58 protein-coding genes (2 of these 58 only partly in view) are annotated in these 55738 nt (G+C 71.0%); 18 read left to right on the top strand and 40 right to left on the bottom strand.

Annotated features, from left to right (window positions below):
• On the top strand, nt 1-737 hold the end of the coding sequence (locus AC0NH5_RS16950) for an ATP-binding protein (protein ID WP_474404642.1). 2002 nt of this gene lie to the left of the window's left edge; the window shows 737 of its 2739 coding nt (coding positions 2003-2739); its start codon lies off the left edge, out of view; it ends in the stop codon at nt 735-737.
• Nucleotides 738-741: 4 nt separating this feature from the next.
• On the opposite strand, the gene AC0NH5_RS16945 is transcribed toward AC0NH5_RS16950, so the two are convergent.
• The 12 genes from AC0NH5_RS16945 to AC0NH5_RS16890 form a co-directional block, all read right to left on the bottom strand.
• Nucleotides 742-1380 carry a GntR family transcriptional regulator gene (locus AC0NH5_RS16945; RefSeq protein WP_474404640.1) on the bottom strand — a complete coding sequence of 213 codons (639 nt, stop codon included), beginning with the start codon at nt 1378-1380 and terminating at the stop codon, nt 742-744.
• Between the two features lie 89 nt (nt 1381-1469).
• The gene (locus AC0NH5_RS16940) at nt 1470-2576 is read right to left on the bottom strand and encodes an FAD-dependent monooxygenase (RefSeq protein ID WP_474404638.1); all 1107 of its coding nucleotides are present in this window, start codon (nt 2574-2576) and stop codon (nt 1470-1472) included.
• 101 nt (nt 2577-2677) lie between these two features.
• Nucleotides 2678-2887, bottom strand: coding sequence for a hypothetical protein (locus AC0NH5_RS16935; protein WP_474404636.1), 210 nt, complete (start codon nt 2885-2887; stop codon nt 2678-2680).
• Nucleotides 2888-2943: 56 nt separating this feature from the next.
• Nucleotides 2944-3522 (bottom strand): alpha/beta hydrolase, encoded by a 579-nt coding sequence (locus AC0NH5_RS16930; protein ID WP_474404635.1) that lies wholly within the window; start codon nt 3520-3522, stop codon nt 2944-2946.
• 6 nt (nt 3523-3528) lie between these two features.
• Nucleotides 3529-4245, bottom strand: coding sequence for a DUF2625 family protein (locus AC0NH5_RS16925; protein ID WP_474404633.1), 717 nt, complete (start codon nt 4243-4245; stop codon nt 3529-3531).
• 165 nt (nt 4246-4410) lie between these two features.
• The gene (locus AC0NH5_RS16920) at nt 4411-7326 is read right to left on the bottom strand and encodes an AfsR/SARP family transcriptional regulator (protein ID WP_474404631.1); all 2916 of its coding nucleotides are present in this window, start codon (nt 7324-7326) and stop codon (nt 4411-4413) included.
• A 321-nt stretch (nt 7327-7647) separates the two neighbouring features.
• Nucleotides 7648-8256, bottom strand: a complete 609-nt coding sequence (locus AC0NH5_RS16915) for a DUF1345 domain-containing protein (RefSeq protein WP_474404629.1) — start codon at nt 8254-8256, stop codon at nt 7648-7650.
• 115 nt (nt 8257-8371) lie between these two features.
• Complete coding sequence (locus AC0NH5_RS16910) at nt 8372-9184, bottom strand: alpha/beta fold hydrolase (protein ID WP_474404627.1); 813 nt, start codon at nt 9182-9184, stop codon at nt 8372-8374.
• A 41-nt stretch (nt 9185-9225) separates the two neighbouring features.
• Nucleotides 9226-9927, bottom strand: coding sequence for an alpha/beta fold hydrolase (locus AC0NH5_RS16905; protein WP_474404626.1), 702 nt, complete (start codon nt 9925-9927; stop codon nt 9226-9228).
• A 618-nt stretch (nt 9928-10545) separates the two neighbouring features.
• Complete coding sequence (locus AC0NH5_RS16900; RefSeq protein ID WP_474404624.1) at nt 10546-10911, bottom strand: nuclear transport factor 2 family protein; 366 nt, start codon at nt 10909-10911, stop codon at nt 10546-10548.
• A gap of 68 nt (nt 10912-10979) precedes the next feature.
• Nucleotides 10980-11720 (bottom strand): alpha/beta fold hydrolase, encoded by a 741-nt coding sequence (locus tag AC0NH5_RS16895; RefSeq protein WP_474404622.1) that lies wholly within the window; start codon nt 11718-11720, stop codon nt 10980-10982.
• Between the two features lie 59 nt (nt 11721-11779).
• Entirely contained in the window at nt 11780-12595 is an 816-nt protein-coding gene (locus AC0NH5_RS16890; protein WP_474404620.1) for a MerR family transcriptional regulator, read from the bottom strand.
• A gap of 316 nt (nt 12596-12911) precedes the next feature.
• Here AC0NH5_RS16890 and AC0NH5_RS16885 point away from each other — a divergent pair, with 316 nt between their 5' ends.
• Together AC0NH5_RS16885 and AC0NH5_RS16880 are read left to right on the top strand one after the other, a co-directional pair.
• Nucleotides 12912-13487 carry a sigma-70 family RNA polymerase sigma factor gene (locus tag AC0NH5_RS16885; RefSeq protein WP_474404618.1) on the top strand — a complete coding sequence of 192 codons (576 nt, stop codon included), beginning with the start codon at nt 12912-12914 and terminating at the stop codon, nt 13485-13487.
• A gap of 33 nt (nt 13488-13520) precedes the next feature.
• On the top strand, nt 13521-13796 hold the full coding sequence (locus AC0NH5_RS16880) for a hypothetical protein (protein WP_474404615.1): 276 nt from the start codon (nt 13521-13523) through the stop codon (nt 13794-13796).
• Nucleotides 13797-13876: 80 nt separating this feature from the next.
• On the opposite strand, the gene AC0NH5_RS16875 is transcribed toward AC0NH5_RS16880, so the two are convergent.
• Nucleotides 13877-15316 (bottom strand): M20 metallopeptidase family protein, encoded by a 1440-nt coding sequence (locus AC0NH5_RS16875; RefSeq protein ID WP_474404613.1) that lies wholly within the window; start codon nt 15314-15316, stop codon nt 13877-13879.
• Nucleotides 15317-15442: 126 nt separating this feature from the next.
• Between AC0NH5_RS16875 and AC0NH5_RS16870 the strand changes: the two genes are divergently transcribed.
• Nucleotides 15443-16492 carry a hypothetical protein gene (locus AC0NH5_RS16870; RefSeq protein ID WP_474404611.1) on the top strand — a complete coding sequence of 350 codons (1050 nt, stop codon included), beginning with the start codon at nt 15443-15445 and terminating at the stop codon, nt 16490-16492.
• A gap of 175 nt (nt 16493-16667) precedes the next feature.
• Here the strand turns inward: AC0NH5_RS16870 and AC0NH5_RS16865 are convergent, their stop codons facing one another.
• A complete protein-coding gene (locus AC0NH5_RS16865; RefSeq protein WP_474404609.1) occupies nt 16668-16799 on the bottom strand; it encodes a hypothetical protein in 132 nt (43 codons plus the stop codon).
• Between the two features lie 90 nt (nt 16800-16889).
• The gene (locus tag AC0NH5_RS16860) at nt 16890-17309 is read right to left on the bottom strand and encodes a MarR family winged helix-turn-helix transcriptional regulator (RefSeq protein WP_474404607.1); all 420 of its coding nucleotides are present in this window, start codon (nt 17307-17309) and stop codon (nt 16890-16892) included.
• Nucleotides 17310-17376: 67 nt separating this feature from the next.
• Between AC0NH5_RS16860 and AC0NH5_RS16855 the strand changes: the two genes are divergently transcribed.
• Nucleotides 17377-18132 carry a TetR/AcrR family transcriptional regulator gene (locus tag AC0NH5_RS16855; protein WP_474404605.1) on the top strand — a complete coding sequence of 252 codons (756 nt, stop codon included), beginning with the start codon at nt 17377-17379 and terminating at the stop codon, nt 18130-18132.
• Nucleotides 18133-18243: 111 nt separating this feature from the next.
• Here AC0NH5_RS16855 and AC0NH5_RS16850 read toward each other — a convergent pair whose 3' ends face one another.
• The 5 genes from AC0NH5_RS16850 to AC0NH5_RS16830 form a co-directional block, all read right to left on the bottom strand.
• The gene (locus AC0NH5_RS16850) at nt 18244-18750 is read right to left on the bottom strand and encodes a cupin domain-containing protein (protein WP_474404603.1); all 507 of its coding nucleotides are present in this window, start codon (nt 18748-18750) and stop codon (nt 18244-18246) included.
• 420 nt (nt 18751-19170) lie between these two features.
• Nucleotides 19171-21981, bottom strand: a complete 2811-nt coding sequence (locus tag AC0NH5_RS16845) for an AfsR/SARP family transcriptional regulator (protein WP_474404602.1) — start codon at nt 21979-21981, stop codon at nt 19171-19173.
• Nucleotides 21978-22433, bottom strand: a complete 456-nt coding sequence (locus tag AC0NH5_RS16840) for a MarR family winged helix-turn-helix transcriptional regulator (RefSeq protein WP_474404600.1) — start codon at nt 22431-22433, stop codon at nt 21978-21980. The genes AC0NH5_RS16845 and AC0NH5_RS16840 overlap by 4 nt, the downstream gene beginning before the upstream one ends.
• Before the next feature lie 21 nt (nt 22434-22454).
• Nucleotides 22455-22628 (bottom strand): hypothetical protein, encoded by a 174-nt coding sequence (locus AC0NH5_RS16835; RefSeq protein ID WP_474404598.1) that lies wholly within the window; start codon nt 22626-22628, stop codon nt 22455-22457.
• A gap of 41 nt (nt 22629-22669) precedes the next feature.
• Nucleotides 22670-23194 (bottom strand): sigma-70 family RNA polymerase sigma factor, encoded by a 525-nt coding sequence (locus AC0NH5_RS16830; RefSeq protein WP_474404597.1) that lies wholly within the window; start codon nt 23192-23194, stop codon nt 22670-22672.
• Nucleotides 23195-23346: 152 nt separating this feature from the next.
• Between AC0NH5_RS16830 and AC0NH5_RS16825 the strand changes: the two genes are divergently transcribed.
• Nucleotides 23347-23844, top strand: coding sequence for a sigma-70 family RNA polymerase sigma factor (locus tag AC0NH5_RS16825; RefSeq protein ID WP_474404595.1), 498 nt, complete (start codon nt 23347-23349; stop codon nt 23842-23844).
• Between the two features lie 8 nt (nt 23845-23852).
• Here AC0NH5_RS16825 and AC0NH5_RS16820 read toward each other — a convergent pair whose 3' ends face one another.
• Complete coding sequence (locus AC0NH5_RS16820; protein WP_474404593.1) at nt 23853-24476, bottom strand: hypothetical protein; 624 nt, start codon at nt 24474-24476, stop codon at nt 23853-23855.
• 28 nt (nt 24477-24504) lie between these two features.
• Nucleotides 24505-25419: a hypothetical protein gene (locus tag AC0NH5_RS16815; RefSeq protein ID WP_474404591.1), complete on the bottom strand. Its 915-nt coding sequence runs from the start codon at nt 25417-25419 to the stop codon at nt 24505-24507.
• Nucleotides 25420-25565: 146 nt separating this feature from the next.
• Between AC0NH5_RS16815 and AC0NH5_RS16810 the strand changes: the two genes are divergently transcribed.
• Complete coding sequence (locus tag AC0NH5_RS16810) at nt 25566-29933, top strand: FtsK/SpoIIIE domain-containing protein (RefSeq protein ID WP_474404589.1); 4368 nt, start codon at nt 25566-25568, stop codon at nt 29931-29933.
• Nucleotides 29934-29987: 54 nt separating this feature from the next.
• On the opposite strand, the gene AC0NH5_RS16805 is transcribed toward AC0NH5_RS16810, so the two are convergent.
• The 4 genes from AC0NH5_RS16805 to AC0NH5_RS16790 all read right to left on the bottom strand — a co-directional run bounded on the left by AC0NH5_RS16805 (nt 29988) and on the right by AC0NH5_RS16790 (nt 32989).
• A complete protein-coding gene (locus AC0NH5_RS16805; protein WP_474404587.1) occupies nt 29988-31583 on the bottom strand; it encodes a DUF4064 domain-containing protein in 1596 nt (531 codons plus the stop codon).
• Nucleotides 31576-32214, bottom strand: a complete 639-nt coding sequence (locus AC0NH5_RS16800; RefSeq protein WP_474404585.1) for a hypothetical protein — start codon at nt 32212-32214, stop codon at nt 31576-31578. The genes AC0NH5_RS16805 and AC0NH5_RS16800 overlap by 8 nt, the downstream gene beginning before the upstream one ends.
• Nucleotides 32195-32596: a hypothetical protein gene (locus AC0NH5_RS16795; RefSeq protein WP_474404583.1), complete on the bottom strand. Its 402-nt coding sequence runs from the start codon at nt 32594-32596 to the stop codon at nt 32195-32197. Before AC0NH5_RS16795 ends, AC0NH5_RS16800 begins: the two co-directional genes overlap by 20 nt.
• Nucleotides 32597-32692: 96 nt before the next feature.
• Complete coding sequence (locus tag AC0NH5_RS16790; RefSeq protein WP_474404582.1) at nt 32693-32989, bottom strand: WXG100 family type VII secretion target; 297 nt, start codon at nt 32987-32989, stop codon at nt 32693-32695.
• 192 nt (nt 32990-33181) lie between these two features.
• Here AC0NH5_RS16790 and AC0NH5_RS16785 point away from each other — a divergent pair, with 192 nt between their 5' ends.
• Complete coding sequence (locus AC0NH5_RS16785) at nt 33182-34084, top strand: hypothetical protein (protein WP_474404580.1); 903 nt, start codon at nt 33182-33184, stop codon at nt 34082-34084.
• 43 nt (nt 34085-34127) lie between these two features.
• Here the strand turns inward: AC0NH5_RS16785 and AC0NH5_RS16780 are convergent, their stop codons facing one another.
• A complete protein-coding gene (locus AC0NH5_RS16780) occupies nt 34128-34331 on the bottom strand; it encodes a cytochrome P450 (protein WP_474404578.1) in 204 nt (67 codons plus the stop codon).
• A gap of 257 nt (nt 34332-34588) precedes the next feature.
• Nucleotides 34589-37510: an AfsR/SARP family transcriptional regulator gene (locus AC0NH5_RS16775; protein WP_474404576.1), complete on the bottom strand. Its 2922-nt coding sequence runs from the start codon at nt 37508-37510 to the stop codon at nt 34589-34591.
• Between the two features lie 235 nt (nt 37511-37745).
• On the opposite strand from AC0NH5_RS16775, the gene AC0NH5_RS16770 reads away from it, so the two are divergent.
• Nucleotides 37746-38657, top strand: a complete 912-nt coding sequence (locus AC0NH5_RS16770; RefSeq protein WP_474404574.1) for a 2-hydroxyacid dehydrogenase — start codon at nt 37746-37748, stop codon at nt 38655-38657.
• A gap of 69 nt (nt 38658-38726) precedes the next feature.
• Here AC0NH5_RS16770 and AC0NH5_RS16765 read toward each other — a convergent pair whose 3' ends face one another.
• From AC0NH5_RS16765 to AC0NH5_RS16755, 3 genes are all read right to left on the bottom strand, one after another.
• The gene (locus AC0NH5_RS16765; protein WP_474404572.1) at nt 38727-39389 is read right to left on the bottom strand and encodes a trimeric intracellular cation channel family protein; all 663 of its coding nucleotides are present in this window, start codon (nt 39387-39389) and stop codon (nt 38727-38729) included.
• A gap of 79 nt (nt 39390-39468) precedes the next feature.
• Complete coding sequence (locus AC0NH5_RS16760) at nt 39469-40158, bottom strand: alpha/beta fold hydrolase (RefSeq protein WP_474404570.1); 690 nt, start codon at nt 40156-40158, stop codon at nt 39469-39471.
• Nucleotides 40159-40277: 119 nt separating this feature from the next.
• Nucleotides 40278-41798 carry a GMC family oxidoreductase gene (locus AC0NH5_RS16755; protein WP_474404568.1) on the bottom strand — a complete coding sequence of 507 codons (1521 nt, stop codon included), beginning with the start codon at nt 41796-41798 and terminating at the stop codon, nt 40278-40280.
• 105 nt (nt 41799-41903) lie between these two features.
• Between AC0NH5_RS16755 and AC0NH5_RS16750 the strand changes: the two genes are divergently transcribed.
• Nucleotides 41904-42818, top strand: coding sequence for an AraC-like ligand-binding domain-containing protein (locus tag AC0NH5_RS16750; protein WP_474404567.1), 915 nt, complete (start codon nt 41904-41906; stop codon nt 42816-42818).
• 21 nt (nt 42819-42839) lie between these two features.
• Complete coding sequence (locus tag AC0NH5_RS16745) at nt 42840-43526, top strand: GntR family transcriptional regulator (RefSeq protein WP_474404565.1); 687 nt, start codon at nt 42840-42842, stop codon at nt 43524-43526.
• Between the two features lie 183 nt (nt 43527-43709).
• On the opposite strand, the gene AC0NH5_RS16740 is transcribed toward AC0NH5_RS16745, so the two are convergent.
• The gene (locus tag AC0NH5_RS16740) at nt 43710-44201 is read right to left on the bottom strand and encodes a DUF6924 domain-containing protein (RefSeq protein WP_474404563.1); all 492 of its coding nucleotides are present in this window, start codon (nt 44199-44201) and stop codon (nt 43710-43712) included.
• Nucleotides 44202-44304: 103 nt separating this feature from the next.
• Nucleotides 44305-45543, bottom strand: a complete 1239-nt coding sequence (locus AC0NH5_RS16735) for a phthiocerol/phthiodiolone dimycocerosyl transferase family protein (protein ID WP_474405174.1) — start codon at nt 45541-45543, stop codon at nt 44305-44307.
• A 657-nt stretch (nt 45544-46200) separates the two neighbouring features.
• Here AC0NH5_RS16735 and AC0NH5_RS16730 point away from each other — a divergent pair.
• Nucleotides 46201-46896, top strand: coding sequence for an ANTAR domain-containing protein (locus AC0NH5_RS16730; protein WP_474404560.1), 696 nt, complete (start codon nt 46201-46203; stop codon nt 46894-46896).
• Nucleotides 46897-47163: 267 nt separating this feature from the next.
• On the opposite strand, the gene AC0NH5_RS16725 is transcribed toward AC0NH5_RS16730, so the two are convergent.
• Nucleotides 47164-47292 (bottom strand): ANTAR domain-containing protein, encoded by a 129-nt coding sequence (locus AC0NH5_RS16725; RefSeq protein ID WP_474405173.1) that lies wholly within the window; start codon nt 47290-47292, stop codon nt 47164-47166.
• Nucleotides 47247-47858, bottom strand: coding sequence for a GAF domain-containing protein (locus tag AC0NH5_RS16720; protein WP_474404558.1), 612 nt, complete (start codon nt 47856-47858; stop codon nt 47247-47249). Before AC0NH5_RS16720 ends, AC0NH5_RS16725 begins: the two co-directional genes overlap by 46 nt.
• Nucleotides 47859-48272: 414 nt before the next feature.
• Between AC0NH5_RS16720 and AC0NH5_RS16715 the strand changes: the two genes are divergently transcribed.
• Both AC0NH5_RS16715 and AC0NH5_RS16710 read left to right on the top strand, forming a co-directional pair.
• Nucleotides 48273-48638, top strand: a complete 366-nt coding sequence (locus AC0NH5_RS16715; protein ID WP_474404557.1) for an STAS domain-containing protein — start codon at nt 48273-48275, stop codon at nt 48636-48638.
• Nucleotides 48635-49012 (top strand): response regulator, encoded by a 378-nt coding sequence (locus AC0NH5_RS16710; RefSeq protein WP_474404555.1) that lies wholly within the window; start codon nt 48635-48637, stop codon nt 49010-49012. The genes AC0NH5_RS16715 and AC0NH5_RS16710 overlap by 4 nt, the downstream gene beginning before the upstream one ends.
• 273 nt (nt 49013-49285) lie before the next feature.
• Here the strand turns inward: AC0NH5_RS16710 and AC0NH5_RS16705 are convergent, their stop codons facing one another.
• The 3 genes from AC0NH5_RS16705 to AC0NH5_RS16695 all read right to left on the bottom strand — a co-directional run bounded on the left by AC0NH5_RS16705 (nt 49286) and on the right by AC0NH5_RS16695 (nt 51972).
• Nucleotides 49286-49783 (bottom strand): hypothetical protein, encoded by a 498-nt coding sequence (locus AC0NH5_RS16705; protein ID WP_474404554.1) that lies wholly within the window; start codon nt 49781-49783, stop codon nt 49286-49288.
• Nucleotides 49784-50056: 273 nt separating this feature from the next.
• A complete protein-coding gene (locus tag AC0NH5_RS16700; protein ID WP_474404553.1) occupies nt 50057-50971 on the bottom strand; it encodes an acetoacetate decarboxylase family protein in 915 nt (304 codons plus the stop codon).
• 110 nt (nt 50972-51081) lie between these two features.
• Nucleotides 51082-51972 carry a pirin family protein gene (locus AC0NH5_RS16695; RefSeq protein ID WP_474404551.1) on the bottom strand — a complete coding sequence of 297 codons (891 nt, stop codon included), beginning with the start codon at nt 51970-51972 and terminating at the stop codon, nt 51082-51084.
• Between the two features lie 86 nt (nt 51973-52058).
• Between AC0NH5_RS16695 and AC0NH5_RS16690 the strand changes: the two genes are divergently transcribed.
• The 4 genes from AC0NH5_RS16690 (at nt 52059) to AC0NH5_RS16675 (ending at nt 54671) form a co-directional block, all read left to right on the top strand.
• On the top strand, nt 52059-52400 hold the full coding sequence (locus AC0NH5_RS16690; RefSeq protein ID WP_474404549.1) for a winged helix-turn-helix transcriptional regulator: 342 nt from the start codon (nt 52059-52061) through the stop codon (nt 52398-52400).
• A 92-nt stretch (nt 52401-52492) separates the two neighbouring features.
• The gene (locus AC0NH5_RS16685; protein ID WP_474404547.1) at nt 52493-52990 is read left to right on the top strand and encodes a GNAT family N-acetyltransferase; all 498 of its coding nucleotides are present in this window, start codon (nt 52493-52495) and stop codon (nt 52988-52990) included.
• A gap of 59 nt (nt 52991-53049) precedes the next feature.
• The gene (locus AC0NH5_RS16680) at nt 53050-54045 is read left to right on the top strand and encodes a sigma-70 family RNA polymerase sigma factor (RefSeq protein ID WP_474404545.1); all 996 of its coding nucleotides are present in this window, start codon (nt 53050-53052) and stop codon (nt 54043-54045) included.
• 62 nt (nt 54046-54107) lie between these two features.
• Nucleotides 54108-54671, top strand: coding sequence for a dihydrofolate reductase family protein (locus AC0NH5_RS16675; protein WP_474404542.1), 564 nt, complete (start codon nt 54108-54110; stop codon nt 54669-54671).
• Between the two features lie 50 nt (nt 54672-54721).
• On the opposite strand, the gene AC0NH5_RS16670 is transcribed toward AC0NH5_RS16675, so the two are convergent.
• Nucleotides 54722-55258 carry a GNAT family N-acetyltransferase gene (locus AC0NH5_RS16670; protein WP_474404540.1) on the bottom strand — a complete coding sequence of 179 codons (537 nt, stop codon included), beginning with the start codon at nt 55256-55258 and terminating at the stop codon, nt 54722-54724.
• 45 nt (nt 55259-55303) lie between these two features.
• Nucleotides 55304-55738, bottom strand: the final stretch of a protein-coding gene (locus AC0NH5_RS16665; RefSeq protein WP_474404538.1) for a cytochrome P450 family protein. Its footprint extends 750 nt past the window's final position; only the last 435 of its 1185 coding nucleotides appear in the window; its start codon lies beyond the right edge, outside the window; the stop codon is at nt 55304-55306.

Here is a 55738-nt window from a genome sequence, read left to right as displayed (position 1 = left end):
CGGCAGCGATCGCGCACCATCCGCGTACCCTCGCCGCCGCCGCCGAGGGGGACTTCGAGGCCGCCTACCTCAATGCCACCGCCATGAGCCCGGCCGGGACGCTGGCCCCGTACGTGCCGATCAGCACCTGGGTGATGTTCGACCTGGTCGAGGCGGCTCTGCGGACCGGGCGGGCAGCCGAGGCCCGGGCACACGCCGAGGCCATGCGGGCCGCGGGGGTCGCCGCGATGTCGTCGCGGATGCGACTCGTCCAGCACGGCGTCGACGCGCTCGTGCTCGACAGCGACGACGCCGAGACCCGGCTGGAGCAGGTCCTGCGGGAGCCGTCCTCCGAGCGCTGGCTGTTCGAGGCGTCCCGGATCCGGCTCGCCCTCGCCGAGAAACTGCGGCGCCGCAAGGAGTTCTTCCGCGCCCGGGGCCATCTGCTCACGGCCCGCGACGGGTTCACGGCCATGGGCGCCGAACCGTTCCTGGCCCGGACCGTGCTGGAGCTGCGGGCCACCGGTTACCGGCCGGCCGTCGCCGAGCCGGCGCCGTCAGCCCTGACCGGCCAGGAGTTCGAGATCGCCCGGCTGGCGGCCGGTGGGCTGACCAACAAGGAGATCGCCAAGCGCCTCTATCTGTCGCACCGGACGGTGGGCGCCCATCTTTACCGGATCTTCCCGAAGCTCGGCGTCTCGTCGCGGGCCGGCCTGCGCGATGCGCTGTCGGCGCGGGAGCCGTCGCCGGCTGAGTGACGCCTCACTGAGCGGCCGGGTCGTCCATCGGCCCGAAATCGACGCGGGGGTCGAGGCTCATCCAGTTGTCCCGGGCGGCCGCGGCGGCGCCCTCGACGTCGCGCGCCTCGCACAGGTCGATGATGCGGTCGTGCAGGGCGACCGAACCACGGCCGCTGACCGAGGAGAAGCGCAGCCGCTCCAGCCGCCGCAGCACCGGCGTGAACTGCTCCAGCACCGCGCACAACGCCGGGTTGCCGGAGGCGGCCACCGGGATGTTGTGGAACTCGTCGTCCGAGGCGATCGCCGCGTCGACGTCGTTCGCCTCCAGAGCGGCCGCGAACCGCGCGTTCGCCGCACGCATCGCGGCGATCTCGTCGGCCGACATGGTCGGCACCGCCTCGCGGACCGCGAGCTCGTGCATCGCCGCGGTGACCGTCTGCGCCGCCCGCGCGGCCTGGACGTCCAGCGGGCTGACCATCGTGTAACGACCCGGCTTGGTCTGCACCAGGCCGGTCTCTTCGAGCCTGGTCAGCGCCTCACGCACCGGGGTTCGGCTCACGCCGAGCCACTGCGCCAGCTCGGCGTCGTTGAGCCGCTCACCCGGCTGCAACGTTCCCTCGACGATGGCGTCCCGGATCGACCGGAACGCGTTCTCGCGCAACAGAGACCGGGAAATTACCCCTACACGCGGCGGAATCGGCATGCAACATATTCCACACCGCATGACGGGCACCGTCAACGAGGCACACCTCACGGCCGCGCGAGCAGCCCCCGGTGGTTGGCCCGGAAGATGTCCTCGGCGAAATGCCGGAACACCACGCGGCGGACCGGGGCCGGAAGGTGCCGGGCGCGGTCCCGCCGATGGTTCTGGTCCAGGACGAACTGCAGCCGCGCGGCGCGGCGATCGCGGAAGCCGGCCAGCGGCCCCGTCACGTTCTCCCGGGACGGGCTTGCGCTGAGAAGCTCGGCCAGCACCAGCGCGTCCTCGAACGCCATCGCGCTGCCCTGGGCCATGCTGGGCGAGCAGGCGTGGGCGGCGTCGCCCACTAGGACGACGTGCGGCTGCCACGACGTGAACGCGCGCACCTCGTGCAGCGCGGCGAAATGGGCATCGCCGGCGTGGTCGAGCAACGCAGCGGCCGGCCCGCCGAAATCGGCGAAGTGCGACCGCCAGTCGCCCGCGGGCGGCGCCGGCTCGCTGCTGTCCATCCCGGCGTTGCAGTACGCCAGTCCGCCACCGACCGGCACGGCCAGGAACGTGCGCCCGCGGCTGCCCAGCATCGCCGACCAGGTGCCCGGCTCCAGCGAGGCGGACGGCGCGAGGAAGCGCCAGCAGACCTGGCCGAGGAATCGCGGCTCGATCGTCGGGTAAATACTGCGCCGGATCGCCGAGTTGATCCCGTCCGCCGCGATCACCACGTCGTACCGCGACTGCTCACCGTTGCTGAAGGTGACCGTGCCGTCGCCGGTGACCGTCCGGACGCCGGTGCCGAACCGCACCGCCCCGGCGCCGCCGGCAGCGTCGAGCAGCATGGCATGCAGCTCCGTCCGCTGGATCGCCATGCACTCACCGACGTCACCCCAGATCGCGCTGACCGGGAAGCCGGCCAGCGGCCGGCCCCGCTCGTCGCTCAGTTCCTGCCGCCGCACCGGCTCCGCCCGCGCGGCGAGCCGGGCGTACAGGCCGAGATCGCGCAGCGCACGCACCGCGTTCGCGGGCAGGTACAGGCCGGTCCCGGTGATCCTCGGCGCCGGGTCCCGTTCCACCACGTCAGCGTCGATCCCCCGGGTGGCCAGGGCCGTCCTGGTGGCCAGCCCGGCGATACCGGCGCCCGCGATCAGGATCCTCGGTGTCATCAGTGCGCTCCCCGCCGTCGATCATCGCCTAGTCACCTGGATCGACGGCGACGACGATCGCCTGTTCAACCGCCGGCGGTGTCGTGCCTCACGTCCGATCGTCAGGGCGCTCCCTCGTAGAGCTCGATGTACCGCTTGCGGAGCGCCCCGGCGTCGGGGTGCCCGGCGAGCGCGAGGGTGTCGTGGCCGATGCCCAGCGCCGCCGGCAGCCGGTAGGTGCGCAGCGGGATCCCGGCCACGCCGGCCATCCGCTCCGGCACGGCCGCCGCCGCGACGGTGTCGACGACGTCATCGAGCCGGCTGATCGCCATGGCGATCGACCGCAGGCCGAGCCGCCGGGGTGGGCGGGACAGGTCACGCGCGATCGTCAGATACCGGCTGACCGAGGCGAGTGAGTACCCGCGTGCGGTGACGTGGTCCGGAGCAGGCCTCGCCCGTACAGGGAGACGAGCAGCCGGACCACCCCGGCGGGCATCTGCCCGGGGGCCGGGGCGAAGAAGGGCGAGAGAAGCAGGAGGCGGCGTACGACGTCGGCGCGGTGCTGCGCCAGCCAGGCGGCTAGGACCGCACCCCCGGAGATCCCCACGACGCCGACCTCGTCGCCCAGCCCGGCCGCGATGCCCAGCGCGCCGGACGCGTAGGTGGTGAGCCTCTCCACCGTCAAGCGATGGTGGTCCCGCGGATCGACGGTGCCGTGCCCCGGCGCCCGCGGGACCCAGACGTTGTAACCACGCTCGTGGAAGTCGCGGGCCAGCTCGGCCGGCTGTTCCGGTCCGTGGGTGTATCCGTGCAGCAACAGCACTGCTTGCCGGGTGCGCGATCCGTGGCTGAGCAGAAGGCTGCGCGACGGCGGGCCGACGCGGGGGTCAGCCCGGTCGGCGGCGACCGCCGCCTGCGCCGTTCGGGTAGCCGCCGTGAAGGCCTGGGTGTCGCGGAGAGATCGCATCGATCGTCAGATCGGATAGCAGCCGAGGCTGCCGTCGAGCCGTCGCCCCCGGAGCCGGGCGGCGTCGATCTGACGGTCGAGGATCTCGGCCATCGGGGCGACGGTCCGGACGACATCGCCTCCCTCGGCCACTCCGCTCCACAGCGCGGGAGCGACGGTGACGCCCTGGTCGGCGCGGATCGCCCGCACATCGTCGCGCCACCGCGGCCAGAGCAGCCGGCCGTAGAAGTGCGGCAGTTCACCGGACACGCACCAGGCCAGCCATTCGCTGTGGGACATCTTCATCCTCGTCCACGCCAGCGACGGCGGGTCGAAGTAGATCACCTCACCGGGCACGCCGGGCCGGCCGGCACCCGGGCGCAGGCCGTTGACGACGAAGACGCCGCCGAGCACGTCGTGCGCCACGATCAGGCCTTCGGTCGGCGTCCACGTCCCGTCCAGGTCGACCGGGAAGTCGTTGACCTGCCCGATGCTGGGGAGACCCACGTCCGGGCACGACGAGCCGCCGAAGATGCGCAGCCAGCCGTCGTAGAGCAGGATGCCCCCGCTGTTCAGCGCGATGGCGCCCAGCGGCGAGTCGGCGGCGATCTGCAGCTGCCGCAGGCTGGCCCGGCCCTTCTCGTGGTCGGCGGGAAGGATGCGCGGCCCGGCGAAGCTGCGCTGCAGAACGTCCGTCAGCGCCAGCCACGATGTCCGGTCGCCGGCCGGGTCCGGATCGCACATCAGCGCATCGTTCCTGGATCGGTCGCTCCGGCGCGGGAGCGTCCGCCGCACGGGCCGCCGGCGCGACGCCGGGGTCCGTGCACCGCGGCACCCGGTCTCTGTGATGTGCCGGCCGCCCGAACCCCGTGTCCCATACCCGACATGACGGAGCGGGGACCGGCAAGTTCAGCGCCCGCTGTGCGCCCGTACGGCTTTTGTTGTCCCGAGGGCTGCCAAGCGCTCCTCGATCTCGCTCACCTGGGGCACTCGCAAGTGGCTGAGCAGGTCCAGCGCCTGCTGCCAGGCGGAGCGGGCACCGGCCGGATCGCCCAGGGCGAGGGCGATGTCCCCCAGATTCTGCAGACACTCGACCGAGTTCATCCGCCACCCGGTCTGCCGATAGATGTCCGCGCCCCGCTGCCAGGACGCCAGCGAGGCGGACAGGTCTCCCTTGGCGTGGAAGCTCTTGGCCAGCGTTTCGTAACAGAGGCCCTGAGGGTTGAGATCACCCAGCGCACGAGCGATCGGCAGCGCCCGGTTGGCCAGGTCCATGCTGATGTCGGGCCGGCCGAGGCACGAATGCGTGTCGGCCAGGCCGCACAACACGGACACCTGGTGGTACAGGTCGCCGAGCGACTCGAACAGGTGCAGGGCACGCTCGTAATAGGCGACGGCATCACGATGGTGGGCCCGCGCGACGCTCACCTGGCCGAGATTGCGGTACACCAGCGCCTGTTCGCGGGTGTGCCCGAGGCCGGTGAACAGGTCCAGCGACTGGTGCAGGTGCCGTGCCGCGGCATCGTGGTTGCCGAGCACGTGCTCGGCGCCGGCCAAGCTGCGGGACAGATGGGCACGGCCGAGGTCGTCGCCGGCGGTGGTGGCCGCGAGCAGGCAGGCGCGCGCCATCGCGGCCCAGTCGTACCACCAGCCCTCGCCCTGCATGAACCGCTGCAGGCTGACCGCCATCCGCCACGCCGCGTCGGCACGGCCGTCGTCGATCAGGCGCTGCACCATCGCCTTGAGGACGTGCCGGTCCGCGTTCAACCAGGTGACCGCCTCGGTGACGGTGCTCAGCGGGGTGGTCACCACGCCGTCCACCGCTGTCGGCCGGTCCAGCACGACGGTCGGGGTCAGCAGCAGATCCGCTTCGTACGCCGTCTGCCGGTAGTGGTCGACGAGCCGGTCGGCCGCATCCGCCCGCGCCCGGCTGTCCTCGTGCAGGTTCACCAACTCCTGGGCGTACGCCCGGATGAGGTCGTGCGTGGTGAATCGGCCGACGGTGTGCTCGGTGAGCAGGCCGGTCCGGACCAGTTCGCCGGCCAGCTGCCGTGCCTCGCCCAGCGGGACTCCACCGAGACTTGCCAGGGCCGGAACGGTGCAGTCCAGCCCGGGGTGCAACGACAGCAGCCGGAACAGGCGAGCCGCCCGAGCACCGAGCATCCGGTACGACCAGGAGAAGATCGCTCGGATGTCGTTGGCCGTGTCACCGGCGAAGCCGTCGAGGCTGCCCTGCGCGTCCCGCAGTTCGCGGGCGATGTCGGCGAGCCGGTGGCCGGGGAGGGCCAGCGCCCGGGCGGCGACCACCGCCAGCGCCAGCGGCAGCCGCCCGCACCGCTCGACGATCTCGTCCACCGCCGCCGCCTCGGCCGTGGTCCGGGCCGTTCCGATCCTCGAGGCCAAGAAGCTTCGGGAATCCTCGAGCGACAGCACGTCGAGGGTCATCAGGTGGGCGCCGTGTGCGGTGGCCAGCCCGGTCAGGCGTTTGCGGCTGGTGACCAGCACGAGGCAGCCGGGGGTGCCCGGCAGCAGCGGGCGGACCTGCTCGACGCTGTGCGCGTTGTCGAGCACCACCAGGATCCGGCGGCCGGCCAGGACGCTGCGGTAGAGGCCGGACCGGGCATGATGGCTCGCCGGGATGTCGGCGTCCGGCACACCGAGCGCGTTGAGGAAGCCCTGCAGAGCCTCCGCGGGGTGCAGCACAGACTGGTCGGGGTCGAATCCCTGCAGGTCGACGTAGAGCTGACCGTCCGGGTAGGCGTCGGCCAGCTGGTGGGCCAGGTGGATGGCGAGGGTGGTCTTGCCGATGCCGGGGATGCCGTCGATGGCCAGCACCGGCATCGACATCTGGGTCATCACGTGACCGTTGACCAGGCCGAGCGTCCGGCGCTGGGCTTCGTCGCGGCCGGTGAACCAGGGCAGGTCGGCGGGCAGCTGTGCGGGAAGCACCGCGGTGATGGCCGAGGTCGCGCTGATCTGCATGCGGCCCGGAGGCGGACCCGCGGGCGACGGCTCGGTGTCGCCGGATGCGACCGATCCGGCCGCGCTCTGCCGCAGCACCATCTGGTAGGCCTCGCGGAGCTCCTCGCCCGGATCCACGCCCAGCTCGTCGGCGAGCCGCCGGCGCATGTTCTGGAACAGCGCGATCGCCTCGGCCTGCTGACCGTCCGCGGACAACGCCAGCACAAGCTGGGCCTGCAACGCCTCGTCCAGCGGGCGGTGTTCGGCCATCCGCCGCAGCGCGGGCAGGACCGATCGAGCGCGGTCCAGCCGCAGCGCCAGACAGGTGGCCTCCCGGGCCAGATCGGCGCACTCGTGGTCCACCGCGCTGAACGCGAGCTGGTCGTAGGCCGCCAGCCCGGACGCCCCGCCGCACGGTCCGCGCCACAGGGCGAGGGCTTCCTCGAAGGCCGTCATCGCCTCCGGCAGCCGCCCGGCGAGCTCGTCCGATCGCGCCTGCTCGACCAGCACACGCAGTCTCAGCAGGTCGAGGCTGTCCGGGTCGACGCGCATGCGATAACCCGCCGCGTCGCCCAGCAGCCAGCGCCCGGCCGATCTGGCCGGCAGACCGGGTTCGAACAGGCGCCGCAACGCGCCGATGTAGCGGTGCACCACGTTGACGGCGCTCTGCGGCGGCCGCTGATCCCACAACGCCTGGACAATGTCTCCGATGCCGACCGGCTGACCCCCGTTGGCCAGCAGCAACGCCAGGATGAGGCGCTGCTGACGGGCGCCGAGATCCAGTTCCGTGCCGTGCCGCCAGATCCGCACCGGACCGAGCACGGAGAAACAGAACGGTTTCTCGTCGGCATTGGTCGTAGCCACCGGGTCATCCCCCCACGCGCACTAGTGCCTTCGTCGACCGGGAGCGCTCCCGAGGCCTCTCCCCCGAGGCCGGCAACACCCTTCACGGCACTGAAATCAACGTGGTCGCAACGTTACTGAGAGTAAATTAATCGAGCAAACCACACCGATTTAGCACGACCGGTCGTGCGATCTACAGCTTACACGCCACAGTGACCAGACCATCTGTCAAGAATTGTCCAATACCGATGGGACCGAACGCCGTCACACTCCGCAACTTTGAGTCTCCCCCAGGACCGGCACCCGGGCCGGGCGCCTGCGCGGCACCCGGCCCGCGACGACTCATCCGGAGATGACGCTGACCGCGATACCGATCGTCACGGTGTTGTAGAGGAACGAGATGATCGAGTGCGAGAGGATCTGGAGGCGGATGCGGGACGTCTGGGTCTCCACGTCGGACACCGAGAACGTCGTGCCGAGCGTGAACGAGAAATAGGCGAACTCGACGAACGTCGGGTCGTCGGTGTTCGGGAAGACCAGCACCTGCTCGGGCCGGGCGGCGTAGTAGGTCTTGGCGTACCGCTCGGCGTACCCGAAGTGCAGGATGGCCCAGGCGAACAGCACCGCCGGAACAGCGAAGGACGCGGTGAGCGTCTTGTCGTCGCCGTCCTTGAACAGGATGCTGACGCCGGCCGAAAGTCCCGCCAGGCTGGTGAGGATGGTGAAGAGCAGACCGGTGCGGCCGCCGAGGCCCCGGTCGAGCCAGGCGGTCGCCCGGCCCCGCCCGTCCCGGCGCAGCCGGCTCATCCGGATGGCGAGGTAGGCGATCGCCAGGACGTCCCAGACGAAGACGATCCCGTTGGGCTCCTTCGCGATGAGCACCAGCACCCCGGCAACGAGGAGTGCCACTTCGATGATGCGTGACGCGATGAGCGCCGCCTTGCCTGCCATGAACGTTCCTTAAGATCGATGAGGACTTGCCGTCCGCTACGACGCGCGCGAAGCGCCGAGGTTCAACGGCAACGAAGGGAAGGCCCGGCACCCGGGCCTTCCCTTCGACCCCCGATCAGCGGACGGTGGTGCGGGCGGCGTCGTCGATCATGTCGGCCACCGCCTTCGGCTCGGAGACCGTGACGGCGTGCGAGGCGTCGATCTCCACGGTGCGGGACTTGGCACGCTTGGCCATGAAGCGCATCGAGTCGGCCGGGATCGCCAGATCCTGCTTGGTGATCAGGAACCACGACCGGATCGACTTCCAGGCCGTCCTGGTCGCCGTCTCGTCCAGGGCCGCGCTCGTGATCGGCCGCTGGGTGGCCGCCATCAGAGCGGTCTCCTTACGCGGCACGTCAGCGGCGAACACCCGCCGGAACTGATCCTGCTTGATGTACAGGTCGGTTCCCGCGCCGGCACCCGGCACCGTCACCGGCACCTGGTTCAGCGCCTCTCCGAGCTGCCCGCCCGGGAACTTCGCCGCCAGGCCCGAGGTGCTCTCGCCCTTCTCCGGCGCGAAGCTGGCGATGTACACCAGCGCCTTGACGTCCTTGTCACCGTCGGCGGCCTCACTCATCACCGAGCCGCCGTACGAGTGCCCGGCCAGCACGATCGGTCCCGGCACGCTGTCCAGCACGGTCCGCACGTACTGCGCGTCCGAGTGCAGGCCGCGCAGCGGGTTCGCCGCCGCCACCACCGGATAACCGTCCCGCTGGAGCTCCTTGATCACACCGTTCCAGCTCGACGAGTCGGCGAACGCGCCGTGCACCAGCACCACGGTCGGCTTCGCCTGCGGGCGGAACTGCGCCGCCGCACCGGCCGAGCCGGCGATCAACGCGGCTGCTGCCAGGCCCGCGGTCACGGTCGTACCAAGAACGATCTTCTTCATGTCGTTGTCCTTTCAACGGTGTATCTGGTGGTCGGGGGGATTCAGACGGAAGCCGCGGCGGTGAGGATGAAGTCGGCCACTGCCTGCGGCTGGGAGGCCGGAAGGGCGTGCGAGGCGCCTGCCACCTCGACCGACTCCCGGGCGTTGGCCCGCTGCGCCATGAAGCGGAACGTCTCGAGCGGGATCGCCCGGTCGAGCTCCGGGGAGATGAACCAGGACGGGATGGTCTTCCAGGCCGGCTCGCCGGACGCCTCGTTGAGCGCCACGCTGTTGAACGGCCGCTGCGTGACGGCGTCGAGCGCGGCCTGCTCGGCCGGCAGGTCACCGGCGAAGTGCTCGGGATAGCCGGCGGCGTCGACGTAGACGTCCGCGGTGCCGTCGCTGAGCGGCACCTCGTACAGGTGCTCGCCCAACGTGGCGCCCGGGAACATGCCGAGCAGATCGGGCGTGTTCTCACCCTTGTCCGGAGCCAGCCCGGCGACGTAGACGAGGGCCTTCACGTTGTCGTTGCCGACCGCGGCGTTCGAGGCCACCATGCCGCCGTACGAGTGCCCCACCAGCACGATCGGACCGTCGATCGTCGCCAGCAGGTCGGACACGGCGGCGGCGTCGGAGGACAGGCTGCGCAGCGGGTTACCGGCAGCAATGGTGCGGTGGCCGGCGGCGTGCAGGCGGCTGATGACGCCGTTCCAGCTCGCGGACTCGGCGAAGGCGCCGTGGATCAGAACAATGGTGGGCTTCATGATTCGCTCCCTGGAAGCGGATGGGCCTGGCGTTTGCTGAGATCCACTCTCGGCTCGCAAGCCGTCCGCGGAATCAGTCATATGCCTTTCGCCGGCACCCGATCCGGGACGACCCACCCCTGCTCAACGGCCCCGCCGGCAGGCGCGCACCCGGGCCGGACCGGCGGCGCCGGACCCGACCACAGACGCTGCGCACGGCCGACGTTAAGTCGTTCGACCGATACCCGAACCCGTCGAACGGGCGCAAAGCCGCACGGAGCGCGGTGTTGTCGACTCTCCGGATCCGCGTGACAGCCAGACAGCGGATTCAGGCGGCGCCCACCATTCCGGGCGCGCCATCTCGATCGGGGACGCGGACAGCACCTTCCGCCTCTACGACGATCACGACGATCCGACCGCGGCGGCCATGGCGGCCGAGGCGGAAGGAGCTGGGACAAGGGGAAGCAAGCCTTCGCCGCGACCCGGCACGTCATCGGGCACAGCTATTCCACAGGGTGATCGGCCACGGCAGGGCCATGCCGAAGTAGCGCGTCCGGATGGGCAGCATGATGTCGAAAGCCGGGGTCTGCGCGGTGGCCACTCGGCGACCACTTCCGCGCCGAGTGGCCGCACCGACGGCTACGGCTCGATGACGAGCCGGGTGATCCGGTCGCCGGCGAGGACGAACCGGTAGTGCAGGTCGACCGTTCCGCCCGGGAAGTCGCCTTCCAGATGCTGCACCACGTCCCAGCCCGCTTCGCCGTCGCGGGAAGCGCCCGTGAACGTGGTGGTGTACGTGTACTCGCCGGCCGACTTGTTCAGCCAGCCGCGGATCTGGTCGGCTCCGCGATAGGTACGGCCTTCGTCGGTCACGACCGCGTCGGCGGCGAAGGCGCCGATCGCGGTCGTCGTGTCATCGGCCTCGTGCGCGGGCAGGTACGTGGTGATGGCGGCCGGCAACTCGTCCCAGGAGACGTTGGCGCCGCTGTTCGCTGTGGTGTCCATGCCCCCACGATCAAGTCTCTCCCGGGGAGAGGGTCAAGCCGCCGGCGCGCGTGTCACTCCGGCATCACTCAGCCGTTGAGTTCTTTCCCGGACAGCAGCCGCGCGAGCTCGGCCGGGTGCTCCAGGTGCAGCAGGTGGCTGCCGGGCAGCACGGTGACGACCGTCGTGGGCAGGGCCGCCGTCAACCACTCCACGTAGGGACCCGGCGGCTCCTTGGCCGTGACCCACTGATAGGTGACGCCCCGTTCACCGATGCTGCGCAGGTCGGCCTCCCGGGCGGCGCGGATCTGCTCGTCCGTCCGGTGCATGACCTCGTCCCAGTAGCCCAGCAGGATCTCGGGCCGCGGGTCGGTGGCCGTCTCCGCGAGGTGCTTCGCCTCGCCCCGCAGCGAGTCGATCCCCAGCCCGGCGACGATGCGATCCCACACCACACGCCAGTCCGGGCCCCGCAGGTCCGGTTCCGCGGCACGCACCATGGTGCCGAACGGGCCCGGCAGCAGGATCTGATCCACGTTGACGACCGCGCGGGTGGGATAGCGAGCGGCGTAGACAGTCGCGATCACGCCGCCCACGGAGTGGCCCACCACGGTGGGCGGCTCGGCCGGCGCGGCCGCCGTGACCTGACTGTGCAGCACCTCGACGACCTCTTCCAGACGGTACGACGCCCGGGGCGGGGCGTCGCCGTGACCCGGGAGGTCCAGCGCGAGAACCTTCCGGTCGGGGTCGATGACCGCCAGTTCCCGGCGCAGCGGTTCCCAGTGCCGCCGGTCGAAGGTGAGCCCGTGCAGAAGAACGAGAGGAGAAGACATACCCCGACGGCGTAACTGGCCGGGGAACGAACTGTTCATGACCGCGATCACAGGTGGTGTCAGACCGGGGTGACCCGGAAGACCGGCCAGCCGATCTCGGTGCGCCAGCGTTCCGGGCCGGCGCCGTCACGGGGGCCCACCAGGTACGACTCGCGGACCGGGCCGTCGACGGTGAGGGTGTGCGAGGCCACCCAGGAGCCCAGGCGGCCGTAGGTGACGCCGATGTCGTCGTGCGGGCCCGCGTGCACGGTCACCGCGAGGTCGGCTGCGGGTAGCTCCAGCATCGTGATCCGGCCGCCGGCCTGCGGACGGCGCACCGGCCGGAAGAGGGTCATGGCGCCGACGCCTTCGGTGAACAGCTCGTTGGCGAAGAGCCCGCCGGCTGCGCCGGTGCGTTCGGCGGGTGGGAAGGCCGCGTCGAGCTCGTCCATCGCCGCGTCGAACCAGCCCAGCGAGTCCTCGATCCGGACGGCCGGCGCGCTGATGGCGGCCACCGGACGAGCCGGGACCGAGCGCAGCTCCACATCGAGCTCGGCAGGCTCCGGGCGCAGCAGCTGGCGCAGGGACACGACTGCTGATCGGGTCCGGTCGAGTTCGGCCTCCAGCCGCCGCAGGTGATCGGCGATGAGCTCGGCACGCCGGTGCGGGTCATCGGTCGCGATGATCGACTTGACGTCGGCCAACGGCACATCGAGCTGCCGGAGCTGGTGGATGACCTGGGCGGTGCCGATCTGGTCGGGCCGGTAGTACCGGTACTTCGTGAACGGGTCCACGGTGGCCGGTTCCAGCAGCCCGGCCTCGTGGTAGCGGCGCAGGGTCCGCACGCTCAGATGACTGAGGGTGGCGAACTCGCCGATGGTCAAGCCGTTGCGCATGGTCACAGTGTCCTTCCTCCGTCGCACGATGCGTAAACGCCTATTGTCGCGGGCTGCGATGCGCATTGCACCAGGCGCCGGGCAGGCTTGTGCAATGTATTGTGTGCGCCGTCATAGCGAATCGCCGAGCTAAATATCGCTTGGCCGCTTAGCCCCTCCACCTGGAGTTATACCGTCTCGACGGTGACGCCGAGGCGGCTGTTAAATCGACACCCAATCCGCTTCACATCGGCGTAACTAGCAAATAAGTCAGATTACACAGCCGTCTCCCTAAGCTCTCTTCGAACTTTCCAGAATTGCGACGGGGATGGCAGCCATGACAACCACGACCAGCGTCCTCACCCGCGAAGTCGTCGCACCCGTGAGAACCCGGCCGGTCACCAGACCCTCGGCCCGCCGCGCCGAGTTCCAGATGCGCGAGATCCACCGCAACAACGGCGGGGCGCTGCTGCACTTCCTGCGGAGCCTGGTGTCCTCGGGTGCCCCGCACACCGCCGAGGACCTCGTGCAGGAGACCATGCTCCGCGCCTGGCGCAGCCTCGACGCCGTGCCGGTCGAGCCCGAGTCGCAGCGCCGCTGGCTGTTCACGGTGGCGCGCCGGCTCGCCATCGACGCGTACCGCAAGCGGCAGTCGCGGCCGATGGCGGTCAGCCTCATCGACACCGAGCCGGCGGCCACCGGTGGGCAGGCCGCTGACTCGGTGATCGCGAAGCTGACCCTGCGGCATGCCGTCAGCGGGCTCAGCGCCGCGCACCGGGCCGTCCTGCGCGAGCTGTACTTCGAGGGCCGCAGCCTCGACGAGACCGCTGCCCTGCTCGGGGTCCCGGTCGGCACCGTCAAGTCCCGCGCCCATTACGCCGTACGGCAGGTGCGCGACGCCCTCCTGAGCTGACCATGTCGCACCGGGAGACCGAGGGGGCGAGGAGTGCACCAGGGAACGCACCGCACTGAGACGGCCCGCAGCTTCGGCCGGCTTCTCGGGACCCTCGGCGACCGCCGCACGGACGACCTCGTCGCCACCCTGCATCAGCGGCTCGCCGAGGGTCACGTGGTCGAGGTGGCGCACGCCGTCGTGTTCGCCGCCGTCGCCGGGCCCGTGGCGCTGACCGACGCCGATGTCGACCTGCTGGTCGCCACGCTCGCCGGCCAGGGCGAGGAGACCGCGATGGCGCAGAGCATCAAACGCCGCCACGCCGGCTGAGCCGCCGGGAGACGCTCGACCCCGTGCCGGGCGGAAAGCTCTCATGCCCCGGCAGACCGGCCGGCGGGCCGCACCGGACTTCAGGATGCCGCGAGCCGGTCGAGAGCACGCCGGGCGAGCTCGGCGAGGACGAACGCGGCATCACCGAGCACCGCGTCGTCGAAGACCGCGTGCGGGCTGTGATTGCTCGCCGCGGTCGCCGGCTCACCCGAGGCGGTCGCGCCCAGGAAGAGGAAGCACCCGGGGACCTCGTTCAGCACCCGCGAGAAGTCCTCCGCCGCGGCGACCGGCGCGTCCAGCGGGGCGAAGCGATCGGCGCCCAGCGCATCCCGGACCACGGTGGCGGCGAACTCGTACTCGTCCGCGTCATTCACCGTCACCGGGTACCCGTCGGTGACGACAGCCTCGGCTGTCATCCCGTAGGCCTCGGCGAGGCCCGTGCACAACCGGGCGATCTCGGTCCTGACCCGCGCGCGGTTCGTTTCGGAGAACGTGCGGATGGTGCCGCTGAGCTCGGCCCGCTCGGGGATGATGGTGGAGACCGTGGCCGCCTGGACCGACGTGATCGTGACCACGACCGGGTCGAACGGGTCGAACTTCCGGGTGATCATCGTCTGGATCGACGTGATGATCTGCGCCGCGACCGGCACCGGATCGTTGGCGACGTGCGGCCGGGAGGCGTGGCCGCCCCTGCCCCGCACCGTCACGGTGAGCGTGTCGGCCGCGCCCATCAGGGTGCCCGGGCGGCTGCGGAACTCGCCCCGCGGCGTCTCGTAGGACCGGACGTGCAGCCCGTACGCCGCCCGCACCTTCTCGCCGGCGGCCTCCAGCACGCCTTCCTCGATCATCCGGGCCGCGCCGTCCCAGCCTTCCTCGCCCGGCTGGAACATGAGGACGACGTCGCCGGCGAGCACGTCGCGGTGCTCGGCCAGCGTGCGGGCGGCACCCACCAGGGCGGCGGTGTGCAGGTCATGGCCGCAGGCGTGCATGATGCCGGGCGTACGACTGGCGTAGTCCAGACCGGTCGCCTCGGTCAGCGGCAAGGCGTCCATGTCGGCCCGCAGCAGCACCGCCGGGCCGGGCCGGCCGCCCCGCAGCACCGCCGTCACCGACGACAGCGATTCCCCGCGGGACACCTCCAGGCCCAGGCCGCGGAGCGCCTCCAGAACAGCCGCCTGCGCATGCGGCAGATGCAGACCCGTCTCGGGATGCGCGTGCAGGTCGCGCCGGAGCCGTACCAGATCGGGTTGCAGCTCTTCGGCGGTCACCCGCAGGATGTGCGCGGGATCGATGTCGATCATGTGGTCACTTCCCCAGTCGCTCGAGCAGGTGGCGGCCGCACCGCGTGACGACCGGGCGCTCGGCGACAGAGCGACGGCGCCTCGCCGCGTTCGGTACCGGGCCGGCATGTCGTACGACGCGTCCGCGGCCCGGGAGTTCAGATCCGCGCCGGCCGGCGGCCGGCCACCGGGGAGCTGCGGTTCACCGGACACGGGCTGAGCGCCACCGCCGTACGCCATGGTCCGTCCCCGATTCGTCCTCAGGTGCGCCATGGTGACGACGGCCGGCCGCCGCCGAAGTTCACGCCAGTGATGTTGTCGCCGGAAGTCGGACTCGCCTGGTCGCAGGACCTAGGCTCCGCGGCCATGAACCTGTTCCGGAGGAAGAAGCGGCCGGCCGCCGAGACACGGCCGGAGGCCGGGACCATCGCTGAGTTCTGGCAGTGGTGGGCCACCGCACGCGACGAGGTGGCGAAGGCTGCCGACGCCGGCTTCCTCGACCTGATCGGCGAGGAGATCGGGCGCCGGGTGCACGCGATCGATCCCGCCCTGGAGTGGGCGGTGCGGGGAAGCAGCACCGCCGCGCACGCGCTGGTCGTCGCGCCCGACTGGCCGCGCGGGAACCGCGCTGTCGCCGAGCGGTGGCTGGCCGCCGCTCCGCCGGCCGACGCGACCTGGTCGTACCGATCCGTGCAGGTCGTCGCTGATCCCCTGGCCCTGGAATCCACCCGGGAGTTCGACGGGCAGGTGGTGGACCTGGCCGACTCCCGTTTCGGCATCGCCGTGCGGGAGCAGATCCGCCGGATCGATGTCGTCTGCCACCATCCCGCCCTGGTGGGCCTTCCCGCCGGGACGCAGGAGGACCTGGCCAACCACGCGGTCGAATGGGCCGTCGGCGAGGACGACGCGATCACCTGGCTCAACGAGGTCACCTGGAGCGTGGAGGTGCCCGCCGAACCCCGCACCCCGGCCGAGCTCCGGGACGCCGTCAGCGCCCTGCCCGGCAGCTTCGACTACTGGCAGCTGTGGTCCGGCGAGTCGAACGGTCTGCCGGTCCAGTGGGTGAGCGCGGCACCGGTACGCCCGGAGCGCTGGCCCCGGTTCGACATGCACGTCCTGATCCGGCTGCCCTACCGGAACTACGACGAGGGGCGGCTCCCGGCCGGCGAGTCGATCGACGCGCTGCGCCGGTTCACCGACGAGCTGACCGCCGTGGCCGGTTCCGACGGCGCGCTGATCGCGTACGAGACGTTCACGGCCGTACGTACGCTGCACTTCTATGTCGACTCGCAGAGCGGCGTGCCGGCCGAACTCGAGGCGCGCCTGCCGCAGTGGCCCGAAGGCATCGCCACGACCGAGATACGACTCGACCCGTTGTTCGACCGGATCACGCACATCTGGCAGGACTGGGTGTGATCCTGCCCCGGCGCAGCAGGATCGCGCCGGGGCCGTTCGGGTGGTGCGATCAGGGCAGCTTCGCGGCCAGCGTCACGATGCGAGTCACCTGGTTGCTACGTATGCGACCGCGCAGAATTCATTCGGCGGCTCAATATTTTACTCAGGGCCTTCAGCCTGCTGGGGGACGCACTCGTCAGCCGGGCGCCGGGTCAGAGCGTGCCCGGCCGCCACCCACCCGGATGTCCGGGTGTGCGGCGAGGCACCCGGACAGGCCCATCCCCACGAGTGTGTCGTCCGCCTGCACCAGAACGCGCGTCTCCGCCACGTGTGCCCTCCCGGCTGTGGACGCCCGTCGCCTCCGTCTTTCCCTGTCGACGAGAACGCGGACGCCAGGTTCACGTGCGCTCGATCACGGTCAGCCGACTGATCGCGCGGCGGCCGTGACGTCGGCCAGGACGGCGTGCAGATGGTCCAGGTCTTCGGCCGGCAGGCCGAGGAGGTGGCGAACGGTCGAGGGGATCGATGCGGCGCGCGCTCGTAGCGCGTCACCCTGGTCGATGAGGGTGACCGTGACGCTGCGCTGATCGGCCGGGTCGCGTTCACGGCGCACGTGGCCGACCGCCTCGAGGCGTTGCAGCAGCGGCGACAGGGTGCCCGAGTCGAGCTGCAGGAGCAGGCCGAGGCGGCGTACGGACATCGGCCCGTGCTGCCAGAGCGCCAGCATGACCAGGTATTGCGGGTGGGTCAGGTTCATCTCCGCCAACAGTGGCCGGTAGACCGCCACGACGCTGCGGGTAGCCACGGACAGCGCGAAGAACAGCGGAGCGGCATCCATGGATCTCCTTCAGCAGGAAGTGCGTGATATGCAATATATCGCTGTCCAGCTCTCCCGAAAGTGGCGCATGGCACATGCCCCACTCGGTGGGCTCCGTACGGCGGTATCCGCCGTCCTGCTCGCGGCGGACAAGCAGGCCGACTTCGCGCTCGACACCTTGGCGTACGATGCGCGCATGGGCAGCGCCATCCCACCGGAACGCCGCCTGCGTTCCGACGGCGCGCGGAGCCGGGCGGCCATCCTCGATACGGCCGTCGCCCTGACGACCGTGGTGGGACTCGACGGGCTGACCATCGGCACCCTGGCCGACCAGGTCGGCATCAGCAAGAGCGGGCTGTTCGCGCATTTCCGCTCCAAGGAGGAGCTTCAGCTCGCCACCATCGAGGCCGCCGCCGACGCCTTCCTGCGCGATGTGGTGCGCCCCGCCCTGGCCCTGCCCGGGCCGCTGGAACGGCTGGCCGCCCTCTGCGACAACTTCCTCACCCGGCTCGGGAACGACGTCCTCCCGGGCGGGTGCTTCTTCGTCTCGGTCAACGCCGAGTTCGACACCCGCCCCGGCGCGGTCCGTGACCGCCTGCTCGAGCTGCACACGACATGGCTGCACCGGCTCGAGACGCAGTACGCCGCGGCGCAGGACGCCGGGCTGATCGGCGACGACCCGGCTCCCGCGCACGCCGCGTTCGAGCTCAACGCCTACCTGCACATGGCCAACAACATGTACGTGCTGTACCGCGACGCGGCGTACATCGACCTGGCCCGGCGAAGCGTCGCCAACCGCCTGGGCACGCTCAGCCTGGCGGCCCAGGACCATCAGGGCCCCTAGCCCGGCGGCTCGACGCCGCCGGGCGGTGGACGCTGGTGTGAATCGCCGGCAGCGTGGACTCGTGGCAGCCCTGCCGAGCCCTTGCAGGCCTTGTCGGCGAGCACGAGCAGGTCAGACGGCCTCCACGCCGTACTTGTGGAACAGCCCGAGCATCCGGTCGTCGAAACGCTCCGGGCCCCAGTTCTCCACCTGCACGCCCGGCTCCGGCTCGTCGCCACCCTCGACGAAAAGCCCCTCGGCACCGCCCGGTGTGTAGATGAAGAGCAATTTCGCGGTGTGCAGACCGACGTTGGTGAACCGGTGCCGGACCAGGCGCGGAATGTGCACGATATCGCCGGTCACCGCGGTGAAGGTGCGGTCCCCCTCGAGGAACTCCAATTCGCCGGAGAGCAGATAGAACGTCTCCTCCTGCTCGGCGTGGGTGTGCGGGACGGGACCACCCCCCGGCGGCACGCTGGCCTCGACGATGCCGACGGATCCGCCGGTCTGGGCGGCCTGGAGGCGGACGGTGTAGACGTCACCGGAGAACCACTTGGTCACCCCGCCCCCGGCCGGGACATAGAGGCCACCGGAGGGGTCGCGTGACTCGACCTCGACACCGGGAATGGCGATACTCAACGGGAGCTCCTTCGAGAAAAGCGGCGGACATCGAGAAGGAAAATAGCCCTCCGGTCCATTCCGGTCAGCGTGACGATCCACACCGGAGAAGAAATGAACCAGGCCCGGAGAATCGCGTCGTACGGAAGCATCATTCCGCCCGCAGGGCCGGGCCCCGCAGATGTGAGAAAGATGTGGCGTCCTGCGGTGAACAATCGCCGATAACGCCGTGAGCTGCGAAAACAGGCACTTTTGTCGGTTGACTACTGCACGGGCGACCAGGGCCGCCGTGGATACCGTGCCGCGATGTCCCGTCGACCGCACGATCACCTTGCCGGGCGCTACCGCCTGATCAGCACCATCGGCGAAGGCGGGATGGGCCGGGTCTGGCACGCCCGCGCAGCTCTGGACCTGCGCGGGCACCGACAACCAGAAATGGAACTAGCCGTCCAGTTCGGCCAGCCGCCGGCGGATCGACGCCTCCCGCGCCGCGTCCGCGTCGTTGTTCAGAGCCAGCGCCTCCAGCCACGCCGCCCGGGCGGCGGGCCGGTCGTTCATCGCCAGGGCGGTGTCCCCCCGGCCCAGGCTCGCGCGGACCAGGTGCACCCGGTGACCGTCGGCCCGGCCGATCTCCTCGGCCGCGGTCAAGTCGGCCAGCGCATCCGCGTATCGCCGTTCGCGCAGATACAGGTGGGCGCGCCGGAGGCGGCACTCGCTGCGCCGGACGTTGTTGCCGAGCCGCTCGCTCAGAGCCAGGGCCCGCCCGAGAGTCTCGAAGCTCGCGGCGCGGCGGCCCAGCTCGTACTCCGCGTCGGCGAGGCGGCACAGCACATCCGCCTGTGCGATCTCCTCGCCGAGTGACTCGGCCATGCGCAGAGCATGGTGGAGGGACGTGACGCAGCGGTCGTAGTCCGCGGCCGCGAAGCTCGCTTCGCCGATGTTGCGCAGCGTCAACGCTTGCCGGGACACGTCACCCAGCTCGGTGAACAGGACCAGCGCGCGTTCGAGCAGGGACAGCGCGCCGGCGCTGTCGCCGAGGTAGAAGCGGGCACCGGCCAGACTGCGCAGCATGTTCGCCGCTCCGGCGGTGTCACCGGCGCCCTCCGCGGCGTCGAGGCATTCGCGCAGCACGGTCGCCCACTCGTGCCACCAGCCGTCGTGCTGGTAGAAGCCCTGCACCGTGAGTTCCAGCTGCCAGGCGTCGTACACCCGGCCCCGGCTGATCGCCTGGCGCATGACCGCCTTGAGCACCTCCCGTTCGGCGTCGAACCAGTCGGCGGCCTCCTTGGCGTCCCGGGGGCTCTCGTCGACGACCCCGTCGCGGGCCGCGGGCAGGTCCGCGCCGATCTCGGCGTTGATGAAGAGGTTGGCCGCGTGGGCGGCACGCCGGTAGTACCGGAGCAACCGGTCGGCCGCCTCGTCGTGCTCCGGCCCGGACTCGGCGTCGAGCATCAGCTCGCGCGCATAGGCGGCGATCAGGTCGTGGGCGCCGTACCGGCCGGGCCGGCGCTCGGTGAGCAGCCTGCTGTGCACCAGCTCGCCGAACACCTCGCGGGCGTCGCGGGCGGGCAGGCCGCCGAGGCTGGCCATGGCGGACAGCGTGACGTCCGGGCCGGGGTGCAGCGCCAGCAGCCGGAAGAGGCGCGCCGCCGCCGGGCTGAGTCCCCGGTAGGACCAGGAGAAGATGGCCCGCAGGTCGCTGTCCGGATCGTCGGCGCCGAAGCCGTCCAGGCTGCCCTGGGCGTCGCGCAGCTCACGCGCCACAGCCGGCAGGTGATATCCGGGGTGGGCCAGGGTCCGGGCGGCCACCACGGCGAGGGCCAGCGGGAGCCCTGCGCACCGATCGACGATCTCGTCCAGGGCCTGCGTGTCGGCCGGGGCCTGCGCCGGCCCGACACGGGAGACGATCAGGTCACGCGCTTCCCCGGCCGGCAGGACGTCGAGTGTGAGCACGTGCGCCCGGTGACCGGCGGCGAGATCGGCCAGGCTGAACCGGCTCGTGATCAGGACGAGGCTGTCCGGGGTGCCGGGAAGCAGCGGCCGGACCTGGTCGGCGTCGCGCACGTTGTCCAGGAGGATCAGGACCCGGCGCTGCGCCAGGACACTGCGGTACAGCTCTGATCGAGCCGGGTCGCTCGCCGGGATGTCCGGACCGCGCACGCCCAGCGCGTGCAGGAACGCTTGCAGCACCTCGCCGGGAGCCAGCGCGGCCTCCGGGTCCAGACCCCTGAGGTCGGCGTAGAGCTGGCCGTCCGGGAAATAATCGGTCACCCGGTGCGCGAGATGCGTCGCCAGGCTCGTCTTTCCCACGCCGGGGATGCCCTCGACGGCCACGATGTCCGCGGCGCGGTCGTGGACGAGTGCGAGCAACCGGTGCAGCGTGTCGTCGCGCCCGGCGAAGCGGGGCAGGTCCGGCGGCAGCTGGGCGGGCCGGACGGGGAGACCGCCGGCGGCCGGTCGCTCCGGCGCCCGGACCGGGCCGGCGGCGCCGTGCCGCAGGACGGTCCGGTAGGCCTGCTCGAGCTCCCGGCCCGGATCGATCCCCAGCTCGTCGCGGAGGTTGTCGCGCAGTTCCCGATAGAGCGCGATCGCCTCGGCCTGGTGCCCGGCGGCGGACAGGCTCAGCAGGAACCTGGCCTGAACGGCCTCGTCCAGCGGACGGTGCCCGGCCGCGCGCCGCAGCATCGGCAGCACCGCCCGGGCCGAGCCGGCGCCCAGCGCCACGTCGGTGGCCTCGCGGACCAGATCGGCGTACTCGTTGTCCACCGCCTCGAAGTCCGGGACCGGCCGGCCGGCCGGCTCCGGGGCGCCGGCGCACGGCCCCCGCGACAGTTCCAGCGCCTCGACATAGATGGGCAACGCCTCCGCGGCGTCGCCGGCCGCGCGGGCCTGGCGGCGCAGTCGCCGCAGGCGCAGCAGGTCGAGCTGGTCCTCCTCGACCACCATGCGATAGCCGGCCGCGTCAGCGAGCAGCCACCGGCCCGGGGTGCGGGGGCGCAGGCCGGGTTCGAACACCCGCCGGAGGTGGCTGACATGCAGGTGCACGATGTTCACCGCGCTGCGGGGTGGCCGCTCGTCCCACAGCAGCGCGACGAGTTCCGCGATGGTGACCGGCTGACCGGTTCGCGCCAGCAGCAGTGCCAGCAGCAGGCGCTGCCGGCGCGAGCCCGGATCGAGTTCCTGCTCGCCGCGCCACACCCGCACCGGCCCGAGCACGGCGAACCGCAGGTCACCGGGTGCCTCGCTGATCACGGACGCCGGGCCTTGCCGCGCTGTTCCGCTTCCTGTTCCTGAATGCTGTCCAGGACCGCTTCCGAGAGCGTGGCCAGCATGTCCACCTGGCGCGGGCTGAGCGCGTCGAAGAACGTCCGCCGCACATCCCGCAGGTGCTGCGGGGCAGCCCTGCGGACCGCTTCCCAGCCCTGCTCGGTCAGCGCCACCCGGCTGCCCCGGCTGTCCTCCGCGGTCGGCTGGCGCTCGAGCAGGCCGCGGGACTCCATCCGCGAGATCTGGTGCATCAGCCGGGTGCGTTCCCACCGCAGCAGGTCGACCAGCTCGAAGACCCGCAGCGCCCCGTTCGGCTGCTGGGACAGACCGCTGAGGACGGAGAAGTCCGCGAGGGAGAGACCGGAGTCCTCGAGCAGCTCCTCCTGCATGAACCAGGTGCGTCGCTCACGGTCGCTGAACTGCTCGTGCTCGGTCACCCGCAAGAGTCTAGGTACGAGTCAGTAGAGCGCGGCGCCGCCGCTCGCGAGCGTGGTCTGACCGACGATCAGGTGCCTGCCGTCCGGGATCGCCTCGATGCCGTTGGCATGGATGCCTCCGCCCGGCGCCCACTCACCCGCGAGCGCGACCCGCTCAGCGAGGTGCCGGCCACCGGCATGCTCGACCGCGAGCAACTGATCGAGATGGGCTGGCCCGCGCAGCGACCGGCAAAGTCTCAGCGGCCGCTCCCCCACCGGCGCCCGAGACGCGGCAGGGCACGCATCGCGTAGTGGGAGCGTGACTTCACCGTGCCGACGGGGATGCGCAGCTCGGCGGCCGTCTCCTCGACGCTGAGATCGAGCAGGTAGAGCCGCTCCAGAACCTCGCGGTGCTCGGCGGAGAGACACCGCAGCGCGTCGGCCACCATCACCGAGTCGAGCACCCGATCGGCGTGATCAGCGACGGGCATCGCCTCCGCCGGCACGTCGAAGACCTCCGGGACACGTCTGCGCCGGGCCCGCACGTGGTCGATGACCAGGTTACGGACCACCTTCAGTAACCATCCGCGCACCGAGCCACGACCGTTGGCCAGCACGTCCGGGTGCCGCCACGCACGGATCATCGCCTCCTGCACCACGTCCTCAGCGGTCGCCCGATCACTGGTGAGGCTGCTCGCGTACGTCAGCATCGCCCCTCGGTGTTCCCGCCACAACAGGCCGATCTGTGCCTCGTCGGCGACCTGGCTCCCGCATCCGGACATGGCCGTCCCTCCCACTTGATCAGGAGGAACGACGAGCGGAGAGGCCGAAGGTTCATCGGCAGTGAGGGATCTCGCCAAGCCGAACCGCGCCTTCCGGCACGGCGTGTGGAGGGCGGCCGGAACTCTGCCCGGCCGGACGAGGAGCTCCGAGCATGACCGAACAGACCTTCACCCGCGAGATCCACCACCAGCACCGCACGGCACTGCTGAGGTTCGCGCGTACGCTCACCCTGGGTGATCCCCATGCGGCCGAGGACATCGTGCAGGAGGCGCTGGTCCGCGCCTGGCGGCACGCGGACCGGCTGAGCACCGACCCGGCGGGGCTGCGGCCGTGGCTGTTCACCGTCGTCCGACGGCTCGCCATCGACGGGTACCGGGCGCGGCAGACCCGGCCGGCCGAGATCGACGCGGAACAGATGCTCGTCCAGCCGGTCCCCGACGGCACCGACCACACCCTCGACCGGCAGGTGGTGCGCGACGCCCTGCGCACCCTGGAACCGGAGCACCGCGACGTGCTGGTGCACCGTTACCTGCTCGACCTCAGCGTCGAGGAGACGGCCGCCGAGCTGCACATCCCCACCGGCACAGTGAAGTCGCGCAGCCACAAGGCACTGCGCACCCTGCGGGCGACCCTGACCGCCTGCCGATGAGTGCCCGGTCAGACGTCGTCCGGCCGGATCGCCGCCAGGCGCAGCTCACCACCGCGCACCCGTACACTCCGGCCGGTCAGGTCGGCCGGCGGCACCTCGCCGGGCCGGCCGTTCACCCACTCGATCCCGGTGGCCTCACGATTCGGCAGCACGATCACGTCGACCCGCACGTTGCGGCCCTCGACCTCACCCGCGGCCCGATAGATCCCGGCCGGAGCGGGCACCGCGGGAGCCGAGAAGCTGACCCGCGCATCGCCGACGTCGGCGGTACCGGCCAGCTTGCCGCCGGTGACCCGGGCGTTCAGCACCGCACCGCCGTCGCCGGTGAGCAGCAACAGATCGCCGCCGGCGACCCCCTTCATCCAGGCCTCCCGGCGCACGCCGTCGGTGAGGTGGGCAACCGCCTTGTTCTCCCAGACGTGCACCGCCAGGGTGAACGTGCCGTCCTCGGTCCGGCCGACGTACCGGGCCAGCTCGGCACCGGCCGGGGCGGCGTTCCCGGCGGCCCGCGGTGGGGGCGCGGCGGGCGGGGCGCCGGTGGGCAGCACACCGGTCACGATGCCGGTCACCGTCGCGGCCAGCGCCACGCTGAGCACGCTCACCGAAGCGATCAACACATTCCTGCGGTTCACGGATGTCTCCTGTCGAAAAGGTGGTGCTCTAGCCGACCCGGACGGTGTCGACCGGCAGGCCGAGCGCACCGGTGTCCAGGCCGCCGTCCGGGCGGACCTCGAAACGCCACGCCGCGTGGTCGACCTCACCGAGCACGAGCACCGCGCCGCTGGACGGCGCCCGCCCGGCCGACTCGGCCCGGAACTGCTCCGCCCCGATGACGGCGAGGCGGCGCGGCTGATCCGGCTCGGCGGCGGCCCGGCCGTCGTCGAGCAACTGGAAGATCTGAGTGGCCCCGGTCCGGGCGGTGCGCTGCTCCCGGCCACCGCGCTGCGCCTCGGCCAGCGTGGCGGCGGTGCGCAGGCGTTCCGGCCGGGCGCCCGGGAGCCGGTCACCGAGCCGGATCGCGGCGTCACCGGTCAGGGTGATCTCCGCGTCCCGCCCCACCGGGCCGCTGAGCAGTTCGGCCAGCATCTGGCGGGCGACCGCCTCGGCCGGCCCGGCCAGGGTGATCGGCCCGGCCGCACGGGCCAGGTTGACCAGGACCCGGCGGTCCTCGTGCAGACCCAGAGAGACGATCAGCGGGTACGGGTGCGAATCGGCCGGCACCTGTCCCCCGGTCTGCCGCCCGGCGCGGGACAGGGTCCACTCGGTGCCGTCGGCACCGGCGACCCACGGTTCGGGTGCCTCCGGCTCGTACGTGGCCAGCCGCAACGTGACGCGGTCGGCGGCGCACTCCACGGCGTACACGTCGGGGAAGTCACGCTCCGCGCGGTCGCACGCGGTGACCAGGACACGCAGCGCCCGGTCGACCTCGTCGAGCGCCACCGCACCGGTCACCGCCGGGCCGGCCACCGGCCGGGCCCGGCCACCCGGGGCGCGGCGCAGCTCGATCACCAGCAACACCACGGCGACCACAAGCAACACGGCGAGCACCACGGCGGTGACGACGGGCGCGGACATACGAACTCCTCGGGGCCGGCTGGGCGTGCCCGATGCATGCCCTCGTACCTGCCTACGGACGCGGCGGCCGTCGCGTTCTCGACGGCGAGAACGAGATTCCGGCAGTGGTCGTAGGAGTAGGCGGCGGTCGTGGCAGAAGGCGGCCGATGACCTTCCCGAGCCTGGAGATGTGCACCGTGCGACTACTCCTGACCGTTGTCGACGACGTCGGCGAAACCCGTGATCTCCATCTCGACGCCGACCCGGACACCCGGATCGGCGCGATCGCCGGCGCCCTCGGCGCCTCAGCTCTGTATGTCGAGGGCGTCGCGGTCCCGCCGGACCTCACGCTGCGCGAGTCCCCGCTGCGGGACGCCGTCGTGGTGGGTACCACCCCGGGCAGCACCGCGGCGGCCACCGAACCGCGCGGCGTGATCGAGATCCGCACCGTCGCCGGCATCGGCGCCGGTGCGGTCCGGCGGCTGGACATCGGGGACTACCACGTGAGCGCCGCCACCGGGGGCGGCGTCCTGATCGGCCGGTTCCCGCCGGGCGGCCGGGCCCTGCGACTGCGGGTCGAGCCCGGCGGCCGCTGCCTGCTGACCCCGCCGGCCGGTCCGCCGTCACCGGTCCGCCTGGACCGGGCCGAGCTGACCGGCCCGACCGAGTGGCCGATCGGCGGCTCCCTGGAGATCGGTGGTGCGCTGCTCGAACCGGCCCGGCCGCAGCCGCCCGACGCTGCCCTGCAACCTTCCGACGACGGGGCGGCGCTGGACTACAACCGGCCGCCCCGGCTGATCCCGCCGACCCCGCCGACCGATTTCAAGCTGCCGATCCCGCCCGGCGAGCCGGACAAGCGGCCGCTGCCGTACATCGCGGCGATCGCCCCGCTGGTCTTCGCGGTGGCCGCGGTGTTCATCTTCAACCGCCTCTCCGCCCTGCTGTTCGGGCTGCTCTCGCCCCTGGTGATCCTCGGCAACTACCTCAGCGGCAGGCGCAACGGCAAGATCAGCTACCGGGAGCGGGTCAAGCGTTACGAACAGGACCGGGACCGCATCACCGCGGAGGCCCGGGACGCCGTCGTCGACGAGCGCCGGTCACGCCGGGAGGCCTTCCCCGACCCGGCCGAGTTGCTGCTCACCGCGATCGGCCCGCGCCGCCGGCTGTGGGAGCGCCGCCGCACCGACGCCGACTTCCTCACCCTGCGGGTCGGCACCGCGGACCAGCCGTCCGCGGTGCTGCTCGAGGACCCGACGACCGACCTGCACAAACGCAAGCTCACCGAGGACGCGTTCGACGTTCCGGTCACGGTCGACCTGCGCCGGATGCGGGTGCTCGGCATCGCCGGCTCCGGGCCGGCCGCCGCCGCGGTGACCCGGTCGGTGGTCGGTCAGGCGGTCGTCCTGCACAGCCCGCGGGACCTCAAGCTCTATGTGTTGACCGGGCAGGCCGGAGAGCCGGCCTGGTCGTGGGTGCGGTGGCTGCCGCACGTGCGTCCCGAGCCGGGCCAGGACGTGACGATCACCGTCGGTACCGGCACCGAGACCGTCGCCACCCGGGTCGCCGAGCTGACCGCCATGATCGAGGCCCGGACCGCCGCCGGTGCCGGTGCCGTCCGCGAGACCGTGCTGGTCGTCTTCGACGGTGCCCGGCGGCTGCGGTCGCTGCCCGGCGTGGTGCAGATTCTGCGCGACGGCCCGGCCGCCGGCATCCACTCGATCTGCCTGGACGCCGAGGAACGCCTGCTCCCCGAGGAGTGTCTGGCGGTGGTCGCCGAGCAGCGGGACGGCCGGGTCAAGGTCGGCCGGTCCGGCGAGAAGACCCTTTCGGATGTACGGGTGGACGCGGTCACCCCGGAGTGGAGCAGCGCGATCGGCCGGGTGCTCGGGGCGCTACGTGATCCGGGCAGCGGCGACGCCGAGGACTCCGTGCTGCCCTCCTCGGTGCGGCTGCTCGACGTGATCGCGATGGACCGGCCCACCCCGGACGCGGTGGCCGCCCGGTGGCGTGCCGGGGGCCGCACCACCTCGGCCGTCATGGGCATCTCGCTGGACGGCGCGTTCTCCCTCGACATCCGCCGCGACGGCCCGCACGGCCTGGTCGCCGGCACCACCGGCGCCGGCAAGTCCGAGCTGCTCCAGACCCTGGTCGCCTCGCTGGCCGCGGTGAACCGGCCGGACGCCATGACGTTCGTGCTGGTCGACTACAAGGGTGGCTCGGCGTTCAAGGAATGTGTGGCGCTGCCGCACACCGTCGGCATGGTCACCGACCTGGACACCCACCTGGTGGAGCGGGCGCTGGTCTCGCTCGGCGCCGAACTCCGGCGCCGCGAGCACATGCTGGCCGCGGCCGGCGCCAAGGACATCGAGGACTACATCGACCTGACCGTCCGCCGGCCCGGCCTGGCCGCGCTGCCCCGCCTGCTGATCGTGATCGACGAGTTCGCCTCGCTCGCCCGGGAACTACCGGACTTCGTCAAGGGCCTGGTCAACATCGCGCAGCGGGGCCGATCCCTGGGCATCCACCTGATCCTGGCAACCCAGCGCCCGGGCGGGGTGGTCTCCCCCGAGATCCGGGCCAACACCAACCTGCGCATCGCGCTGCGGATGACCGACAAGAGCGAGAGCACCGACGTGATCAACTCGCCGGAGGCGGCGTCGATCGCGAAGAGCTCACCGGGCCGCGCCTACGTCCGGCTCGGACAGAACACCCTCATCCCGTTCCAGGCCGCGCGGGTCGGCGGCCGGCGCCCGGGCACCGTCCAGGCCGTCGCCGACGAACCGTGGACCGCCGAGCTGGTGTGGCCCACGCTCGGCCTGCCCGCGCCGGAGCGCCCCCGCGCCGCCCGGCCGGACACCTCCGCCGAGGAGACCGTCACCGACCTCGCCGACCTGGTCGAGGCCATCCGCGGCGCGAACACCCGGCTGGGCATCCCGGAACAGCACAGCCCCTGGCTGCCGGCCCTGACCGAGGTGGTGCAACTCACCGACCTCCCGGCGCCGACGGCGCACGGCTACGACCTGACCCCGATCGGGTACGGCCTGGTCGACCTGCCGGCGGAACAGGCCCGCCTGCCGCTGACGCTGGACCTGTCGACCTTCGGGCACCTGCACGTCATCGGATCGCCCCGGGCCGGCCGCTCGCAGACCCTGCGCACCCTGGCCGGCGCCATCGCCCGCGCCCACCGCAGCAACGAGGTGCACCTCTACGGCATCGACTGCGGCAACGGAGCGCTGCTGGCCGTGGAGGCGCTGCCGCACACCGGGGTGGTCGTGCAGCGTACCCAGCCGGACCGGATGTCGCGCCTGGTCACCCGGCTCAACGGCGAAGTGGCCCGCCGTCAGGAGATGCTGGCCGCGGGCGGCGCCGCTGATCTGCCCGAGTTGCGCCGCGCCCTGCCGCCCGAGCAGCGCCCGCCGCACATCGTGGTGCTGTTCGACCGGTGGGAGGTCTTCGACAAGACCCTTGCCGAGTACGACAACGGCGCTCTGCTCAGCGGAGTCCTCGCGCTGCTCCGGGAAGGCGCGAGCGTCGGCGTGCACATGATCATCGCGGGTGACCGGAGCATGTTCTCCAGCCGGCTGTCCGCCACCACCGAGGACAAGCTGGTGCTCCGGATGAACGACAAATCCGAGTACATGATGATCGGCGTACCGCAGCGCTCGGTGCCGGACGAGATCCCCGAGGGCCGGGCCCTCCGCGCCGAGGACAAGGCGGAGGTCCAGATCGCCCTGCTGACCGCCGAGCCGAGCGGACAGGCGCAGGCCGCCGCGCTGCACGTGATCGCGGCCGAGAGCGCGGCCCGCGACGCCGGCCTGCCCGCTGCCACCCGGCCATTCCGGGTGGACCAGCTGCCGGACCGGCTCACCCTGTCGGAGACGGCGAAGTTCCGGCCGGACCCGATCCCGGGTCCGATGTGGGCGCCGGCCGGGGTCGGCGGTGACGAACTGCTCGCCATGGGACCGGACCTGCAGGTCAACCCGACCTTCGTGATCGGCGGCCCACCCCGGTCCGGGCGCAGCAACGTGCTGCTGGTGATGGCGTTGTCGCTGCTCGAGCACGGCACCCGGGTCATCGTCGCCGCGCCGCGCCGGTCACCGCTGCGGGACCTGGCCGGCCGCCCCGGCGTCCTGGAGGTCTTCGCCGACGGCGACATTCCCCGCGATCGGCTGACCGACCTGCTGAACGCCACGGCGGAGCCGGTGGTGATCGTGATGGACGACGCGGACGGCCTCGCCAAGTCGGTCTCCGACCCGCTGTTCACCGAGATCGCGCGGACCGGCGCCGAGCACCGGCGGGGACTCGTCGTCGCCGGGCAGACCGACCGCCTGCTGTCCGGCTTCTCCGGCTGGATCCCCGAGGTCCGGCGCAACCGTCAGGGCCTGGTGTTCAGCCCGCAGGCGCCCGGTGACGGCGAACTCATCGGCGGCAAGATCCCGCGCAGCCGCCTCGGCAACGACAAACCGGGCCGGGCGTTCCTCAGCGACGGGAACGGGCGACTGACCACGATCCAGGTGCCCGAAGCGATGCGGTGAAACACGAAGGGCTCCCCGGGCGGACCGGGGAGCCCTTCGTGCGGCGCGACGCTGTTACGACTGTCCCTTTCGCTCCTCGTCCAGATCCTTGGCGCCCAGTCCCAGGCCGATGACACCGAGAAGGCTGCCCACGACGCCGGCACCCGGCTCCGGGATCAGGGTGCCCGGCTGGTTCAGCTTGATGCCCACGAACGGGTTGACGAACTGGGTGTTCCGCAATGCGTCCAAGAACCCGGTGGGCGCCGGAGCGGCTGGGGGCGCCACCGGCGGAGCCGCTACCGGCGCAGGCGGAGCGACCGGAGCAGCAGGCGGCGCAACCGGAGCAGCAGGAGCAGCAGGCGGCGCAACCGGAGCAGCAGGCGGCGCAACCGGAGCCGCCGGAGCAGCAGGCGGAACAGCCGGAGCAGCAGGCGGCGCAACCGGAGCCGCCGGAGCAGCAGGCGGCGCAACCGGAGCAGCAGGCGGCGCAGCCGGAGCAGCAGGCGGCGCAACCGGAGCAGCAGGCGGCGCAGCCGGAGCAGCAGGCGGCGCAACCGGAGCCGCAGCCTTCACCGGACCCGGAGCAGCCACCGGCGCCGGCGGAGCGGCCGGCGCGGCTGGTGGCGCCACCTTGACCGGCGGAACGTTGGTGACGGGCGTGAGCGGGATGTTGTTCCCCCCGCCGGTCCCGCCCGCACCGGATCCGCCCCCGATGCCCTTGACGTTGAAGTTCTTGATGTTGGAGGCGAGACCCTTGCCGCTCTTGATGGTGTTGGTCACGACGCCGGCCAGACCGGCGCCGCCGAGGAAGACCCCGATCACACCGAGAACCAGGTCACCGACGCCCCCCGACGGATCCAGCGCGAACTTCGCCGCCGCGACGCCGAGACTCGCCAATCCGATTCCGAAGGAGAAGATGGTGAGCCCGAAGCCGATCGGGCCGGTGAGGATCATGCCGAGGACGCCGGCGATCAGACCGAGCACGCCGAAGATGACACCGAGGATGCCGGCGATCCGCTCGAAGAAACTCTTCTGCCGTACCGCGTTGCTCTCCGCCTCCGCCAGGGCGGTCACCGCGACCGCGGCGTCGGTCCTGCGCAGGTCCTGAGCATCGGCGGCCAGGCGTTTGGCCAGGTTGAGTTCGACGGCCGCCGCGGCGGCCTCCTCCTTCGCGCCGGACAGCGCCGACGAGGCCCGGCCGACCTCGTCCTGCGCGGACGTCTTCGCCGCCTCGTCGTCCCCCTCGCCGGCCGCTGTGGCGGCGGCCTCGGCGCCGGTGAGTGCCTGCTGGAGCGACGCCACCTCGGCGTTCGCCGCGTCCAGCCGGCTCTGCGCCTCCTCGGCGAGTTGCCGGGCCCGCTCGGCGGAGTCCTGGTGGGTGCGCAACTGGGGGGCGTACTGCCGGATCGCACCGGCGCCGTCCCGATAGGAGTCCCGCAGCTTCACGATCTGCTGGGGCAGTTCGTCGAGCTTGTCCCGCAGCTTGTCCATCGCGCGGCCCTCGCCGAGGTCTGCGGACTTGAGGCGGCTGATCAGCGCCGCCGCCGTCTCGGCGTCGTCGGCGACCGCGGTGTACTCGGTGGCGAGGCGTTCCAGGATGTCCGCGTCGCCGGGCGTCGGGTCCCGGTCCATGTCGAGGACCGCCCAGACGACTTCGTTCGGCCTAGGCACGCGCGGTCACCTTCTCCAGGGTGAGGGTGTCGGCGATCTGCTCGAACAACGGCAGGAACAGATCGGTGTACTTCACGTTCGGGGTGGCACTGGTGACGATCAGCAGCTCATTGGTCCCGGGCAGGGGCACGAGCGTCTGCATGACCGACATCCGGGTCGGCTCCATGCCCTCGAACGTCAGTTCCTCGATGGACGTCCAGCGACCGGCCGGTCCGGCATGCGGAAGGTCCAGGATCTCGGCGCGGTTCGCCTCGGTCCCCTTGCCCAACGGCAGCCCGGCGTTCCGGATGGCGAACCCGGTCATCAGATCGGTCAGGTCGGCGTCGAGGTCGTCCGGCAGGGTGTAGACCACGACGATCGTCGTGGCGGCGACCGCTTCCCCGTTGATCAGCTCGAAGTACCCGTTGATGTGCCGTGCCCCGCGCGCGTAGCAGGCTGCGGCCCACCGCCGTGCGGCGCGGGTCGCCGCACGGATGGTGTCGGCGTGCTCCGCGCGTTCGGCCGCGGTCAGACCCGACAGGATCCGCTTGCGGATCTCGGCGTCGCGCAGATCCGGATGCAGATCCACACTCCACCAGGAGCCCGGATATCCGAGCGCGTACCGGTATGTCTCAGCTTGTGGCCGGCTCATCTGACACCTCTTCGTCGGGCACGGGTTGCTCGGGCGCCGGGGGTACGGACGCCGCTCGGAAGGCTTCGGCGACGGTGCGGACAGCCTGTTCGGCGGGGGACGGATCGAGGGCGGTGAGAGTCTCCTCGTCGGTCTCCCGGAAACTGGTCAGGATGCCGTCGACCATCTCGCGGAACTTGTCGGTGTTCTCCTGCACGCGCTCGTGGCCGGTGCGCCAGGCGCCGTCGAAGGTCCGGACTCCGCGGATGAGGCGATCGTCGCCGACGTCGTCCTCGGTGCCGACCGAATCCAGATTGGCGATCCGGTCGAGGCGCTCACGGATGCGGACCAGCATCTCCATGATCTCGGTCAGCTCGTCGCCGGGAATGCGAATCTTGGCCATCTCACTCCTCCCTGTCGCTGCTCTCGACGGCCTTCACGACCGGTGGCCGGGCCACGTGGTACGCCCACAGCGGCCCGGCCACACGAGGAGCGACCGTCAGCCGATGGCGCCGGCGGTCGCGTCGTCGGTCTCGACGAACTTCTGCAGGGTCTGGTCGAGGAACTGGCTGATCCCCTCGATGCCGTCGATCGCCTGCTTGGTGCCGTTGATGTACTCCTCCCAGAACGGCTTGAACTTCGACTCCGAGCCGGGGGTGTTGTAGGACGCCTCGACCGTCTCGGCCATCCGGGTGTCCGCCTCCTGGAGCGCGCTCTGGAGGCTCTCCCGCTGCTGGAGCAGGTACTGCGCGAACGCCTGCACGGCTTCCGGGTCGAGGATCATCTGGCCAGGCATGACTGTTCCTTCCGTAGGGCACCGACGGCGGCGGTCGCGCCGTCATACCGGGACTACGGCCGGCCCGCCGATCGCGTTCTCGGCTCGGCCGCTGCGGTGAGAGGGCACACTTTTCCCCTCGTGAATTGAGCCGGGGCGCTGATCTTCCGTCGTGATCGCAGAACGAGGGACCTCTGACGAGATCGGGAGATCATGGAAAAGACGCGTTGGCGGCTGCTGGCCGCCATGGTTGGCTCGGCGGCCGTACTCGCCGCCTGCAGCACCGCCGAACCGGCCGCGGCACCGCCGGCAGCCCCGCCCGCTTCGGCTGCCTCGGCAGCCGCCGCCGGCGAATTCGAGCTGGTGTCCGGCACCGCGAAGACGAACGACGCCGCGCCCGGCACCGGGGACTGGGCGTTGATGAACGGCGGCGAGCCGACCGGCGAGCAGGTCGCCGTGGCCGAACGCTGGGTTCAGCTGACCGGCACCAAGGTCGGCGACCTGGGCAAGGGCGTCACCAACGGCGCCGGCCTGACGCTCTACCGGTTCGACGAGGACAGCGCGGACCCGGCGAAGAGCACCTGCAACGGCGACTGCGCGAAGAAGTGGCCGCCGCTCACCGTCGGGGACGGTGGCCGGGTCTTCATCGCCGGTATCAAGAAGTCGGCGGTCGACTTCGTCCGGCGTGATGACGGCCGTCTCCAGGTCACCTTGAACGGCTGGCCGGTCTACCGGTTCGCGCAGGACACCGCGCCCGGCGACATCAAGGGCCAGGGGGTCGGCGGCACGTGGTTCGTGATCTCGCCCAGGGGCGAGAAGCTGACCGGCCCGGCGAAGCCGGATGCCGGGCCGGACGGTACCGAGCCCGCGGCGGACACGGCGGCGGCCACTTCCGCGTTCCTGTTCTCCGAGCCGGATTTCCGGGACACCGCGGCCACCCAGGGGGTCACCGGTGACCAGTGCGTGGACGTCGCGCTGAGCGTCCGTTCGATCAGCGCCGACGGCCGGTTCTTCGTCTGGAACGGGCCGGGCTGCAAGGGCGACCGGCGGGAGTTCGACGACGAGGGCGTTGCGGACCTCACCGATTTCGAGACCAGATCCATCCGCCTGCGCTGACCCCGCACCGGGCGGGCTGTGCAGCCCGCCCGGTCAGGTGCGCTCAGTCGTGCAGGCGGAGCGGCCCGCGCATCATCCCGGCCGGGATCCAGGGCACGTCAGCGAGCGGAATCGCCGGGCGCAGGCCGGGGAAGCGGCGCAGCAGCGCGCCGATCGCGATGCTCGCCTCCAGCCGGGCCAGCGGCGCGCCCACGCAGTGATGGATGCCGTGCCCGAAGGCGACATGCCGCGCGTTCGCCCGGGTCACATCGAGCTTCGCGGGGTCGCCGCCGCCGTCCTGGGGCGCGTCGCGACTGGCCTCACCAGATAGACGAGGACCAGATCGCCGCGGCGGATCCGCACTCCCCCGAGTTCCAGGTCCCTGTGCCGCGAACCGGAACGTGGACTGCTCCGGCGCAGCCGGGTGTGGTCATGCTGTTGCTCTCCTCGGCTGATCGGCGCCCGGTGACGCTCCGCATGCGCAGACGCGGACCTCGTGGACGAGTTCAGCCGGGGCCGGCAGTTTCAGCGTGCGTCGGATCGCTCTGCGCTGTTCGGCGCTTCCAGCTGTGACAGGCGGTCCTCCAACGCGGCCGCCATCGGGACACGCCGCTGACCGCTGAGGAGATCCAGTGCCCGCTGCCAGGCCGCGCGAGCACCGGCCGGATCCCGCAGGGCCAGCGCCGTGTCACCCTCGTGCAGCAGGGTATCGGCCAAGGTGAGCCGGTTGTTGGCTTGCTCGAACAGTGTGGCCGCGCGCCGCCAGGTGCGTAGCGCCGCCGCGAATTCTCCCCGGGCGTGCAGGCACTCGGCCAGGGTCCACTGGCAGAAGCCCTGGATCTCGGGCTCGCCGAGAGCTTCGGCGATCGGGATCGACCGGTTCATCAGATCGAGGCAGAGGTCCAGCTGGCCGAGGGCGGTGCGCGCGGAGCCGATGTAGCAGTACATGATGGCCTGCTGGTACTGCGCTCCCACCGACTCGAAGATGGACTGCGCGCGTTCGTAACTGGCGACGGCGTCGCTGTGGTTCCCCTGCCGGCTCTGCACTTTACCGAGGCCACGGAGTGCCATCGCCTCTTCGGGGCGGTTCCCCAGTTGCCGGAACAGGTCCAGGGACTGGTGGAGCAACAGTGTCGCCGTGTCGTAGTTGCCCAGGGTCTCCTCGGCGGTGGCCAGGGAACTGGCCAGGTAGGCGATGGCGAACTGGTCGCCGGTGGCGGTGACCGCTTGCAGGCAGGCACGGCAGGTCGACGCCCAGTCGTGTCCCCAGGCTTCGTTGTAGTTGAAGCGATCCAGGCTGACCGCCAGCCGCCAGGCCGAGGACACCTGGCCGCGTTCGAGCTCGCGGTGCACGATCGCCCGGATGACCTGCCGGTTCGCGGAGAACCAGGTGATGGCCCCGGCGGCGTCGCCCGGATGGGTGATGACCACCGCCTCCAGCGGTTCCGGTGGTTCCAGCGCCCGGGGCGATCCCAGGAGCACATCCGCTCGGTGGGCGCTCTGCCGATAGTGGGACACGAGCCGGTCGAACGCCTGCTCCCTGGTCCGGCTGTCCTCGTGCAGATTGACCAGTTCCTGGGCGTAGGCGCGGATCAGGTCATGTGCGGTGTACCGGCCCACCGCGTGTTCACGCAGCAGGCCGGCTCGCACCAGCTCGCCGGCCAGAGGCCGGGCCTCGGCTAGGGGGACACCGGCCAGGCTGGCCATCGCGGGAATGGTGATGTCCGGTCCGGGATGGACAGCCAGCAACCGGAACATCCGCGCGGCGACGGCACTGAGTTTCTCGTACGACCAGGAGAAGACCGCCCGGATGTCGCTCCCCGAGTCGTCTCCGTGGAATCCGTCGAGACTTCCCTGGGTGTCGCGCAGCTCCCGGGCGATCTCCGTCAGCGGGTGATCGGCGTGGATCATGGCGCGGGCGGCGACCATGGCCAGAGCCAGCGGAAGCCGGCCGCACCGCCGGATTATCTCGTCCACCGCTTCGGGTTCGGCCGAGGTGCGCGCTTCGCCGAGTCTCGAGGTCAGCATGCTGTGCGCGTCGTCGGGTGACAACACGTCGAGGGCCAGCAGGTGCGCGCCGTGCGCGGTGGCCAGCCCGGTCAGGCGTTTACGGCTGGTGATCAGCACCAGGCAGCCCGGGGCGCCCGGCAGCAGGGGGCGGACCTGTTCGACGCTGAGCGCGTTGTCGAGCACCACCAGGATCCGGCGGCCGGCCAGGAGGCTGCGGTACAGGCCGGACCGGGCGTGATCACTGGTGGGGATGTCGGCGTCCGGGACACCCAGCGCGTTGAGGAAACTCTGCAGCGCCACCGCGGAAGGCACCTCGGCCTGCACGGGATCGAAACCCTGGAGGTCGATGTAGAGCTGCCCGTCCGGGTAGACGTCGGACAGCTGGTGGGCCAGGTGGACGGCGAGGCTGGTCTTGCCGATGCCGCCGATACCGTCGATGGCGACCACCGGCGTGGACACCTGGGACAGGACGTGCCCGTTGACCAGGCGAAGCGCGTGGCGCTGGATCTCGTCGCGGCCGGTGAAACGGGGAAGGTCGGCCGGCAGCTGGGCGGGAAGCACCGTGGTGACACCCGGATCACGGGTGGCCGGCGCCCGGCCCGGGTCGACGCGGGCCGACGGGGGCCCGGCTGCGCCGGGCCGTGCCGGCATGTCAGCCGGCTGCCGTAGGACCGACTGGTACGCGGCACGGAGTTCTTCGCCCGGATCCACGCCCAGCTCGTCGGCGAGCCGTCGGCACAGGCTCTGATGAAGTGCGACGGCCTCGGCCTGCTGGCCGTCGGCGGACAGCGCCAACAGCAGCTGAGCCTGCAGCGCCTCGTCGAGGGGGCGGTACTCGGCCGCTCGTCGCAGCACGGGCAGGATCGACCGGACACGACCCAGGCGCAGCGCCAGGGCGGCCGCCTCCCGGGCCAGATCGGCGCATTCATGGTCCACCAAACGGAACGGCAGGTCGTTGTGCGAGGCCAGTTCCGCCGCCCCGCCACACGGGCCACGCCACAGAGCGAGGGCTTCCGCGTAGGCTGACATGGCCTCCGGGAGCCGCCCGGCCGCCTCATCGGCACGTCCCCGCTCGGCCAGCGCCCGCAGATGCAGCAGGTCGAGGTTGCCGGAGTCGACGCGCATCCGATAGCCGGCCGCGTCACCGAGCAGCCAGCGCCCCGGCGCCCGGGCAGGGAGGCCGGGCTCGAACAGGCGCCGCAACGCGCCCACGGAGCGGTGCACCACATTGATCGCGCTCGCCGGCGGATGCTCGCCCCAGACCGTCTCGACCAGGTCGCCGATCCCGACTGGTTGACCCGCGTGAGCCAGCAGCAATCCCAGGATCAGTCGCGGCTGCCGAGCACCGAGCTCCAGGTCCGTGCCCTGCCGCCGCACCCGCACCGGGCCGAGCACGCCAAAACCTAACGACATCTCGTCGCCGCTGGTCGAAGACACCGACTCATCCCCCCTGGGCACTGGGCCTCGGTGCCGGATGGTGATTTCCGGTCATCGGAAAAATACTCAGGCCGACGCAAACGGTGCTGACCGAGGTGGAACCCGGCGGCGTTCATCGAGCGCTCCAGGTCGATGTGAGCTGCGTGTCATCGCCGAACCAGGCGTGGAACGCGACGTCGATTCAGATGACGCGCGGTGAACGCTCACCGCCGTGTACAGGCCTCGGAGGCATGAAGTGAAGATTTGGATCCCGCACAAGCTCGGCCTGGGGTATTTGCATGACCTGCCGCCGGACATCGACATCGAGGTCGCGGATGATCCCCGCACTTTGCCGTCGGATCCGGGAACAGTCACCTTCCTCGTTCCCACTTTCTTGAACCAACCCCGATTCCATGACGTCGTGCCACGCATGCACCGATTGGAGGTGCTGCAGCTGCCCAGTGCGGGCTCCGACGGGTGGACCACTCTGCCGCCGCCGACGACGGTGATCTGTGACGCCCGGGGGCTGCACAGCGCGGCGACCGCCGAGTGGATGCTGACGGCCACGCTGGCGCAGCTCCGCGAACTTCCGTCCTTCCAGTCCGCGCAGCTCGCCCGGTCGTGGAGCCCCCGGCCAAGTGCCGGTCTGCACGGCAAGCGGGTCCTGCTGATCGGCGCGGGATCGGTGGGCGCCGCCGTCACCCGGCTTCTCGCTCCGTTCGAGGTCGAGTTGACCGTCGTGGCGCGGACCGCGAGACCGGAAGCCGGCGTACGCGCCGTCGACGACCTGCCCGCGCTCCTGCCGAACGCCGACGTGGTGCTGGTGGTGGTGCCGTTGACCGAGGCGACTCGGCATCTGGTCGACCGTGCCTTTCTGGCGGCCCTGCCCGACGGGGCGTTGCTGGTGAACGCCTCGCGAGGCCCGGTGGTCGACACCGCGGCGCTGCTCGCCGAGCTCTCGTCGGGCAGGTTGCGCGCCGCGCTCGACGTGACCGATCCGGAACCCCTTCCGTCCGGTCACCCCCTGTGGCAGCAGGTCAACGCCTTGATCACCCCGCACGTCGGCGCGGTCACCGACGGGCTTCCCGATCGCGTGTACCGCCTGGTCCGCGATCAGGTCGACCGCTACCTCGCCGGGGAACCGCTGGCGCATCGTGTCGACCGCTGAAGTCCGTCTATGAGATCAACGCGGCGATCATGAAGGGGCTTGGTCCCGGCTGCGCCGGCTTCCGGAACCTCAGATCCGGGAAGCGCCCTTCGGCCGGCGCCGGACCGGCCCCTGCTCCGGGAAGGTCCAGCCGAAGCGGACCGCGCCCAGGCGGACGACCGTGGTCACCACCAGGCAGACGACACCCGCGATCGTGATCGGCGTACCGAACTCGACGAGCACGATGAGCACGCCGACCCCCGCCCCGGCGGCGACCGCATAGAGGCTGCCGACCTGCAGGAACGAGATCGGCAGGTTCAGGATGACGTCGCGCAGCATGCCGCCGCCGATGGCGCCGATGACGCCGACGACCAGCGCGCCTGCCGGGCCGACTCCGAGGGACAGCGCCTTGGAGGCGCCGATCGCGCCGAACAGGCCCATGACGACCGCGTCCAGCACGGTGATCGCCCAATCCGCTCGGGCGAGCAGTGGCTGCACCAGCATGCCGACGATCGCTGAGGCTGCGGCCACCAGCAGGTACCAGTTCATCCAGATCACGACGGGCGGCTGGTTGAGCACGATGTCGCGGAGCAGGCTGCCGCCGAGCGAGACGGCCAGTCCGATCACGATGACGCCGAGCACGTCGATGCGGCGGTGCCGCTCGCCGGCCGCGAACAGGGCGCCCTGGAGTCCGCCGAGGCCGGCGGCGAGCAGTTCGATCCAGAGCGCCACCTGAAACGGCGTGATGGACATGCGGTCACCCTCCGGGCGTTACGAGGGCCGGCTCACGTGGCGGGTGCGAGCCGGCCCGGGGGGATGAGGTGGGGAGATGTCAACTGGCGCTGCCGGCGGCCGCCTTGACGATGACCTCGGCGACGACGTCGGGCTGTGTCGCATACAGGGCGTGGCTGGCCGAGACGTTGGTGACGTCCGCGCCGATGCGCTTGGCCATGTGCTGCAGCATCGCCTGGTCGAACGCCTTGTCCTCGGTGGCGATGACGGCCCAGCTCGGCTTGTCGCGCCAGGCGGCATTGGTCACCGGCGCCGCGAACACGGACATGTTGATCGGCACCTGCGCGTCGCGCAGGAAGGCGGCGTCTGCGTCGCTGGCGTCCGCCGCGAACCCGGCCTTGAACTTGTCGCGGTTGATGAAGCCGAAGCCGTCCTCGGCGACGTCGATGACGAAGTCGGGGGTGGCGGCGAAGCCCTCGTACTGCTGGGCGGTGGTCTCACCGGCGTCGGGGGCGAGCGCCGACACATAGACCAATCCGGCGACCTTCGGGTGGATGCCGGCCTCGGTGATCACCGTGCCGCCCCAGGAGTGACCGACGAGGATCACCGGGCCGTCCTGCTGGTCGAGGATCCGGGTGGTCGCCGCGACGTCGTCCGCCAGCGACGTGAGCGGGTTCTGCACGATCGAGACCCGGTAGCCCTGGGCGGTCAGCCGGTCGTAGACACCGCGCCAGCCGGAGCCGTCCGCGAAGGCGCCGTGAACCAGGACGACGTTGTTGATGGTGCTCATGGGGCACTTCCTTCCGTCTGTCGAGCCGACCCTCGCCGCCTCTAATGTGCAATATATTGCATGCAGAAAGCCGGGGGCAAGAGCTGTATCGACGGTCACAGTTGAGATCTGAGGGCAGGTCAGGCGTGCGCCTGGCGGATCATGTCGGCGGCCTTCTCGCCGATCATGATGGTGGCGGGGTTGGTGTTGACGCAGACGATGCGCGGCATCACGGAGGCGTCCGCGACCCGCAGCCCGTCCACACCGTGCACCCGCAGATCGGGGGTGACCACGGCCTCCGCGCCCACGCCCATCGCGCAGGTGCCCACCGGGTGGTAATAGGTGCCGGTGCCCCGGCGCAGGTAGTCCCGCAGCCCCGCGGCGTCCCGGATGTCGCCGCCCGGGAGCACCTCACGCCCGCGCCAGCCGTCGAACGGGGCGGCGGCCGCGATGTCCCGGGCCACTTCGATCCCGTCGCACAGGCGCCGGACGTCGGCCTCGGCACCGAGGTAGTTGGGGTCGATCAGCGGCGCGACCGACGGGTCGGCGGACGCCAGCCGCACCGAGCCGCGCGCCTCGGGCACCGTCGCGACGCCGAAGGTGAAGCTGTTCGGCGGGGACTGCAGGGCCGGCTGGTGGAACGGCACGTGGATGAACATCAGCTGCATGTCGGGACCGGCCAGGGCCGGGTCGCTGCGCCACAGCATCGACGTCTCGGCGTGGTTGGTCAGGCCGGCCGGGATCGGCCGGGTCGCCTCGTACACCACGCCGGCCAGCGGGTGGTCGTGCAGGTTGCGGCCCACGCCGGGCAGGTGCTGCACCACCGGGATGCCCAGCCGGCGCAGGTCCGCCGCGTCGCCGATGCCGGAGTACATCAGCAGCCGGGGCGAGTCGACCGTTCCGGCGCTGACCACGACCTCGTAGTCCGCGTACGCCGAGATGACCTCGCCGTCGCGGGCGTAGACGACGCCGACGCACCGGTCCCGCTCGATGATCAGCCGGTGCGCGCGGGCACCGGTCACCACGGTCAGGTTCGGCCGCTGGCCGGTCAGCGGGCGCAGGTACGCGACCGCGGTGCTCTGCCGCAGCCCACCGGTGATGGACAGGTCGTGCCAGCCCACGCCCTCGGCGGTGGCGCCGTTGAAGTCGTCGGTCCGCGGGTGGCCGGCCGCGACCGCCGCGTTCACGAACACCTCCGACAGCGGGTTCGCCTCGGCCGCCACGGCCGGCCGCATCGGGCCGTCGGTGCCGCGGAACGCCGGGTCGCCGCCCTCGACGGTCTCCATCCGGCGGAAGTACGGCAGCACCGAGGCGTAGTCCCAGCCGTCGGCGCCTTCCTTGGCCCAGCCGTCGTAGTCGGCGGCGTGGCCACGCAGGTACACCATCGCGTTGATGCTGCTGGAGCCGCCGAGTGTGTGTCCCCGCGGCCAGTTGTGCACGGTGCCGCCGGATCCGGCCTGCGGGACCGTGTTGTAGGAGTAGTCGACGGCTGTCCCCCACAGCGCCGGCCAGGCAGGCGGGGCGGCGATCTCGGGCAGGGTGTCCTCGGGACCGGACTCGAGAAGCAGGATCCGGGCGTCGGGGTTCTCGGAGAGGCGTGCAGCGATGACGGCGCCGGCCGAGCCCGCGCCGACCACGATGAAGTCGTAGTGAGTTGCCATGCGGACCACGGTTCCCCGGCGCGGCGACCGGTGTTTGACGATCTCCGCCTGCGTCTTTGACCAGCCGCGACTGAACTTGTCCGGCCGGCGTCCGTCGAGAGGGACATGAGGTCATCCGATGGCGAGGCGTGGCGGGAGTCGCTGACCCGGACGTTCGGCCGGTTGGTGCCGGACCCCGTGGGCGAGCCGGCCGGCACGATGTCCGGCATCGCGCTCGGCCACCTGCTCGCGTACCAAGTCAGCGGTAGCCCGCAGATTTTGCGCCGCACCCCGCGAGCGGTACGGCAGGAGCCGATCGCGCACCTCAAGCTCTGTGTGCAGCTCGACGGCACCGCCACGGTGAGCCAGAACGGTCACCAGGTGCATCTGGAGCCCGGGCAGATGGCTCTCTACGACACCGCCCGCCCTTATGACCTGCGGCTGGAGCGACAGTGGTCGTGCGCGGTGCTCGCCTTCCCGCGTGACGCGCTGTCGTTGCCGGCCGACATCGTGCGGCGGGCCATGCAGCGCGCCCACCCGTCCCGCCAGGGGCCGGGCGCCGTACTGGCCGGGTTCGTGGCGACAGCGGTGAGCGAGCGGACCTCGATCGGCGGTTCGGCCGGGCGCCTCGGCGAGGCGGGGCTGCACCTGATCGCGGGCGCGCTCGGCGCGATGACACCGGACGACGGCGAGGCGGCGGCCGACGCACAACGGCTGCAGATCCTGCGGTACGCCCGGGAGCAGCTGACCGACCCGGGCCTGAACCACGACCGGATCGCCGCGGTCCACCGGATGGCGCCGCGCACGTTGCACCGGCTGTTCCAGCACGAACCGGACACGGTCACCGAGTACATCCGCCTGCGCCGGCTCGAGGCGGCCCACCGCGACCTCGCCGATCCCCGGCTGAGTCATCTCAGCATCGCGCGGATCGCGGGCCGCTGGTGTTTCCTCAGCCAGGCTCATTTCACCCGGGCATTCCAGGCGCGGTACGGCGTCGCGCCGTCGATGGTGCGACCGACGTCTCCCTTGACTCCGCCGTGAAGACGTTGTGCAATATATTGCATGTCAGTCCCCGACTGTGTTCCCCGCGGCCGCGCCCCCCGGCCCTTGTTGCGCGACGATGCCTACCGGGCGATCCGGGATGCCATCGTCGACGGAAGACTGGCTCCCGGTGAGCAGCTCAACGACCATGCCCTGGCGCAGTGGCTCGGGGTCAGCCGCACGCCCGTCCGGGAAGCGCTCGGCCGCCTCGAGGACGCCGGGCTGGTGCACACCAAGCCGGGCCGGTACACGATGGTGAGCCCGCTCGACGCCCACGCCTGCCGCGCCGCCCAGTCGGTGACGATGGCCATGCACGAGATCGCCGTCCGCGAGGCGGTCCCGCGGCTGACCGCCGCCGATCTCGACGCCATGCGGCAGGCGAACACCCGCCTCGCCGACGCTCTGCGCGCGGACGACATCCCCGCCGCCATCACCGCCGACGACGATTTCCACGGCGTCGCGGTCACCGTCTCCGGCAACCCCGCCCTGCGGACGGTGCTCGAGCAATTCACGCCCCTGCTGCGCCGGTTCCAGCGCCTGCGGTTCGCGTCGCTCAGCGGACACGACTCGGTGGACCTGCACGAGCGCATCATCGCGTTCTGCGCGGCCGGGGACGTGGAGGCCGCGGTCGCCGCCACCCGCGCCCACTGGCATGCCCTGTCACCCCTGTTGGACTCCGCCGACGACGCCGGCCCGGGAGACACCTGAGGTGATCCAACGTGCGCGGGCTGTCCGGGCGCGGTGGAACTCGCGCGAAACGACCGCGGCCATCTACCGGGCCTGATCTTCTCCTACCCGTCGGTGAGCAGCTTCAGCGTGCCCTCGTCCCGGCGCACCACGAACGCCCGCTCGGGTTCACGTCGTTCATCACCTTCCGGTTGTGGTGGATGGTCACTCGGAGACGCCGCGGAAAACCCCACCCGGCGAGGACGCTGCGGTCTCGGAGAACTCCTCGAAGCTCATGTTCCCGATGCCGACGTTGGTGCTGACCGCGTGGGTCTCGCTCGGCAGGGACCGGAACTCCCGGCCGAAGGCGACGGTCTCGTCGTAGTCCTCGTCGTCCGGCGAAACGGCGGCGACGACCAGGAGGAGATGCTCCTCGCCGGTCGTCGTCTCCCTGTCAGCGATCACCACCACGCTCAGGTGATCGGCCAGATCTCCGTCGGCGCGGATCGCGTCGAGGACCTCGTCAGGGGTCGCGCCGGACCAGGACGGGTCGTCGACGACGAAGGTCTCCGGCTCCCCCTCGTCCCACTCCTGCGGCAGCTGCTTCAGGGCGTCGAGGGTGGCGAGCCAGCCGTCGTCGTCAGAAAAATCGGTACGCACGACCACGGTGGCGTAGAACTCGACCGCGCTGGTGATGCCGTCAGGAAAAGCTCTCATGCCGTGGCAGACGAGCCGATCCCCGCAGAGTTCACCACAGCGAACCGACGGTGCACGACGGTCGGCCTCGCCGATCCGGACCGTGGCCCCGCCGAGCACCGGGTCAGCAGGCCGCGGCGAGAACGTCCCGGATGCTCGTCAGATAGCCGGCGATCGGCCTGCTGGTCACGTTCACCAGGCGCATCCGGCCCGCGAAGGTGGCCACGCTCAGGTTCAGCGCGTTGCCCGCCTCCGAACCCATCACCGGGCCGAACACCGCGGTCGGCTGCACCGGCGCGGAGCCGTCGACCCCGAGGTCGACGACACCGAGGTTGCTGCACGTGGCCTCGAACCCGCTCGGCCCGCTCAGCACCGCCTCGGCGGTGTCCGCGTCGAAGTCCACCCCGACCACCTGCTGCAGCATCGCGGCCGTCGCGGCGAGATTGCCCGACGATCGCGCCCGCCGGACGGCCGGTGTGATGTGCCGGGCCATCTGCCACAGATCGCCCACCTCGTCCGCGCCAAGAGCTGTCCGCGCGCCGATCAGATAGAGGCCGCTGTCGTCGGCGGCACCCAGCTGGTCGCGCACGTCGATCGGGTAGTAGACGCGGGGGAAATCGAAGTTCCCGCTGCGCCACAGCACCGTGCTGATCGCACTCAGCAGCGCCGCGTGCACCGTCGTCTCCTCGGCCCGCGCCCGGGACACCAGCTTCCCGGTCAGCTCCGCGTCGAGCGTCTCGCTGGTGATCTCGTACGGTGCGCTGCCGAACGGGTCCTTCTTGGCCGACGCGAACATCCGCTCGTCGGCCGGGTCGAGCGCGGCCGGGGCCGCCGAGGCGACCAGGTTTCGGCCGGCGAGGCGGGTCTCCAGCGACTGCGGAACAGGTCGGGCCGGCAGCCGCGCGCCGTTGAGAGCAGCGAACAGATCACGCAGGATGACCACCGCCGACCGGCCGTCGGCGACGGTGTGGTCGACGGTCAGCATGATCGCCGCCGGTGTGGTGCTGGTCGACCGGAGCAGGGTGACCCGTGCCGGCGGGGCGGTCGTGGTGTCGATCCGCTCGGTGAGCTCGCCGTCGGCGAGTTCGGCCCAGGTCTGGCCGGCCCCGGCGACCCGCAGCGGAATCCCGTCCACCTTCGCCGGGCGGACGAAGACCGGACCGAGCCCGGCGCGGACCTCGATCGCGGCGTTCAGCAGCGGATGCCGGGCCTGCACCGCGGCCAGGGCGCTGCGGAGCAGCGTGATGCCGATATCGTCGTTGATCTCGGCGACGAGAACGAAGTGCGCCGGATTGTTCTTGTTGTGCCAGTAGACGGCGCGCTCGAACGCGCCCGTCGGCCTGATGATGCCGTCGCCACCCATCACGGGTTCCTCCTTCGCAGCCGCATGGAGGTCGCTCCATACGCTCTGACGACGGCCGGCCGCTGCAGAAGTTCACGCCGGTGATGTCGCCGGTGCGGGTCGGCTCCGCCTGTCGGGCGTGTGCGCGCTGCCGTGTGCCGATGGTGTTCGCGGGCCACGACTTCGCAGCACCTCGGCGCCGGAGCGTATCCGGCTGGGCCGTCGTGGCCGCCGTGCTGGCGGCCGGGCTGCGCTACCAGGGCTTCGAGACGTGTGGGTGTGGGCGCGAACCCCAAGTTCCGGCCGCGCACCAGCGCGCGGGTGAGTCAGGGCCACCGGTTGGCCGTGCGTAGCGGCGTCGCGGTCGCCGACATGCTGGCGGCCCGCGATCCCCGATGGCCCGATCTGAGGACGCGTCCGCCTCGGGTGCCGGTGCCGTCGGCGACTGTCCAGGTGATGTGACCAGCCGGCGACGGCCTGTTGACGGCATCAGGAGTAGACTCGAAAGCCTGGGGCCAACATCCCTACATGTTGGCCGAACCAGCGTCAAACAGCGGCGCGGGTCCAGGGCCCTCGCACACGAGCGCCCTACAGCGGATCCGCGCACACATGCCGCCATCACGATGGCGTGCGTGCCCACATCAAAGGGACACACCGCTCATGACGCACGTTCAGCACATGGAACCCGCCGACGCCTTCGCGCAACTCGGCCGGATCAAGCTCAGCGAGACCGACCTCAACGGCGTGTTCCGGCGGGTCACCGAACTTGCCAAACGGGCCATTCCCGGTGCCGGCGAAGTATCCATCACTCTGGTACACGACAAAGGCGCTCACACCCCCACCTTCACCGGCGACCTGGCTTTGGCACTCGACAAGTCACAGTACGAACTCGGGCACGGCCCCTGCCTCGACGCGGCGGTCTCCACCAGCACCCAGCACGTTGCCGATATGACCAGCGAGACCCGGTGGCCCAGCTGGACCATCCGGGCAAGCAGGGCTGGAGCCTGCAGTTCCCTGTCGATCGGGTTACCCGTGCAGGAAGCCGTCACCGGAGCCCTCAACATCTACGCGACCAAACCGCAGGCCTTCGACGAGGACGCCCTGGCAGTCGCGCAGACCTTCGCGAGCTACGCCGAGGTAGCCATGGCCAACGCCTACCTCTACAACGCCACTACGACCCTCGCCCAGCACATGGAGATCGCGATGCGCAGCCGCGCCGTGATCGAGCAGGCCAAGGGCATCATCATGGCCGAACGGCGGTGCAGCGCCGACGAAGCGTTCGCCATCCTGACCAAGTTGTCCCAGGACACCAACCGCAAACTCCGCGACGTGTCCGTGCTCCTGGTCCGACGCACCACCACTGCCCCGCCCTGATCAAGCGGCCGCGCCAACGTCCCGGCTCGTCGCCGCGCGGGTCAGCATCCTGCGGCACGCCGCGTTGCCGTGGCGTCGCCCGACGGCCGGGACACGCTGCCATGGTCGTGATGCGTGGCCACGCCGCCGCGGCGTCCGCGTGGGTCAGAAGCTGCTCGGCCACATCCACACCGCCGCATGCCTGTCTCCGGCTCCCCCGGATACGCGTTGCCAGTTCACCGTATGAAGCGCGGCGGCGCACAGAAGATCCACGGTGTGCGCCAGGCGTCACCCGGGCGGTGTGGATGCCTTGTCGACCAGGGCGGTGGCCACCACGCGGAGTTTGCGGTTGCTGTCCTGCGACAGTTCGGTCAGGATGGTGAACGCTTCGGCGGGGGTGCAGCGGCGCGAGCCGATGATGATGCCCTTGGCCTGTTCGATGACGGCCCGGCTGTCCATCGCCTTCTGCATGTGCGTGGCGAGGGTGGCCTGTGTTTCGTACAGGTGGGCGTTGGCCAGGGCGACCGCGGCGAAGCCGCGAAGGCCTGGCCGATGGCGATCGCGTCGTCGTCGAAGGCGTGTGCCTCGGTGCCGTAGATGTTCAACGCGCCGGTCACCTTCTCCTGTACCGGCAGCCCGATCGACAAGGAGCTGCGGGCGCCCGTCTGCCGGGCTGAGGCCGCCCAGTCGGGCCATCGGCTCTCGCTGCCGGTGTCGGGCACGGACAAGCTGACAATGGCGGCGGAAGCATCCAGGCAGGGGCCATACCCACGCTCGTACTGCTCTTCGTCGAGTTTCAGGGCGAGTTCGCCGGTGAACGCGGCGGTGCGGGCGTTGTTGCCTTGCACGAGGGTCACACTGACCTCGCGGGCGCCGGGGATGGTGCGCTTCGCCAACTGGACGATCTTGTCCATCAGGGTGTCGAGGTCGGTGTCAGCGAGTCGGATGCGGCCGAGTTCGGCGAACGCCTCGTTCGGTTCCATGGGTTCGACGTGTGTCACAGGAGGTGTCCCTCATTAGAGCGAACCACGAGCCCGATGAGGAGCGGTGATGCGCGGACCGCTGCAGAGCTTCCTGTCCGGAGCCCGGGATCCGCGCCGATGCTTGACGCTGGTCTCGGCGGCACCCTGCTTGAAGGCACCGCACCACAGACCACAAGCCTACCTCAGGATCTGCGCCCCGGGAGCAGGCGCAGTGAGCGGCGGCAATGCGGGCGAGACGCCTCCTGCGAGGGATTGCTACCGGGTCCCCTGCTCGGCTGGTTCGGTCGAGGCCCGGCTCAGCCATCGTGTGAGATTCCACGTCGGCGCCAGGTTTATGCCGGCTGCGGTCGGAAAGTCTGGAGGGTGACCTTCAGCAGCGAGGGCCTTTGGCCCAACTAGACGCTGGAGGTTCAGATGTTTTCACCTCAGTCCGCCGTCTCGGCGCCTTTCGCTGAGGCGCCGATCCTCATCGATGTGCCAACCGGCACAGGGGCGGCCGGTTGCCGGATCGCCGTTGCGGACAACCTGGGCCCCTCGATCGCGCCGTCGCTGGAGCGAGCCGTCATTCAGGTCCTCCGCGAGCATCGCCCCGACCAGCTTGAACTCGACCTCACCGGTGTCGCATTCTTGGACGCCAGCGGTATCCGAGCCCTGCTTCAATGCCGACTGGATGCGCATCAGTTGGGCTGCCGGCTCACGCTGACCCATGTTCAGCCATGGGTGTATCAGATTCTGGAGATCGCCGGGCTGCCGAACCTCTTCGATGTGCAGACACCATGATTGCCACGATTCTGCTTGTCGAAGCCGACGTCACCAGCCGCACCACCCTCGGCAGGATGCTCCGACGCTCCGGCTATCACCTGCTCACCGCACCGGACCGGACTACCGGCCGGCGGACCGCCGTCGACGCGCGACCCGATCTGGTGGTCGTCAACCTACGCGACGACGACGGTCCTCAACTGTGCGCAGAGTTGAGCGAGGACTCGCGTACCCGGGAAACGCCGGTGCTGATGATGACCACCGCTCGGCATGGCGACACCGCTGCACCGGCCTCTCAGGCCGAGCACTACCTGTCGGCACCTCCACCGTTCGCTGACCTCCTCCGGCACATCAGCACCTCGCTGCGCTGGGGAGATGGCGACAAAGGCGTCTGATCCCGCTCAACCGTCCGGCGAATGGTGCGTGCACGTCGCTGATCCCGCAGAACGGAACTCGCCGAGCGTCGCGGCGGCCGCCGCACTGGACGACCGCCGCGACCGGGAACCCGCCGGTCAGGCAGGGCGCCGAGGTCCTCGCGCAGGATGGCCGAAGCGCTGGCCGACAGCCGCGACACGTGCCCGGAGCGAACCCGGTGGGCGTGCCGGCGATCGGGTGTGTCGTATGGCTCGACAGTTGGCCGACCTTGCCGGCCGCCGTCATCGGCACCGTCATGTGCGGTCGACGATCGGCACGCCGGGGCCGAAGTGGTTGACCGCGGCGGTGAGCCGGATCTGGTCCAGCCGCCAGAAGGAGATCTGGCGGCTGTCGGAAACCAGGTCCTGGGACAGGTTTTCCGGTACCACCGCTTGGTTCAGGCTCCGAAGCATCGGGCTTCTCGCCGATCCGGGCAACGGCGGCGCGCCTGCGCGCCGCGCGACCCCGATATAACGGATCGAGTGCCACCGGACCTTCTGCCGCCAGAGAACCACGGCCTCGATGTCCGACCAGGGCACGAACGCGGAACGGCTGGCCGGCCACGGCGGGATCAGCCCGAGAGTCATCCCTTCCTCGGTGACGGCCAGGGCGACCCGGCGGCTGAACCATGCCACCAGGGTCAAGAAGAGGTACAACCCGCCGAGCGCGCACGAGAACACACCGAGCAGTGGTTTGTCGGGGGTCACCATGACGCCGAGGATGACGAAGAGAATGCAGAGGGGAAACAGCACCAGGTCTCGTGGTGTCCAGCCGAACCGGGCCACGTAGGTGTGATCGGGCACCCGGCCAGCCTGCCAGACCGACGACGCGTGCGCTGCCCCTCCGCCTCCGGCCGCGCGGACCACGAGCACTTCGCCGGGAAGAGGCGGATGACGGCCTCTGCCGGGGGAACAGTACGACCGTCATCCGATCTGTACGACGCGGGCCTGCCGCCGAAGTTCACCGTGTGCCCGGTGCGATCCGCACGGCGATCGCACCGGGCATGTCGCGCCTGACGGGTGCGGTCAGGCGAGGATGGTCAGATCCTCCACCGTGTACGACAGCGAACCGCGGAAGCCGACGCCGACGCGCTGGATGGCCAGGTCGGCGAGCTCCTCCCGGGGCGAGGGCAGGAACCGCAGGTCTCCCGTGCCGATCCAGGAGTTGTCGACCTTGAGGCTGGTGAGCACCGACTGGGTCAGCTCGTGCACCGCCGGGTGGTCGTGCCGGCCGGCGGTCAACCGGGGGAAGTGCCGCAGGTTCACCAGGGGCCGGGTCAGTGCCGGCAGCCCGGTCGTACGCTCCTGCAGGGTCACGGTCATCTCCGCGAGCCGGCGGCCGCCGGCGGACAGGCTGCCACCGAACCTGCCGCCGGCGCCGAGCACGGGGGCGGCTTGACTGGGTACGGCGTACGCGCGGGTCTGGCGGATCTGGCCGAGTTTCTTCGGGAAGCCCTGGACCCATCCGCGGGCCAGCGAGTTGTCGTTGTCCACCCAGATGAACGGGCACCAGGTGACCGGCCGGCCCCGGTAGCCGGCGTCCATGAAGATCAGGAACTCCGAGTACTGGCTGTAGGTCGGGTCGAGCCAGTCGGCCGGGGTCGCGGCGAACTGCCATTCGATGCACATCGCGAACCCGTGCCCCGGCTGGGTGGGATCCGGGTCGAGGCCGGTCGGCAGGGCGGCGGCCGCGGCCGCGGGCGTGGTCCAGAACTCGACGCCAAGCGCGTCTGCGACGTAGTGCCACGGCGGCTTCGGCGCCAGGTTGGCGACTCCCCGCGCGCTGAGCGGAACGGTGTAGCCCTTCAACCTTTCCGGCGCCGTGGCCGCGGAGGGCGCCGCGTGCGCCGGTTGCGCCGAGGCGAGCACCCCGGTCATCGCCACCGAGGTGGCCGCGAGCCCACCCAGTACCGTGCGCCGGTCAACGTCGTTGATTTCCATCGGTCCTCCGAGCTGGATACGGCGGCCGCTGGACGGCCGCTTCCATCCACAAGAGACGGCGACGACCGGCGCAGGTTCATCGCTTTCCCCGTTCTGATCCGGACGGCCTCTCAGGCGCCGGCGGGCAGGCGGGTGCCGCGCGGGATGCTGCCGAACTTGCCGGCGTGGAAGTCGCGGTACGCCTGCTCGATCTCGTCGCGGGAGTTCATCACGAACGGGCCGCTGGCGTACACGGCCTCCCCGATCGGGCGCCCGGCGAACAGCAGCACCCTGGTCTGCTCGTCAGCGTCGCCGGTGGCCAGCGCCAGCGTGGTCGGGTCACCAGGCCGCCCCGCCGGATCGGACCAGGCGATCTGCCCGGCGTGCATGCTGCGGCCGGCCACCGTGAGCCGGCCGGAGATCACGTATGCGAACGCGCGCTGGCCACCGTCGAGCAGCTGCCGGTACTCGGTCCGCGGGTCCAGCGTGATGAGCATGCCCAGGATCGGCCACTGGTTGATCGCCGGCCCGCGCACGTCCGCGGTCTCCCCCGAGATCAGCTGGACCAGCACACCCGGCTCGGTGTGCACGGCGTGCATGCCGGCCCGCAGGTCCTGGTAGCGGGTGGGCACCAGTTTCTGGTCGGCGGGCAGGTTGACCCACAGCTGCAGGATGTGCGCGTGCTCCGACTTCGCGGCGACCTCCCGGTGGATGATGCCGTGGCCGGCGGTCATCCACTGCACGTCGCCGGGGCCGAGCAGCCCGGCGTTGCCCATGCTGTCGCCGTGCTCCAGCCCTCCGTCCAGGATCAGGGTCACGGTCTCCAACCCACGGTGCGGATGCCAGTCGAATCCCGGCTGGTTGACCAGCTCCTCCCCCATCACCAGGAAGGGGTCGGTCCAGGCGTTCTGCCCCGGAGCGATGATCAGCGAGCTGTGCGCCGACATGGCGGTCGGGCCGAGATCGACCTTGTCGTGGACGCGGTGCACTCTGCGGGACATCGGCGCGGTTTGCGAGGTCATGATGCCCTCTCCTTCTTCGGTTGAGGAAACCCTCCCGCCGCCCACCCGGACTGGCAAACTCAGCCGAAGTTGCTTACTTTTGAGAAGTGACCAAGCCGCGCGAAACCCCGGTCGACGAGGAAAGCTGCCTGCGCATCATCCGTGCGATCGACATCATCGGCACCCGCTGGACCGGCCCCATCCTGCTCGCCGGGGCCCGCGGCGCCCGCCGCTTCAAGGAATACCGGGCGATGGTCCCGGGCATCTCCGACCCGCAGCTGACGCTGCGCCTCAAGCAGCTGCAGGACCGCGGGCTCGTCGAGCGGACGGTCATCCCCAGCACGCCGGTCCAGATCACGTACGCCCTCACCTCGAAGGGCGAGGACCTGATCGCCACCCTTCAGCCGCTGTCGCGGTGGAGCGAGCGGCATCTCCCCCGCAGCGACTGAGGTTCCGCCGATCTGCCGAAGCAGGCGCCGCAGTGTCGAGGGACACACCTGCCTTCATTGATCTCGCATCGATGCGGTACGTCGGTACGAACATGACCGACACTCTCGAGACACGTCCCTGGCGCGACGACGACCTGCGATCCCTGGAGGCGTCGGAGTCACTTTTCGCACCGGACACGTACCCTCAGCGCTTCGTAGCCGGCCGCCGCCTGCGCCCCCTGCACGTCAAGGTCGCCGAGCAGCTCGCCGTGCCCGGGCGGCGGTGGGCCGGGCACGTCGCGACGGCCGGGCATCGGGTCGTCGCGCTGGCGGAATGCGCCTGGGATCCGACTGGTCCGGCGTCACCCACGCTGGCCGTCAACGTCGCCGACGCCTGGCACGGCAGCGGGCTCGGCCACAGGACTCTGCGAGAGCTGGTCAGCCGATGCCTGTCGTCGGTTCCGGCTACGTTCACCGTGGACTACGCGGCCTCCAACATCCCGCTGCAGTCACTGATGGAGGCGATCACCGTCGAGACAGGTTCGCGTCCTTCCCTGCGGAGCGTGACAGCTGCGGGCATCGGTCACCTGACTGTCCGGGTCGCCGGATAGCGCGGTCGCCGACGTAGCAGCAGCCGACGCATCGGCCGCCGGTTCGATACGGTCGCCCGGTGAGCGACGACGACTTCGCCCGGCGGATCGAGCAGCACCGGCGCGAGTTGCGCGTCCACTGCTACCGGATGCTCGGCTCCTACGACGAGGCGGAGGACCTCGTGCAGGAGGTCTTCCTGAAGGCCTGGCGCGGGCGGGACGGGTTCGAGGGGCGGTCGTCGCTGCGCGGGTGGCTCTACCGCATCGCCACCAACGCCTGCCTCGACGCGCTCGACGGGCGCAAACGGCGGATGCTGCCCGACTCGGCCAACCCGGACTACCGGCCCGGGGAGCCCGCGGCGGCCCTGGTCACCGGGCCCTGGTTGCAGCCGTTCCCGGACGCGTTGCACGAACCGGTCGCGCGGCGCGAGGACGAGCCGGAGGCGGTGGCCGTGGCCCGGGAGACCTTGGAGCTGGCGTTCCTGGCGGCGATGCAGCACCTGCCGCCCCGGCAGCGGGCCGCGGTGATCATGTGCGACGTGCTCGGCTGGCCGGCACGGCAGACCGCCGAGGTGCTCGACGGCAGCGTGGCGTCGGTCAACAGCGCGCTGCAGCGCTCCCGCGCCACGCTGCGGGAGCATCTGCCGCGGGGCCGGTCGGACTGGGCGCCGGCGGTGGCGCCGACCGAGGAGGACCGGCAGGTGCTGCGGCGATACATGGACGCGGTCGAGCGCGGCGACCTCGACGCGGTGGCCGAACTGCTGGCGAAGGACGTACGGGCCACGATGCCGCCGTACCCGCAATGGTTCGCCGACCGCGACGCGGTTCTCGCGGCCCTGGCGGCGACGTGGGACGCCGGCTCGCCCGACTACATCGGAGCGTTGCGCATGCTGTCCACGGGCGCCAACGGGCAGCTCGCTGCGGCGAGCTATCGGCGGCCCCCGGGGAGGCAGGTCTTCGAGCCGTTTGGGATCGGGGTGCTCCGGGTGAGCGCCGGCCGGATCGTCGAGATCGTCGCGTTCCACGAGCCGGCGCTCTTCCCGGCTTTCGGTCTGCCACCGACCCTCGACCGATGAGGTTTCGTCGTCATTGCCGTCTCAACGGGGGTACGAGCGAATCAGCGCACCCGGAGGACGGCATGAGCGACTTCGAACCGCAAACCGCGAACGGCAAGGTCCTGTGGCATTTCACCATGTCACTGGACGGGTTCGTGGCGGGTCCGGACCACGACATGGACTGGATGAGCACCGGCATCTCCGAGCGGCCCGGCTTCATCGATCAGTACGTCGAGACGACCGGCGCCGTCCTGGGCGGCAGGCGGGGCTGGGACCGGTTCCCCGGCGCCGACGGCGTCTACGGCGGCGCCTGGACCGGGCCGGTCTTCGTGCTGACCCACCATCCCGAGGACGCCGAACCCGCCGAGCGGGTCACCTTCCTCAACTGCGATGTGGCGGAGGCGGTGCGGATCGCGCTGGCGGCGGCCGGTGGCAAGAACGTGGAGGTGCTGTCGCCGGACATCGGCCGTCAGCTCCTCGAGCGTGGGCTGCTCGACGAGATCGACCTGCACATCGCGCCGGTGCTGCTGGGTGACGGCATCCGGCTCTACGACCACGCCGGCGGCCGCCCGATCTACCTGCACCGCGCCGGAGCCGACGACCCGACGGCCGAGGTGGACGTGCGGTACCGGCCGGCGCCCGCGTAGGGCACCAGGGTCCGGTGGCGGCGAACGTGGCCACCGGACCCGGAGCATCCTTACTTCTTCAAGTATTGGTCGCGGCTGATCGCGTACACGTCGACCAGCCGGCCGTTGCCCGGCACGGTCGTGCGCCGGTCGAGGGTCAGGCCGATCTTCTCCATCACCCGGGCGGAGCGCACGTTCTCCACCTGCCGGATGCTGACCAACTGCTCCAGCCCCTGATCGACGAGCCCGAAGCGCAGGACCGCCCGCGCGCCCTCGGTCGCCAGTCCGGCACCCCAGAACGACCGTCCCAGCCGCCACCCGATCTCCACGGTCGGCATCACCTCGGGCAGGAAGTGCGGCACCGCCAGCCCGACCCAGCCGGTCAACTCCCCGGTCTTCGCCAGCTCGGCCGCGAACAGCCCGAAGCCGTGCTCGTCCCAGTGCTGCCGCATCCGCATCAGGTGCTCGGCAGTCTCCGGCCTGCTCTGCACGGATCCGTCCCGGATGTATCGCATCACCTCAGGATCGGCGTACATCCGCGCCAGGACGTCAAGGTCATCGTCTCGCCACTGCCGCAACAGCAGACGCTCGGTGCGAAGCTCGATCATCATCCGATTGTCGCCGCGGCCCCGACATCTTCACCACAACCGGGCTCAGGTCGTACGACCAGAAGAAGATCTAGCCGTGGGTTGCAGGCGGACCGGCAGGGTCCGCAACCCGTGCATCAGCAGCCCGGTACGCCACCGGAGTTCCGGCGGTGGCACCGCGAGCTGAACGTCCGGGTAACGAGCGAACAGCCGGCCCAAGGCGATCTGCGCTTCCAGCCGGGCCAACGGCGCGCCCAGGCAGAAATGGATCCCGTGGCCGAAGGCGAGATGCCCGCCGTCGTCGCGGTCCACATCGAACGTGTCCGGGTCGGTGAACCGTCGCGGGTCGCGGTTCACCGCGAGCAGCGAGACGAGCACCTGCTCGCCGGCCGGGATCGTGGTGTCCCCGAGCGTGATCGCTCGGGTGGTGACCCGGTACGTCGTGGTCGCCGCCGGACTGGCCAGTCGCAACACCTCCTCGACCACGGCGGGTAGCAGCGC

It is taken from the genome of Actinoplanes sp. 13, from assembly GCF_056134165.1.
This window is presented reverse-complemented; position numbering and strand designations above follow the sequence as displayed.

Coding starts and splice junctions, on each gene's coding strand:
- AC0NH5_RS16730 (WP_474404560.1), top strand. CDS start 46,201: ATGGAACCCGCCGACGCCTTCGCGCAACTCGGCCGGATCAAGCTCAGC.
- AC0NH5_RS16825 (WP_474404595.1), top strand. CDS start 23,347: ATGACCGAACAGACCTTCACCCGCGAGATCCACCACCAGCACCGCACG.
- AC0NH5_RS16815 (WP_474404591.1), bottom strand. CDS start 25,419: ATGTCCGCGCCCGTCGTCACCGCCGTGGTGCTCGCCGTGTTGCTTGTG.
- AC0NH5_RS16740 (WP_474404563.1), bottom strand. CDS start 44,201: ATGAGAGCTTTTCCTGACGGCATCACCAGCGCGGTCGAGTTCTACGCC.
- AC0NH5_RS16915 (WP_474404629.1), bottom strand. CDS start 8,256: ATGGCAGGCAAGGCGGCGCTCATCGCGTCACGCATCATCGAAGTGGCA.
- AC0NH5_RS16800 (WP_474404585.1), bottom strand. CDS start 32,214: ATGAGCCGGCCACAAGCTGAGACATACCGGTACGCGCTCGGATATCCG.
- AC0NH5_RS16810 (WP_474404589.1), top strand. CDS start 25,566: ATGACCTTCCCGAGCCTGGAGATGTGCACCGTGCGACTACTCCTGACC.
- AC0NH5_RS16875 (WP_474404613.1), bottom strand. CDS start 15,316: ATGGCGTACGGCGGTGGCGCTCAGCCCGTGTCCGGTGAACCGCAGCTC.
- AC0NH5_RS16755 (WP_474404568.1), bottom strand. CDS start 41,798: ATGGCAACTCACTACGACTTCATCGTGGTCGGCGCGGGCTCGGCCGGC.
- AC0NH5_RS16860 (WP_474404607.1), bottom strand. CDS start 17,309: ATGGATGCCGCTCCGCTGTTCTTCGCGCTGTCCGTGGCTACCCGCAGC.
- AC0NH5_RS16765 (WP_474404572.1), bottom strand. CDS start 39,389: ATGTCCATCACGCCGTTTCAGGTGGCGCTCTGGATCGAACTGCTCGCC.
- AC0NH5_RS16710 (WP_474404555.1), top strand. CDS start 48,635: ATGATTGCCACGATTCTGCTTGTCGAAGCCGACGTCACCAGCCGCACC.
- AC0NH5_RS16885 (WP_474404618.1), top strand. CDS start 12,912: ATGACAACCACGACCAGCGTCCTCACCCGCGAAGTCGTCGCACCCGTG.
- AC0NH5_RS16685 (WP_474404547.1), top strand. CDS start 52,493: ATGACCGACACTCTCGAGACACGTCCCTGGCGCGACGACGACCTGCGA.
- AC0NH5_RS16715 (WP_474404557.1), top strand. CDS start 48,273: ATGTTTTCACCTCAGTCCGCCGTCTCGGCGCCTTTCGCTGAGGCGCCG.
- AC0NH5_RS16905 (WP_474404626.1), bottom strand. CDS start 9,927: ATGAAGCCCACCATTGTTCTGATCCACGGCGCCTTCGCCGAGTCCGCG.
- AC0NH5_RS16790 (WP_474404582.1), bottom strand. CDS start 32,989: ATGCCTGGCCAGATGATCCTCGACCCGGAAGCCGTGCAGGCGTTCGCG.
- AC0NH5_RS16795 (WP_474404583.1), bottom strand. CDS start 32,596: ATGGCCAAGATTCGCATTCCCGGCGACGAGCTGACCGAGATCATGGAG.
- AC0NH5_RS16700 (WP_474404553.1), bottom strand. CDS start 50,971: ATGGAAATCAACGACGTTGACCGGCGCACGGTACTGGGTGGGCTCGCG.
- AC0NH5_RS16735 (WP_474405174.1), bottom strand. CDS start 45,543: ATGGGTGGCGACGGCATCATCAGGCCGACGGGCGCGTTCGAGCGCGCC.
- AC0NH5_RS16695 (WP_474404551.1), bottom strand. CDS start 51,972: ATGACCTCGCAAACCGCGCCGATGTCCCGCAGAGTGCACCGCGTCCAC.
- AC0NH5_RS16890 (WP_474404620.1), bottom strand. CDS start 12,595: ATGCGCAACGGCTTGACCATCGGCGAGTTCGCCACCCTCAGTCATCTG.
- AC0NH5_RS16925 (WP_474404633.1), bottom strand. CDS start 4,245: ATGTGCGATCCGGACCCGGCCGGCGACCGGACATCGTGGCTGGCGCTG.
- AC0NH5_RS16870 (WP_474404611.1), top strand. CDS start 15,443: ATGAACCTGTTCCGGAGGAAGAAGCGGCCGGCCGCCGAGACACGGCCG.
- AC0NH5_RS16910 (WP_474404627.1), bottom strand. CDS start 9,184: ATGAAGAAGATCGTTCTTGGTACGACCGTGACCGCGGGCCTGGCAGCA.
- AC0NH5_RS16935 (WP_474404636.1), bottom strand. CDS start 2,887: ATGGCGATCAGCCGGCTCGATGACGTCGTCGACACCGTCGCGGCGGCG.
- AC0NH5_RS16720 (WP_474404558.1), bottom strand. CDS start 47,858: ATGGAACCGAACGAGGCGTTCGCCGAACTCGGCCGCATCCGACTCGCT.
- AC0NH5_RS16785 (WP_474404580.1), top strand. CDS start 33,182: ATGGAAAAGACGCGTTGGCGGCTGCTGGCCGCCATGGTTGGCTCGGCG.
- AC0NH5_RS16745 (WP_474404565.1), top strand. CDS start 42,840: ATGTCAGTCCCCGACTGTGTTCCCCGCGGCCGCGCCCCCCGGCCCTTG.
- AC0NH5_RS16855 (WP_474404605.1), top strand. CDS start 17,377: ATGGCACATGCCCCACTCGGTGGGCTCCGTACGGCGGTATCCGCCGTC.
- AC0NH5_RS16675 (WP_474404542.1), top strand. CDS start 54,108: ATGAGCGACTTCGAACCGCAAACCGCGAACGGCAAGGTCCTGTGGCAT.
- AC0NH5_RS16895 (WP_474404622.1), bottom strand. CDS start 11,720: ATGTCTTCTCCTCTCGTTCTTCTGCACGGGCTCACCTTCGACCGGCGG.
- AC0NH5_RS16670 (WP_474404540.1), bottom strand. CDS start 55,258: ATGATCGAGCTTCGCACCGAGCGTCTGCTGTTGCGGCAGTGGCGAGAC.
- AC0NH5_RS16930 (WP_474404635.1), bottom strand. CDS start 3,522: ATGCGATCTCTCCGCGACACCCAGGCCTTCACGGCGGCTACCCGAACG.
- AC0NH5_RS16750 (WP_474404567.1), top strand. CDS start 41,904: ATGAGGTCATCCGATGGCGAGGCGTGGCGGGAGTCGCTGACCCGGACG.
- AC0NH5_RS16830 (WP_474404597.1), bottom strand. CDS start 23,194: ATGTCCGGATGCGGGAGCCAGGTCGCCGACGAGGCACAGATCGGCCTG.
- AC0NH5_RS16900 (WP_474404624.1), bottom strand. CDS start 10,911: ATGGACACCACAGCGAACAGCGGCGCCAACGTCTCCTGGGACGAGTTG.
- AC0NH5_RS16940 (WP_474404638.1), bottom strand. CDS start 2,576: ATGACACCGAGGATCCTGATCGCGGGCGCCGGTATCGCCGGGCTGGCC.
- AC0NH5_RS16760 (WP_474404570.1), bottom strand. CDS start 40,158: ATGAGCACCATCAACAACGTCGTCCTGGTTCACGGCGCCTTCGCGGAC.